Raw genomic sequence first — 55,615 nt, 5'->3', positions numbered from 1 at the left:
AGCGCCTGCTCAACGCCGCCGGCCATGAGGCCTGGCACAACCCGCGCGCCAGTCTGGCGGATATGCAGGGCTTTGCCCCCGAGGCGTTTCTGGCGGTGACCTCGACCACCGGCATGGGCGAATTGCCGGATAACTTGCAGCCTTTGTACTACGCCATCCGTGACCACCTGCCGGCCTGGAGCGGTCTGCCGGGCGGGGTGATTGCCCTAGGTGACTCCAGCTACGGCGATACCTTCTGCGGCGGCGGCGAACTGGTGCGCGAACTGTATGCTGAGCTGGGCATCCGTGAAGTGCAGCCAATGCTGCGCCTGGACAGCAGCGAAAGTGTCACGCCTGAAAGTGACGCCGAGCCCTGGTTGGCGGACTTTATTGCGGCGCTGCAAGGCTGATGCACCCGCGCGCGCAGGAGCTGGTCGCGGCGCTGCAGCTGCAGGCCCATCCCGAAGGCGGCTATTACCGCCGCCTGTATGAGTCTTCTGCGCAGCTGGACGGCGGCCGCCTGTGTGGCACAGCGATTATCTTCCTGTTGCCGGCCGGCGCGGTCAGCCGCTGGCATCGGGTGGATGCCGACGAGCTCTGGCACTTCTATGAAGGCGCGCCGCTGGAGCTGCTGCTGGCTGAGCAGCCGGATGCGGTGCGTTGTGCGCGTTTAGGGCCGGTGGCTATCGGCCAACTGCCACAGCGCCTGGTGCCGGCGCATGCCTGGCAGGCCGCACGCAGTAGCGGGGCGTTTACCCTGGTTGGTTGCACGGTAACGCCCGGTTTCGACTTTGCCGGCTTCCAACTGCTCAGTGAAGATTCCCAGGCTCAACGCGACTGGCCCATGCTGACGCAGTTGCACCCCGAACTGGTTTGACTCGCAAGGCCACCACGCTGGCCGCCAGAGCGACTCACCTTTACCGCAACCCTCGCTAGACTCCTTGGCACTTCAATAACAAGAATGCCGAGGAATCGATCATGACCGTTGCCCACGCACTGCCTGTTGTCAGCCTCAAGGATCAAGTCTCTGCCGCCGAGTGGCAGACCCGCGTCGACCTGGCTGCGTGTTACCGCTTGATTGCCCTGCATGGTTGGGATGACCTGATCTTCACCCACATCTCGGCAAAGATTGCGGGTACTGAAGAGTTCCTGATTAACCCCTTCGGCCTGATGTTCCATGAAATCAGCGCCTCCAGCCTGGTGAAGATTGATCTCGCCGGCAACAAGCTGATGGACAGCCCCTTTAGCATCAATCCGGCCGGTTACACCATCCACAGCGCGGTGCATGAAGTGCGCCACGATGTGGCTTGCGTGGTGCATATCCACACGGCCGCAGGGATTGCCGTATCTGCGCAGAAGCAGGGCCTGCTGCCGTTGTCGCAGCAGTCGCTGTTCGTCCTCGCCAGCCTGGCCTATCACGGCTATGAAGGCGTGGCGCTGAATCACGATGAGAAGGCGCGCCTGCAGGCTGATTTGGGCGACAAGAACTTTATGATCCTGCCTAACCATGGGCTGCTCACGGCCTCCAATAGCATTGCCGATACCTTTCTGATGATGTTCACCCTGCAGCGCGCCTGCGAGATTCAAGTCATGGCGCAAAGTGGCGGCGCTGAGCTGATCCATATTCCGCAACAGATTCTCAACGGCGCCAAGGCCATGGTCGCGGGCGTAATGAAAAGCGCACAAGGCATGGGCGGCTCGCTGGCCTGGCCGGCGTTGCTGCGCAAACTCGATCAGCAGATGCCAGGTTACGACGCATGAGTGCGCTGCCGGGGATTACCCTGGCGAGCTGGCGCAGCGCGGGGCAGGATTTGCGCTTTAACGGCCACAGCATCCGCTACTGGACTGCGGGTCAGGGCGAGCCGCTGTTGCTGATCCATGGTTTCCCCACCGCAAGCTGGGACTGGCATTACCTGTGGGCCCCATTGGCCGCGCGTTATCGGGTGATTGCCTGCGACATGCTCGGCTTTGGCGACTCGGCCAAACCTCGCGGGCATGCCTACAGCCTGCTGGAACAGGGCGATCTGCAACAGGCGCTGCTGGCGCACCTGGGGGTTGATAAGCCGGTGCACGTGCTGGCCCATGATTATGGCGACAGCGTGGCGCAGGAGCTGCTGGCGCGGCATCAGGACGGGCGCGTGCAGCTCGCCAGTTGTGTGTTTCTCAATGGCGGGCTGTTTCCGGAAACCCACCACCCGGTGCTGGTGCAGAAGCTGCTGCTCAGCCCCATCGGCCCGCTGATCGGTCGGCTGTTCAGCCGCAAGAAGCTGGCCGCCAGCTTTGCCAAGGTGTTCGGCCCGCAGACTCAGCCTAGCCCTCGTGAGCTGGATGACTTCTGGAGCCTGATTGCCGCCAATAACGGTCCTGCGGTGATGCATCGATTGATCCGCTATATGCCCGAGCGCCGCGTCAACCGCGACCGTTGGGTTGCAGCGATGCAGGCCACTGTTGTGCCGATGCGGATTATCGATGGTGCTGTCGATCCGATCTCTGGTGCGCATATGGTGGCGCGTTACCGTGAGTTGATTGCCAAGCCGGACACCGTGCTGCTGGAAGGCATTGGCCATTATCCGCAGACTGAGGCGCCCGCAGAGGTGCTTGAGCATTATTTACAATTTCGTGAACGACTAGAGACTTAAGCATGCAGCGACGTACAGTCTTGAAGGGCGCCGCTTTGGCGGGTGTGGGCGTGTTGGGGGCGGGGTTTTGGGGCTTGCCCACAGGCTTGGCCCCCGCTGCGGTGAGCCTTGAGGGCGCGCAGCAAGTACTGGCCAAGCTGGCGGATCGTGAATTGGTTAGCCTCAAGGGCTGGAGCCCGGCCGAGGTGTTTAACCACTGCGCACAAAGTATCGAGTACTCCATCAGCGGTTACCCCGAGCTCAAGCCTGGCTGGTTCCGTAGCAGCGTCGGTCCGCTGGCGTTTAGCGTATTTGCCGCGCGTGGAGCCATGCGTCATTCGCTGGATGAAGCCATCCCCGGTGCCGCCGCCTTGAACTCACCGGCCAGTCAGGCGCAGGCGTTGCAGCGTTTGCAGCAGGCCTTTGCCGATTTCGCCGCCTATCAGGGCGAGCTGCAGCCACATTTCGCCTACGGCGCGCTTAACCAGGCCGACTATGCCCAGGCTCATGTGTTGCATCTGTACAACCACCTGAGCCTGATTAGACCGGCCTGATTATCCCGCTGCGTTATCGCGCACCATTCAGCGCAACTTGTATCTATTGTGACCGGGGCGCGCCTGCTGGACACTCAGGGCATTGTTAATCTGCCGAGGAATGCTGCATGAGCGACGCCATCCGTTTTCAAGACCAGGTTGTAATCGTCACCGGGGCCGGCGGCGGTCTGGGTCGCGCCCATGCGCTGCTGTTCGCCAAACACGGTGCCAAAGTGGTGGTCAATGATCTGGGCGGCAGCACCCACGGTGAAGGCGCCAACGCCTCAGCGGCCGACAAAGTGGTCGAGGAAATCCGCGCCGCTGGCGGCACGGCAGTGGCCAACCATGATTCGGTGACCGACGGCGAGAAGATCGTACAGTGTGCCCTGGACACCTTTGGCCGCATCGATGTGGTGGTCAACAACGCCGGTATCCTGCGCGACAAGACTTTCCACAAGATGGAAGACGCCGACTGGGACCTGGTTTACAAGGTCCACGTCGAGGGCGCCTACAAGGTTACTCGCGCCGCCTGGCCGCACATGCGCGAGCAGGGCTATGGCCGAGTGATCTTCACCGCGTCCACCTCCGGCATCTACGGCAACTTCGGCCAGTCCAACTACGGCATGGCCAAGCTCGGCCTGTATGGCCTGACCCGCACCCTGGCCATCGAAGGGCGCAAGAACAATATTCTGGTCAACGCCATTGCCCCGACTGGCGGCACGCGCATGACCGAAGGGCTGATCCCGCCGCAGGTGTTCGAGCAGCTCAAGCCTGAGCTGGTCAGCCCGCTGGTGGTGTACCTGGCGAGCAATGCCTGCGAAGAAACTTCAGGCCTGTTCGAGGTCGGTGGCGGCTGGATGGGTAAAGTGCGTTGGGAGCGCAGCCTGGGCGCCGGTTTTGACCCGCGTGAGGGCTATAGCCCCGAAGACGTGGCAGCTAACTTTGCGCAGATTTGCGACTTTGAGGGCGCGGCCCATCCGAAGGACAATATTGAAGCGATGAAAGAGATGATGGCCAACTTGCAGAAGTTCGCCCTCTGATTGCGCCACTCTGGCGGGGAGATCGGTCAGCAGGCTGATTTCCACCGCGCAGGGCTTTAAGGTGAAGGCCGGCTATATGCCGGCCTTTGGCTTTTTAGGGAGCAGGTTATGCGCGTCATCATCGAAAAAAACGGTCCGGTTACTACCCTGATCATCAACCGCGCCGAGGTGCGCAACGCGGTTGATCGGCCGACTGCCGAGGCGCTGGCCGCCGCATTACGGGCCTTTGAAGCCGACGAGCAGGCGCGGGTGGCCGTCTTAGCGGGAGCGGACGGGACTTTCTGTGCGGGCGCTGATCTGGGCGCGGTGGCCGCAGGTGCTGAGTGTGCCAATCGCCTGGAAACCGAGGGTGACGGGCCGATGGGGCCGAGCCGCATGCAGCTGAGCAAACCGCTGATTGCCGCCATCGAAGGCCATGCGGTGGCCGGCGGCCTGGAGCTGGCGCTGCTCGCCGACTTGCGGGTAATGGCCGATAACGCGGTGCTTGGGGTGTTCTGTCGGCGTTTTGGCGTGCCCTTGATTGACGGCGGCACCGTGCGTTTACCGCGGATTATCGGCCAGGGTCGCGCGCTGGATCTGATTCTCACCGGTCGCCCGGTATTGGCTGAAGAGGCGCTGAGCATGGGCCTGGTCAATCGGGTGGTCGCAGCCGGTAGCGCGTTGGCTGCCGCGCAGCAGTTGGCGCTGAAGATTGCCGGCTTCCCGCAAAGCTGCATGCTCGCCGACCGCGCCAGCTCCTATGCGCAGTGGGGCCTGCCATTTGCCGAGGCCATGGCCAATGAATTTGTCGGCGGCATGGCGGTGATTGCCAGCGGTGAAACCCAGGCCGGAGCGCAGCGCTTCAAAGATGGTAAAGGGCGCCACGGCACATTCTGATTGACGTGTTTACGGCTTACCCGGAATCCCGTATTTGCGCAGGCGCATGGCAATCGCGCTGTGCGAGGTGTGCAGGCGGGTGGCCAGTTGCCGGGTAGAGGGGTGGCTGGGGTAGAGCTTTTCCAGCAGGGCTTTTTCGAACTCGGCTACCGCGTCTTCCAGGCTGCTGACTTCGCCATCGGCCTGCTGCGCGGCCACAGCGGTGCCGGCGATATCCAGATCATCGATCTGCACCAGGTTGCTTTCGCAGATCGCGGCGGCGCGAAAGATCACGTTCTGCAGCTGGCGCACATTGCCGGGCCAGCGGTTGCCCAACAGCGCCGGGTAGGTGTCCGGGGTTAGGCGGCAGGGCAGGCGCTGGATCTGCGCGCAGGCCTGCTGCATAAAGTGCCGCGCCAGTAGCAGAATGTCCTGACCGCGCTCGCGCAGCGGCGGCACTTCCAGGTTGAGTACATTGAGGCGATAGAACAGGTCTTCGCGGAAGCCCCCTTCGTTGACCATCTTTTCCAGGTCGCGGTGGGTGGCGCTGAGGATGCGCACATTGACCTTGACCTCATGCTGGCCGCCTACCCGGCGGAAGCTGCCATCGCTCAAGAAACGCAGCAGCTTGGCCTGCAAGTACGGCGACATCTCGCCAATCTCATCGAGAAACACCGTGCCCTGGTTGGCCAGCTCCAGCAGCCCCGGCTTGCCGCCGCGCTGAGCGCCGGTAAAGGCGCCGGGGGCATAGCCGAACAGCTCGCTTTCGGCGAGGTTCTCCGGCAATGCCGCACAGTTCAATGCAAGAAAGGGCGCCGTGCGGCGTGTGCTGATGGCGTGGCAGGCGCGCGCCACCAGCTCTTTGCCGGTGCCAGTTTCGCCCTGAATAAGCAGCGGCGCATCCAGGGTGGCGACGCGCTGGGCGCGGGTTTTCAGGTTACGAATCGGCGCAGAGTCGCCGAGCAGCGAGTCGAAACCCTCGGCATGGTCGTGGTGCAGCGCCGCCAGGCGTTCGCCGATCCGACTCGGTGCATACAGACTGAGCAGACCGCCGGCCAGGCGCCGCGCGCCGCCATCAACGCCTTCGGTAATCGGCTGCGCATCGAGCAGCAGGGCCTGGCCCTTGAGGGTGACTTCGCGCATCGGCAGGCGGAAGCCCTGGTCGAGCAGTTCCGTTTGCAACTGCAGGTCGGCGAATAGCTCGCCAATGCCCAGCCCATCAGGTTGCTGGCCGGACAGTTCGATCAGCGCGGGATTAGCCAGCAGTACGCGGCCCTGGCTGTCGACCGCCAGTACCGGATCGGTCATGGCAGCGAGCAGGGCATCGAGCTGCAAGTGGCGGCGTTGGCCTGGGAGGATGTCAACAATTGTCACGGCCTGTACGCCGTGTACCTTGAACAGCGCCTCGCGCAGCTCGTCGAGCACTGCGGGGCTCAAGGTCGGCGCGTCGATATAGACGTTGGGTGGCACCATCTCTACCGCGTCCAGGTTGAGATTGCGCCCGCCGAGCAGGGCCAGCACTTCCTGGGTGATGCCAACGCGATCGATAAAGGTGACGTGAATACGCATGGAAACGGGCGGCCGACTGGTTTACAGGTGCGCCAGTATGCCCGGTCTGCCTGGCTTAGTTAAATCTGTCGACTCGTCAGCAGCCTGTTGTTGGTAGGCTTTCGGCGACAGGCCAAACCAGCCCTTGAAGGCTTTGTAGAAGGCACTCGGCTCGCTGAAGCCCAGTTCGCGGCTGAGCGCCTCGACCCGGCAGCCGGGCTGCTGCAAACGTTGCAGCGCATGTTGGCGGCGAACGTGGGCCAACAGTTCAGAGAAACAACAGCCTTCTTCACGCAGGTGGCGGTGCAGGGTTTGCCGGCTGATGGCCAGGTGCCGCGCTACACCGTCTGCCGACAGATCACCGCTGAGCAGGTTTTGCTCGATCAACTGCAACACCTGCAGGCGGGTGCTGTGCTGTGTCGGCAACTGAGCCTGCATGGCGCTTACCCGTTGCTGCATCAGGTCCTTGAGATAGGTATTGGCCCCCAGTACCGGTAGCTGTAGATCGCTCTCCAGCAGGTCGAGGTAATCGAAGGTCTCGGTAAAGCGTGGCGACACCCCGAACACCTGCCGATAGATCGCAGGTGTTGCCAGTGGTGCATGACGAAAGCCCACGGCCTGCGGCATCACTCGCACCCCCGTGAGTTGACGCGCCCAGCACAGCGCGGAACTGAGGCTGTGCTCGCTGACTACGGCGTGGCCGAGCAGCGGTGCATTGAACAGAAAATGGATGCGCACCCGCCCGGCAAATGCTTCAACGCGCAGGTTCTCGCCTTCGCTCATCACCGGGATATAGCGGCGAAACAGTTCGATGGCCTCACCCAGCGTGGCGCTCTGCGCGGCCAAATGGGCAACCGGCCCACGGGTGTGCAGGCCGCGCTGCTGGCCGACCAGCAGGCCGATTTCCGCACGCGCACCACGGCTGGCTGCGCGCTGCCAGAGGTGCAGGGCCCAGCGCACGGGTACGCGCATTTCCAGGTTTTTCAACTGCTCCAGCTCGACGCCTAGTGCCTGCAGATCATCCGGGCCGGCCAGGCCGAAGCCCTGCAGCGACAGGTACAGATCAAGCAACTGTGAAGCGGTCGCGCTAGGTGTGTGGGCCAGTGGCATGGGGCGTCCTTTTCCAACCAGGGTCGCTCGATTGTGCGCTGCCGGTGAGACAAATTGCCACTGTGATGCAACCGCTGGCTATTAAAAGCACAGCAGCGAGCGACTAGATTGACCGGCAAACAACATCGAGTGCTTCGCACCGCCTGGAGTCCTGCACCATGAGTCATGCTGACCTGATCACCTTGCCGCGCCTGCTGTCTCGCTTGCCGCGCCTGCTTGTCGACCTGCCCGCTATCGTCAAGGGGTTGCATATTGGCAATCGCAGCCGTGGCGATTACCCCGTCAGCCTGGCCAGTTGTATCGAGGAGGCGGCGCGCGACAATCCGCATGGCGTGGCGCTGATTCAGGGCGACGAACAACTCACCTACGCCGAGTTCGACCGCTGGGCCAACCAGCTGGCGCACTATCTGCGTGCTCATGGCCTGCGCCAGGGCGACAGCGTGGCGCTGATGTTCGAGAACCGCTTCGAGCTGCTCGCCGGGGTCGTCGCCTGTGCCAAGCTCGGTGCGGTCAGCGCGCTGATCAACAGCAGTCAACGCGGCCGCGTGCTGGCCCACAGCATCAGTCTGGCATCGCCGCGCATGGTGCTGGTGGGTGAGGAGCTGCTGGACGCTTTCACGGAAATCGCAGCGGAGGTGGCGCTGCCCGCCGATGCCTGTCACTACTTTGCCGACCGCCCAACCTGGCGCGATCCTGGCGAGGCCCCCGCAGGCTGGCAGCACCCAGCCGCCGCGCTGCATGACTATCCCGTCGATGCGGCGTTGCTGGAACGCGCAGTGCGCGCGGATGATCCGTGCTTTTACATCTACACCTCAGGCACCACCGGCTTGCCGAAAGCCGTGGTGTTCAACCACGGGCGCTTTATGAAGGGCTACGGTGCCTTCGGTTTTGCTGCCGTGCGCCTGGGCCGCGAGGACCGCATGTACGTCAGCCTGCCGTTCTATCACGGTACCGCCATGGTGGTGTGCTGGGGCTCGGTACTGGCCGGCCAAGCGGCGCTGATTATGGTGCGCAAGTTCAGCGCCAGCCGTTTCTGGGATGAGGTGGAGCGGCATCGGGCGACCGCCTTCGGTTATGTCGGCGAGCTGTGCCGTTACCTGCTTGACCAGCCGGCGCGCCCCAGCGACGCCGCCAATCCGATCCGCGTGATGGTCGGCAACGGGCTGCGCCCGAGCATCTGGCAGGCGTTCAAGCAGCGCTTCGCGGTCGAACGGGTGGTCGAACTGTACGCTTCTAGCGAGGGCAATATCGGCTTTACCAACCTGCTTAATCTCGACAACACCGTGGGCTTCTCACCCTATCCCTACGCCATCGTTCGCTACGATCAGGAGCGCGAGGCGCCGCTGCGTGAGAACGGCCACCTGCAGCGTGTGGCCAAGGGCGAGGCTGGCCTGCTGCTGGGCAAGATCACCGACAAGTCGCCGTTCCATGGTTACACCAATACCCGTGACACCGAGCGTTGCATCCTGCGCGATGTGTTCGAGCCGGGCGACGCCTGGTTCAACACCGGCGACCTGATGCGCGACATGGGCTTTCGCCACGCGCAGTTTGTCGACCGCCTTGGCGATACCTTCCGCTGGAAGGGCGAGAACGTGTCTACCACCCAGGTCGAAGCGGTGCTGGATGGCGTTGCCGAGGTCAGCGAGACCGTGGTCTATGGCGTCGAGGTGGCCAACACCAACGGCCGCGCGGGCATGGCCTGTATCCGTCTGGCCTGCGCGCCAGAGGATTTTGATTTCCAAGCGCTGCTCACGCACTTACGCCAGGAACTGCCGGCCTACGCCGTGCCGCTGTTCTTGCGTTTGAGTGCAGAAATGGAAACTACGGGTACCTTCAAACACAAGAAAGCGCCATTAAAGGAGCAGGCCTATGACCTTGAGCGGTGTAGCGACCCGCTGTACGCCTGGCTGCCAGGGTCAGACCGTTATGTGCCACTGACTCGCGAGCTGCAGGTGGCCATCGCCGCCGGTCATTACCGTTACTGAGGCCTAACAACCTGGACGTCTCTTCGCTTAATTAAGGGGCGTTCAGCCGCAGCTTAGACGGATGATCACTTCGCTTTCATCGATATCGATATTCAGGCGCTGCGGGTTGTAATCCATGGTGGCGGCGTCGCCGGGGGCGAGGACGCGCAGGGTCTTGGCGTTGGCCTGTTGTTGCACCTGCTCGATCAGTTTGACGTTGGCGGTCTGCCCGAGCGTGCCGTGGACCTGCTCGACATTACAGTCACCGCTGATTTCGGCGGTTTGCTGCACCGGCGGTTGTGAGCTGCAAGCGGCCAGCAGGGCGAGGATGCTGAGGCTGGCGAGGTGTTGACGAAGAGCCATGGTCTATTTCCTTGTCTGCATAAAACCAAGCCCAGCCTAGCAGCCGCATCCATGGCCGCTCAACGTTGCTGTGCCAATTGCGGCTGTTTACTTGGCGGCTAACGCTGCCCTTAACCCGACCGCGAATGCCCGGCGAGCCGGTAGGCGAGGTCTTGGCCGCCCTTGGCATCACTTACTCCTCAAAGCGATCAGTGGCATCACGATCCCGCTCGTAGCGCTTGCTGAGCAGGAATGGCGGCAACCAGGACTCGCGGCGAATGGTCCAGAGTTCGTAGGTGGGCTGCAGCTGGTCTGGGACATCCAGGGTGCCCAGATTCACTTCGATTTCGTCTGCGCTGCGGCCAAATACTGAGGAACCGCAGCGCGGGCAGAAAAACCGCCCGGCGTAATCGCGTGTTTCGCCAGTGATCGTCACCGCCTCCTGAGGGAACACCGCGGAGGCGTGAAATAGCGCGCCATGATGCTTGCGGCAGTCGAGGCAGTGACAAAGGCCGACCCGGTAAGGCCGTCCCGATGCCTCGATGCGCACGTTGCCGCACAGGCAACCACCGGTGAATCGGTCCATATTGCGTCTCCTCTCGAAGCGATGGGGGCAGAGGGGCTTTGTGAGCAGAATGTCCTGCCTGGTATAGCCGCACTTGACGGCCTTGTCGCCACGCCCTGCAGCCAACACGCGCGCTCCTGTCTAGGCAAACCGACCGTTGCACCTCGCCTGGGTTTTCATACACTGTGGCTTCTTTTCTTCAGGCAAGGCCCTTCCGTGCAACCGGTAATCTCGATTCAGCAACTGAGCAAGACCTACGCCAGTGGCCATCCGGCGCTGCAGGACATCAATCTGGATATTCGCCCCGGCGAGATCTTTGCGCTGCTTGGCCCCAACGGCGCGGGCAAGACCACCCTGATCAGCATTATCTGCGGCATCGTCAACCCGGGCGGCGGGCGAGTGCTGGTAGGCGGTAAGGACATCATCAAGGACTACCGCGCCGCCCGTGGGCAGATCGGCCTGGTGCCGCAGGAGCTGGTCAGCGATGTGTTTGAAACCGTCTGGGCGACGGTGAAGTTCAGTCGTGGCCTGTTCGGCAAGAAGCCCAATCCGGCTTATCTGGAGCAACTGCTCAAGGACCTGTCGCTGTGGGACAAGCGCGACGCGAAGATTTTCGAGCTATCCGGCGGCATGAAGCGCCGGGTGATGATCGCCAAGGCGTTGAGCCACGAACCGCAAATTCTGTTTCTCGACGAACCCACTGCTGGCGTCGATGTCGAGCTACGCCGTGATATGTGGAACATGGTGCGGGCCCTGCGTGAGCGCGGCGTGACCATTATCCTCACCACCCACTACATCGAGGAGGCCGAGGAAATGGCCGACCGCATTGGGGTGATCAGCAAGGGCCGGATCATTCTGGTGGAAGACAAGCAGGCGCTGATGCACAAGCTCGGCAAGAAACAGCTGACCCTGCAACTGCAGCAGCCGCTGGCGAGCATCCCTGCTGAGCTGGCGCGCTATGCCCTGGAACTGGCGGATGAGGGCCACGCCCTGGTGTTCACTTTCGACACCCAGAGCGAGCACACCGGTATTGCTGAGCTGCTCAAAGAGTTGGCACAGCGCGGCATCGACTTCAAGGATCTGCAGTCGAGCCAGAGTTCTCTGGAAGATATTTTCGTCAACCTCGTGCAGGAGTCGCGGCTATGAATTTTTATGCAATCCGCGCCATCTACCTGTTCGAGCTGGCGCGCACCTGGCGCACTCTGTTGCAGAGCATCGCCACCCCGGTGATCAGCACCTCGCTGTATTTCGTGGTGTTCGGTTCAGCCATCGGTTCGAGCATGACCCAGGTGCAGGGCGTCAGCTACGGCGCGTTTATCGTGCCGGGGCTGATCATGCTGGCGCTGCTCACCGAGAGCATTTCCAACGCCTCGTTTGGCATCTACATGCCCAAATATTCGGGGAGCATCTACGAGCTGCTATCGGCGCCGGTGTCCTACCTGGAAATTCTGCTTGGCTATGTCGGCGCGGCGGCCACCAAGTCGATCATTCTCGGCCTGGTGATCCTGATTACCGCGCGGTTGTTTGTCGATTTCGAGATTCTTCACCCAGTCTGGATGTTGGCGTTTCTGGTGCTTACCGCGCTGACCTTCAGCCTGTTCGGCTTCATCATCGGCGTGTGGGCCGATGGCTGGGAGAAGCTGCAGGTGGTACCAGCGTTGATCGTCACGCCGCTGACCTTCCTCGGCGGCGCGTTCTACTCGATCAGCATGCTGCCACCGGCCTGGCAGACGGTGACCCTGTTCAACCCGGTGGTGTACCTGATCAGCGCCTTCCGCTGGAGCTTCTACGGCGTCTCCGACGTTAACGTCGGCCTGAGCCTGGCGATGATTCTCGGCTTTCTGCTGCTATGCATCCTGGCGGTGGGCTTTATCTTCAAAACCGGTTATCGGCTCAAAAGCTGAAGCGCGCGTGATGCGCTAGTGTGGGAACGGCCTAGGCGTCGCGGTGGTGGGTCGCGCCGTCGTCAGGCGCTTTACGGAGATCACTGGAATGGAGTTTCCAGCTGCACTGCAGGCCCAGTTCGCGCAGCTCTACCGCGATGAATCGCGCCGCGTGCTGGCCACCCTGATTCGTTTGCTGGGCGATTTCGACCTGGCCGAGGAGGCGCTGCACGAAGCCTTCCGCGCGGCCATGGAGCAATGGCCGCAGAGCGGTGTGCCGGCCAATCCACGTGCCTGGTTGGTGTCGGCGGGGCGCTTCAAGGCTATCGATAACCTGCGCCGGCAGCGGCGTTTCCAGCAGCTGGATGAACAGTTTGACCTGGCCGATGACGCAGCGGTGGAAGAGGGCGAGCTGCTTGAAGACGACCGCCTGCGGCTGATCTTCACCTGCTGCCACCCGGCGCTGGCCAGCGATGCCCAAGTGGCCCTGACCCTGCGCGAAGTCTGCGATCTGGGCACCGAGGAAATCGCCCGCGCCTTTCTCACCACACCCGCCACCCTTGCCCAGCGCATCGTTCGCGCCAAGGCGAAAATTCGCGATGCACGTATCCCTTATGAGGTGCCTGGGCGCAGCGAATTGCCCGAGCGTTTGGACGCGGTATTGCGGGTGATCTACCTGGTGTTCAATGAAGGTTATTTCGCCAGCTCCGGCGACTCATTGACCCGCGCGCACCTGTCCGATGAAGCCATCCGCCTGGCGCGTCTGCTGCTGGAACTGCTTCCCGAGCCGGAAGTGCAGGGCCTGCTGGCGCTGATGCTGCTGCACGAGTCGCGGCGTAGTGCACGCAGCTCGGCCAGCGGCGAAGTGGTGCTGCTGGAGGCGCAGGACCGCCGCCAGTGGGACCGCGCGCTGATCGCCGAGGGCGACGCCCTGGTGTTACAGGCCCTGCATTCACGGCGCTTCGCTGGCTACACCCTGCAAGCGGCGATCGCCGCCGTACATGCCGAAGCTGCCAGCGCCGAGCAGACCGACTGGGCGCAGATCGTCGGGCTCTACGACGCCTTGCTACGCCTGAATCCATCACCGGTGATCGAACTTAATCGCGCCGTGGCGGTGGCCATGCAGCAAGGCCCCGAAGCCGGACTGGCGCTGATCGACGCGCTGTTGACCAGCGGCGAACTGGCCGACTATCACCTGGCCCATGCCGCTCGCGCCGATCTCAATCGCCGCCTGGGCCGTGTAACGCCTGCGCGTGATGCCTATCTGCGGGCGCTTGAGCTGGTCCAGCAGGGCGCCGATCGGCAGTTTCTGCAGATGCGCCTGGATCAGTTGGCGGCCGACTGAGCTGCCATTCGCCTGGCAGATCCCCGCTGCTTGGCTACCGTTGGTCAGCGTTGAAATTATTTTGCGCGGCACTGTCGATTCCGCGTCGCGCCATTCGATTAGTCAGTAACCGCGCCACACCACCGGAGAACGCCATGAAATACCTGTGCTTGGTCTATAGCAACGAGCATGAGCTGCATAACTCGCCCGACAGCCCGCGTGACGAAGAATGCTTCGCCTATGCCGAGTCGGTGGCCACTAGCGGCCGCATGCTTGCCGCCGAAGCGCTGGAGTCGGTGCAGACCGCCACCACGGTGCGCATGCGCGGCGGCAAGCTGTCGATCATCGACGGCCCGTTTGCCGAGACCAAAGAGCAGCTCGCCGGTTTCTACCTAGTCGAGGCCCGCGACCTCAACGAAGCGATCCAGCTGGCCGGGCATATTCCGGCGGCGCGTGTCGGTTGTGTGGAGGTCCGCCCAGTACGCGAGCTGCAGGTCTAGAGCGCACGCTGCCCGAGTTGCTTAAACAACGGAAAAGGAGCACTGCCCATGAGTCGTCCTGAATACCCCAAGATTGCCAGTCGTGAGCAGTGGCTGCTTGCCCGCAAGGCTTTGCTGGCCAAAGAAAAGGCGCTGACCCAGCAGCGCGATGCGCTGAACGCCGAGCGCCGCCAGCTGCCGATGGTCAAGGTTGAGGCCGATTACCGTTTTCAGGGGCCGGAGGGTGAGCTGGGTTTGGCCGATCTGTTCGCCGGGCGCAGTCAGCTGATCGTCTACCACTTCATGTACCACATGGACCGCGGCGAGGGCTGCGACGGTTGTTCCTGCCTGGTCGACAATGTCGGCCACCAGGCTCATCTGCATGCCCGTGACACCACGCTGGTGCTGGTTTCCCGCGCGCCATTGGCCGATCTGCAGGCGTTTCAGCGGCGTATGGGCTGGACCTTGCCCTGGTATTCCTCGCTGGGCAGCGCGTTCAACTACGACTACCACGCCACGACTGACGAGCAGGTCGCTCCGGTCGAGTACAACTACCGTGACAAGGCTGATTTAGAGCGACTGGGCCTAAATTACCACGTGCAGGGCGAGCAGCCCGGCGTCAGCGTATTTCTGCGTGATGGAGCACAGGTTTATCACTGTTACTCCAGTTACGGCCGTGGCCTGGAAATGCTGATGAGCAGCTTCCATTACCTCGATCTCACCCCATTCGGTCGTGGTGAAGGCTGGGATGGCATGCCCGATCTAGAAGGTAAGGGCATGCACTGGACCCGCCTGCACGACGAATACCAGCAACCGACAGCAGCACATGATTGCTGCGCCTCAACCAAGCCTTAAGCGCTAGGAGTACGACCATGGGCAACGCACAATCGCAGATTCAACAGCAGCTGGACTCCTGGGCCGCCGCCTGCCGATCCAAAGATGTCAGCCAGATCATGCGCCACTACGCCGAGGATGTAGTGGCCTACGATGCCATCGGCCCGCTGCGTTTCCAGGGCAGTGCGGCCTATCAGGCGCATTGGCAGGCCTGCATGGAAATGTGTCCCGGCCCGGGCTTGTTCGAGATCCATCAGCCGAGCTTTCTGCTCAGTGGCGACCTGGCCGTGGTGCATTACCTGTTCCACTGTGGCGGCAGCGATGACAAGGGCGAACTGCACAGCAGCTGGATGCGTGTAAGCCAGTGTTTCCGTCAGCAGGGCGGGCAATGGCTTATCGCCCATGAACATTTCTCCATGCCGGGTGACATGGAAAGCGGAAAAATCTTGTTTGATTTGCAGCCATAGCCTTGTAACTCAAGCGTCACAAGGCTTGCAGCGAATTTAGGGCAGCAGCGGCGCAAAATTGTGGTTAAGACCAACGTCTTAGTGCTTGCCTAAAGGGGGGCACAATGGCGTAGGCTGGAGTTGTCGCCTTGGTAGGCGGCGCTATTCGCGAACAGTTGAAGAAGGAAAGCTTTATGCAAATCCAAGTTCACAGCGATAACCACATCGAAGGCAGTGCCCGTTTAGTTGAGTGGGTGAGTGCCAGTGTTTCCAGCAAGCTGGAGCGCTACGATGACGAACTGACCCGCATTGTTGTTCACCTGCATGACGACAACGGTGCAAAAGCCGGCGCGTATGACAAACGCTGCCAGATCGAAGCACGGCCAAAAGGCCTGCAACCTATTTCCGTTACCCACAAGGCCGAGTCCTTGGAACAGGCCATCGATGGCTCCATCGAGAAACTGCACCACGCCCTTGAACATCAATTTGGCAAACTGCGCAGCAAGCGCGTTACCCCACTGCCGGCTAATGAAAGCGGCGATATCCCTGGTCAAGATGCGCTGCTGGAAGAGGACTTCCTCGCCGAGGAACAGCTGCGCGCCGTCTAAACCAAACGTTCACGGGCAGCCGATCAGGCACGCTGCCCATTAAGTCTCACGCGCCCCCGCAGGTTTCTGCGGGGGCGCTGTCGTTTCAGGGCTTCACAAAAGTGGGCACTGCCTGTCAGCGGCAACAGCCTGCCTTAGGCGGCAAAGGGCTTCCTCTCTATTCAACGCTGAATAGGCGGGAAACCTTGGTTTTACTGGCTTGTGAATGGTTGGCCCATATTCTGCAGAAATGCCTGCCAGCTGACCTATGCAGGGATTCGCCATGACCAGTATTTCCAACAACTCGCCGCTGGCGAGCTACTTTGCCAACACCGCCAAACCCAGCACCGCCGGGGCTGCAGGCAATGGCAGCAGTACGGACAAGCCGAGCACCAGCGCGGCGGATCCGCTTGCGGAAATTCGCCGTTTTGCCAGCGGCATGGTGGCCAACAGCCGCGGTGGCCTGCTGCGCGCAATGAACGCCGAGAGCAGCGGTGCCAGCAACGCCATTGCCAGTGATCGCTTCCGCCCGGTCGCCGAGCAGAACAGCGACACTTCGAAAATTGCCTTGCCAGATGTCGCCGAGCTGGACCGTGAAGACGCCGCCAAGCTGCTCGCGCAGATCAACAAACTGGTCGACGCTGGCCTCGACAAAACCGACAGCTTTGTCGGCTACAACGGTGATAAACAGACCGACTCGCTGACCACCTATCGCGATTGGCTGCAGGCTAGAGGCGGCGTCAGCATTTACGTTTAAAAAGCCGTCTCGGATCTGCTGCGCGTCGGCCCTGCTGCGTTAAGAACAGACTCGGAATGCTCATTTACACCAGTAAACTCCGCTTCCTAGCCTGTTCTTGCCTTGCCTTGCCTTGCCTTGCATGGCTCTAGCTCGCGAGACCCGAAACAGCTTCTGAGTCTTTTTCATTGCTGATCCGGCCTGCGCATTGGGCTGGTTTCAGCGCGCGAGGTGCGCCAAGATCACTCGACCACAGTTGTGGGCACGCCGCATGAGCATGGCCAGGTCGAGGGGATTTATGACTAGCAAGGGTTTTATTCGGGCGTTCGTCGCTCTGGGGTTGGCGCTGTTTTGCGCCGCAGGCGCGCAGGCCGCAGAGGATGTGCAGCTGGTCGGGTTGATCAATAACTACCGCAGTGAAGTGCAGCGCTGTGGTGATCAGGCCTCTGCTGAGCTGCCGCCACTAAAGGCCGATCCACGTCTGGTGCAGCCGGTTGGTCGCTCGGGGGATTTGCAGCAGGCAATGACTGCAGCCGGCTACCCGATGGTCAATGTGCAGGCCATCAGTCTGTCCGGCCCGCGTGATGCGGCTGCGGCACTGAAAGTGCTGCAGGAGAGCTTCTGCAAGGTCGTGCTCGATCCGCAATTTGTCGATATCGGCGTCAAACAGCAGGACCGCGAGTGGCGCATTCTGCTTGCCCGGCCACTGCTAACTGCGCGCCTGGGCGACTGGCAGGCAGAAGGGCAGAAGCTGCTCGAACAACTCAACAGCGCACGCAGCACGGCGCGCCAGTGCGGTAGCCAAGCCTTTGCCGCCGCCGCGCCGCTGGTCTGGAATGCCACCCTGGGCAGCACCGCTGAAGCCCACAGCCGGGCCATGGCCAATAACAACTTCTTCGACCACCAGGACCCTGACGGCCGTACCCCAGGCGACCGTGCGGAACTGGCTGGTTACAGCGGGCAACGCATCGGCGAAAACATCGCTGCCGGCCTGGATACCCCGCGCAAAGTGGTCGACGGTTGGCTGGCCAGCCCCGGCCACTGCGCCAACCTGATGAGCCCGCAATTCAGCGAGCTGGGCGCCGCCTACGCTAATGATCCGAAAAGCGACGCGGGGATTTACTGGACTGCGCTGTTTGGCGCGCCGTAACGGTTGGCGTGCTGATCAAGCCCGTTATTTGATCGGCGGGTGAACCCTGGTTCTGGCCGTGGTGCGTGCGGCCAGGCTCATCAGCTGCTGGAATTTTGGACACTCCAGGTGGTTTTCCGCCGGGCAGGACGCGGCGTGGCGCAGGCCGTCGCGGATGGCGCTGAGACGTTTAATGCTGCGATCCAGCTCGTCGGCCTTGGCTTGCAGTTGCGCGCGGTCAATCGCTGGCTGGGTGCTTGCCGCGAGCATGGCGGCAATCTCATCCAGGGAAAACCCCGCCTCGCGGCCGAGGGCGATCAGCGCCAGGCGCTGGATCACTGATTCGCTGAATACCCGCTTGAGGCCGTTGCGGCCGATGGAGCGGATCAACCCTTTTTCTTCGTAATAGCGCAACGTCGACGTCGGCAACCCTGACGCGCGCGAAACTTTACCGATATCCATCTCTTGCATCCTTGACCTCAAGTTGGCTTGAACTGGCAGGCTTATGAAAACAGCCTTTCAGACAAAGCAAAAGAGGTGGATATGAACAGCCAATTGATTCTGTATGTGCTGTTGCTGGGCGTGGGCGCAACGCTGCTGATGGATGCCTGGGCGCTGGCGCGGCGACGCTTGTTCGGCATTGCCTCGCTGGACTACGCCCTGGTCGGGCGTTGGCTGGGGCATATGCGCCATGGCCGTTTCCAGCATGCAGCCATCGGCAAGTCGCAAGCCGTACGCGGTGAGCGGCTGCTGGGCTGGTACTGCCATTACCTGATCGGCGTGGCCTTCGTCGGCCTGTTTGTGGCGCTAGCAGGGCCGCAGTGGCTGTGCCAGCCAACGTTAATACCGGCGCTGCTGTTGGGCGTTGTCAGCGTGGCGGCGCCCTTGCTGCTGATGCAGCCAGCGTTCGGCATGGGCCTGGCGGCCTCGCGCATGGCCAATCCTTGGCAGGTCCGGCTGCGAGCGCTGGTCACCCATCTGGTGTTCGGGCTTGGTGCTTACCTGGCCGCTTGGCTGGGGGCGCAGCTGTTTGCTTTACCCCTCTGCCACTAACCGGTTGCGGCTTGGCCCAGCACCTGCGCCAGAGGCTGTTCGCAGCGCGCGATGTCGGGCCGGTTCATCACGTTAGCGCACTGCTTGGGCGCCATAGGTTAGGCGCTGCCGTGGCTTACAGCTTGAAGTGCCCGACCAGTTCGTCCAGTTGTGTCGACAGGTCCTGCAAGCTGGTGCTGGACTGGTTGAGCTGGTCGGCGATGCGCGTGGTTTCCTGGGTTAGGTTGTTGATTTCTTCGACGTTACGGTTGATCTCCTCGACCACGCAGGATTGCTCTTCGGTCGCGGTGGCGACCTGAATGTTCTGATCGCTGATTTGGGTGATGTGGCCGTTGATCTGCTCCAGTGCGGCCGAGGCCTTGCCGGCATACTCCACCACACGTTCGCTCTGCTGACGTCCGCGGGACATGACATCCACCGCCGCGCGGGATTCGGCCTGCAGACGGTTGATCACCTGCTGAATTTCTTCGGTCGAGGCGCCCGAGCGGCTGGCGAGGGTGCGAACCTCGTCGGCCACCACGGCGAACCCGCGACCTTGCTCGCCAGCACGGGCGGCTTCGATAGCGGCGTTGAGGGCCAGCAGGTTGGTCTGCTCGGAGATGCTGCGGATGGTATTGAGTGTCGAGCTGATCCCATTGATCTGCCCTGCAAGCGCCTCGACTACGTTGGAGGCTTGCTCCAGTTCGCCACTGAGTGTGTCGATCTGTTGGTGTGCCTGGGCCACCACTTCGCGGCCATCGCTGGCGTGACGGCTGGCTTCGCGGGCCACATGGGCGGCATTTTCAGCATTGCCGGCAATTTCATTGACGGTCGAACCAAGCTCATGGATGGCAGTGGCGACCTGCACCGTGCGGTCGCTCTGCGAGGTGCAGTTGCTCTGCGTCAGGCGCGCGCGCTCGGCCACTTCACGAGCCATCGCGGACAGCTGACGTGAGTTGCCTGCCAACTGCTCCATGGTGCTGTGGACCTTGGCGATAAAGCGGTTGAAGCTGTTGGCAATCTGGCTCAGCTCGTCTTCGCCGGGCAGTTCGATACGGGTGTTCAGAGACAGGTTCTCGGCGGCATTGCCCAGTTTGTCCTGCAAGATGGAGACGCGCCGACGCAGGTTGGTGACGATCAACCAGGCCGTGATAAAGGACACCAACAGGCCAAGGGTGATGATGATCAATTGACGGCTGCGGCCGTTGACATAGCTTTCATTGCTGCGCTGGTTTTGCTGCTCAGCTTGTTGCAGCAGGCCGTCGAGAAGCTCGTTGGCGCCCTGGCGCATAACCCCATAGCTTTTGGCGTATTGCTCGCGGTAGATCTGCTGGGCGCGGCCCATGTCGCCGCCGTCGAGGGCCTGTAGCAGCGGCGTCAGTTCATTGCTGACCATGCTTTCAAACTGTTGCAGCAGGCGCTGTGCCTGCGCCTTGCGATCCGGGTTGACCTGAGCCTCGACCGCGTTGCGCATGGCCTCGCGCATGCCGGGAATGTCTTCGTTGAGTGCTTCCTGAACGCGGGTTTTGACCCCGCGCTCGTCGCGCAGCGCCGTTTCCTGCAGCAGCATCATGTCGATACCCACGCGCATACGCGGGATACGTGAGGCGGCTTCGGCCATGGCGCGCATGGGGGCAGAGGTGTTGAGGTATAACGCACTGGCCTCGCTCTGCATGGTGGACATGCTGCTCAAGCTGGTCACCGCCACCAGAATCAGGGCAATACAGGGAATGGCTACTGCGAATATCAGGCGGGTTTTCAGGGTCAGAGAATCAAGGCTCATGAGGCCATTCCTTAATAGGCGGAAACGACGTTAGCAAGTGGCGTTATCTGTCCATGCCAGCGCAGTGGCTGCGGCATAGACGCTTGCGCAGGTGATCGGCAGGAAGCGGCCGATCATGAGACCTGTTCTTCAGGCCAGGCGTCACGCTAGACCTTTGCTTCATCGAGGCAGCTGCATAGTGTGCTGGGGTAAAACCGCGCCTAGCTACTGGGCCCGTGGCGTTCTGCTGTGTGCTCTTTGTCAGGCCGCTGCGCATGACGGCTCGCTCAGGTTCGTAACAGCAGCTGCGGTTGTTCTGCACGTCGACGGCTGTATGGTCATCATGGTGCCCGACTGTGTCTATTCGTCGAGCCACACGGCCTTGAGAATGGCACGAACTCCATCGCGCAGGCTTCGCCATGCATATCGCCATCCTCACCTTTGACGGCTTCAACGAACTGGATTCGCTGATTGCTTTGGGCATCCTTAATCGCATCAAGCAACCGGACTGGCGTGTGTCGCTGGCGGCACCGAGCGAAGCGGTGACCTCGATGAACGGCGTGACGCTGCATCGTCAGGCGCGTTTGGACGAGATCGAATCATTCGACGCGGTGCTGGTCGGTAGCGGCATCAAGACCCGCGAAATTGCTCAGGACGCCGCCATCATGCAGGTGCTGGGGCGACTCGATCCGGCACGCCAACTGATCGGCGCGCAGTGTTCCGGCACCTTGCTGTTGGCCAAGGCGGGGTTGCTCAACGGCGTTCCGGGTTGCACTGACCTCACCACTAAACCCTGGGTGCAAGAGGCGGGCATCGAGGTGCTGGAACAACCGTTCTTTGCTCGTGGCAACCTGGCTACTGCCGGCGGCTGTCTTGCCTCAATCTATCTCGCCGCATGGACGCTGGCGCGTCTGGTTGGGCGTGATGCGGCAGCCGAGGCGTTGCATTACGTGGCGCCGGTAGGGGAGAAGGACGAGTACGTCGCGCGGGCGCTCGGCAATATTGAGCCCTACCTGTAGCGGGCCTGAGCGACCACTGCGGGGCATGAGCCAGCTTGTGGCTATTTAACCGCCGGTCAGAGCAGTGGCATGTGTGCAAGCAAGTGATTCACGTCTTTAAAGCGGCTAAGGCGAGCGTTGCAGATGACGTTACGTGGCGTTGTACCCGCAGTGATTTGCAGGGTGCCTTGTGTGCAACCTGAGCTGGGCGGGCGCTTCAATCGAGCTTTTGCTACACGGCACCTGGGCCTCCGAATAAGGTGGTATTCACGTCATGCACGTGGTTGAACGCTAGCGTTGCTGGGTACATGCTCCGTTCTCTCCCCATTGCCAGAGGCTTATCCATGGACGTCCTGCGTACCCCAGACAGCCGCTTCGACAATCTTCCCGGCTATGCCTTCGCCGCCCATTACCTCAGTGTTGATGATGGCGAAGGTAGCCAGTTGCGTGTGCATTACCTAGATGAAGGCCCTGCGGATGCGCCGCCCGTACTGCTTCTGCATGGCGAGCCGTCGTGGAGTTACCTGTACCGCAAGATGATCCCGATTCTGGTCGCCGCCGGCCATCGGGTTATCGCTCCCGACCTGGTTGGTTTCGGTCGCTCCGACAAACCGAGCAAGCGCAGCGACTACACCTATCAACGCCATGTTGACTGGATGCAGGCCGTACTTGAGCAGCTCAGCCTGCAGCACATCACCCTGGTTTGTCAGGATTGGGGCGGGTTGATTGGCCTGCGCCTGGTGGCGGAGAACCCACAGCGCTTCGCCCGCGTAGTCGCCGCCAACACCATGTTGCCCACGGGCGATTACAACCCTGGCGACGCCTTCAAGAGCTGGCAGGACTATTCACAGAAAGTCCCCGAGTTTCCGGCAGGCGCGATTATCAACCGCGCGACCACTACCGAACTGCCGCAAGCAGTGATCGATGCCTACGACGCGCCGTATCCAGATGAATCCTACAAGGAAGGCGCTCGGCAGTTTCCCCTGCTGGTGCCGATCACCCCCACAGACCCTGCTGCCGAGAAGAATCGCGCCGCCTGGACGGTATTGATGAAGTGGGATAAGCCGTTTCTCACCGCCTTCAGTGACTCTGACCCGATCACCGCGGGGGGCGACAAGCTGATGCAGAAGCTGATCCCCGGTACCCAAGGCCAGGCTCACACCACCATTGTGAATGGCGGGCACTTCTTGCAAGAAGACCAAGGCGAAGTACTGGCTGAGGTGGTGGTTAGCTTTATCGCGGCGAACCCATAAGTCGCAGATTTTTTGCGAGCGACGTCGGGCATAAAGTCGCTGGTGCGTAGAGGCGGGCTAGGTGTCTGGTGTTAGATATTTTTGCTAACTCGTCGTACAGCGTCCTCTGTTATGAGTGCCTGGACCTGTACGGCGAGTTTGAAGCAGTGCACTGAATCAGATGGCTATGGTTTAGCGGGCCAGTTCAGTGTCGGCGACACCTTTTTGCCCTTCTGACTCGGATACTTCCTGAAGCTGTGCTCCGCCGACGAAGACGCCCATCTTGATCGACTGACGTACGTAGTGGTTTTTTCCTGCTTCGGCGTTCAGGTTGATGGTGTTATCACTGAACTCGGACTCGGTGGCCAGCACGTGCGCGCCAGGACTGACGACGCGATAGAAGTAGGTGTTCATGGCAGTCTCACCGACAACTTCATTGTCGATTTTGACTGTTTTTTTCAGGATTGGGCCTAGGGCCGAATCACGGAAGATATACAGTCCTGCCTGGTTCTCAGGTGGGGCTGGGAACGCTTTAAGGGCTTGGTCCTTTTCTGCCGACTCCATCGGTACAGATGCACAACCGGACAGCAGCGCAATACCGAGGGCAGCTGCACATATCATCAATTTTTTAGACATGGATACTCGTTCCTGAGTAGGGAGTTGACTGGCTTGCTGGCAATTTGCCAGCGGGCGCCACTTTATCTCGAACTTCCTACATATCAAGTGGTTGCCAACGAGAAATTGGTGATGACTACTCAGGCTATTGCTGCTGGGTGGTATGGCGACGCCGAACCTAAGCGGCCGGCCAGAGCAGCGGCAGCACATGCTCGCGCAGCAGTGGCGCCAGGGTTGCTGGCAGTACGTCATCAGGTGCGAGCCAGCGCAACTCTTCAAGTTCGGCGGCGGCGCTGACGGGGTGGGGCAGGCGGGCCTGGAAGACGCTGGCGTCGATCCAGGTATCTGGCTCATTGGCCGCCGCAGCGCGGAACTGACCGAGTGGTTGCAGCGCGTGGGCCGGCAGGCTGAGGTTGAGTTCTTCTTGCAGTTCACGGGTCAGCGCGGTGAGCGCATCTTCGCCGGGCTCGGCTTTGCCGCCGGGCAGCATAAAGCCCTGGGTGTTGCGTTTACGTACCAGCAGTAAGCGGCCGGCATCGTCGAACAGGCAGGCGGCGGAAATGGTCAGAGTGGTCATGGGGCTTCGCTTTGCAATGTGTGTCGCGTTAGTGCACGGAGCCTGAGGCGCGGCGTTGGTGTACCAGCGCCAATGCGCGCTGGGTCATCTGGTCGAGCTGGCGGTCACGCTGTTTCTCCGCTTCGCTCATGGCTTTCTTGCCGTGTTGCTTGAGCAGGTAGGCGTGGATCTGCCGCACTTCCTTCGATTCAAAAATGGGCGCCAAGTCCTGCACCGCCACCAGGCCGTCCGAGCGATAGGCGCGGGTGCTCATCAGCACTTGCGGGCCGTGCGCCGCCAGTAGCTGAAAGCCCATGGCCTCGAAGGTCGGCACTTTGCTCGCCACGCAGGCCAATTCGGTATGCGGGTGGCGGCTGGTTATCTGCTGCAGCATGGCGCGGGCAATCCCGTGGCGACGCTGGTTGGCCTGCACGGCCATATACGCCAGGGTGCAGGCCTCTGGGTCATCCTTAGCCGGTAGATACAGGGCAAAGCCCAGCACATGCGATGGGTCTTGATCGTCCAGCGCGAGGATCAAGCGCGCGCTGCTCTGCAGTTCACTGTCCATGGCTTGCAGGTACAGGTGCATCTCGTAGCCGATGACGTATTGATACAGCTGGTAGAGTGGATTACTGGGCGTTAGCGACACCGGGCTGATGTCACTGAGGTAGTCCACCACCATCTGCAAAACCTGGCTTTTCAGCGACTCGGGCGGTGGGGTGTCCAGGTGTACAAGGGTGAACATCGTCAGTCTGGCTCCGGGCGGGCGCGATTGGGCGTTAGCGTGGGCGGCATTGTAACGCCCTCAGCAGTGGATGGTTCCTACGCCCGGTGTGGCGACGGCCTGAATAATTCGCTGCCGCGCTGCATCGATAACGTCTCAGGGAGCAGGCTTGCTATATGATGCGCCACCCTCAAAGTCCGCGCGTCAGTCATCAGGTCACTATGTCCGTTAATGCTCTTTATAGTGATCTGTCCGATTACTACGACCTGATGTGCGCCGATATCGACTACCAGGCGCAAAGCCACTGCATTCATCGGCTGCAGCAGCTGTTTGGCAACGCCGGCGTCCGCCATCTGGATATGGCTTGTGGGACAGGGCCGCATGTGCGCCATTTTCTCGATGTCGGCTACCGCAGCAGCGGGCTCGATATCAATCAGCCGATGTTGGACAAAGCCGCCATTCGCTGCCCGCAGGCGCACTTCGCCTTGCAGGACATGTGCAGTTTCAGCGTGACTGAGCCGCAGGACCTGATCACCTGCTTTCTCTATTCCATCCACTACAGCGGCACGCTTGCGCGGCTGCAAGCCTGCATCGCCAGTGTGCATACCGCGCTCGACGCCAATGGCCTGTTCTGCTTTAACGCAGTCGATAAAGGCAAGATCGATAACAGCCTGTTTGCGGCGCACAACGCCCAGCATGGCGACAGCCAGTTCACCTTTAGCTCCGGCTGGAGCTATGCCGGCGAGGGTGAGCAGCAGGCGTTGCGCTTGCGCATCGAGAAGTTGAGGGCAGGGCAAACCGAGGTGTGGCACGACGAGCACCCGATGGTTGCGGTGAGCTTTGTGCAGTTACAGGCGCTGTTGCAGCCGTACTTTGAGGTGCACGTGCTAGAGCATGATTACCAGAAGCTTATCCCGTGGGATGGCGTTTCCGGGAATGCGTTGTTGGCCTGCGTAAAGCGTTAGTCACCTAGGGTGGGTGACGTCTTGTTTATCCACCAATGCTGCGGTTGTTTGGGCTACTGGCTGTTGTTCATTCAAGGGCGCTTATTGATGGCTTAAACCAGGGTAATGGCGACGCATGGCGCTTCATTTTCAAACTGTGGAAGAAAGTGTTAGCGCGTTTTGTCGGTGTTTCTTCGTGGCGGGATCGACAAGGATAAGCCCAGTCCACAGCGAGTGATAACGATGAAACCTCCGATCAAGCACTTAGGCTATTGGCTGTGTGCGCTGATGTTCACTGCCGTCGCCGGATGTGCAAGCCAACCCCCTGAAAGAGCCCACACCATGAACAAACCACTGGTATCCCTAGCTGTACTCAAAGCCAAACCCGGTAAACAAGAGGCGCTTAAAGCGGGCTTGTTGACCCTGATCGAACCGACACGGGCCGAGCCGGGCAACCTTGATTACGTGTTGTTTGAGCGACGGGATGAGCCTGGCACGTTCTATATGCGTGAAGCGTTCAAGGACCAGGCGGCGCTGGATGCGCATTTTGCGACGCCGTATTTTCAGCGGTTTGCCGCCACGGCTGATGATTTGCTCAGTGAGCCATTGCAGCTGATTTTCTTGGAGCAGGTTTCGAACTGAGTGTTAGCGCGTAGGGTGGATGACGTTTTTCCATCCACCATTGCGGTAGTTGTCCGGTTACATGCTCACTCACCATAACCACTATCGACCTGCTCCGGCTCCACGCACCAATCTGCGGAATAAACACCCATTGCCACGGCCCGGTGAAAGCTCGAATAGGGCCAGTCCGCCAGCCGTTCGACATGCTCATGTTTGAGAGGGTTGTAATGGATGTAATCGAAGTGGCGTTGGTAATCCCGTTCATCACGAATCAGGTGTTCCCAGTAGCGCCGTTGCCAGATGCCACGCTCGCGCCTGCGTTGTTGATTGATGGTGCGCACCTCCGTGGGCGGTGCGCGTTTGGCGAAGGCGAATTTGATGACCTTCCAGCGCAGCGCAAAGTCAGCATCGCCAGGTGGCAGCGTCCACATGCAGTGCATGTGTTCGGGCAAAACCACCCAGGCATCGATATGAAAGGGATGTCGTAACCGCGTCGCGCGTACCGACTCGCGCAATAGATCGATTTCACGGATCAGCAGATTGCTGTTGCGCTCACGCAGGTTGACGGTGAAAAAGTACGTGGCCCCCGGTACACGGGCGCGGCGGTAGTTGGGCATGGTGGCTCATCCGTGAGCGGGTTGGATCGTTGAACCATGGTGGACAAGCTTCGCGTTGTCCACCCTACGCCGGGCATGGCGTAGGGTGGATGGCGCTTTATCCATCCACCGTTACGGTGGTTGTCCGGGCTACTCGCTCTGCCTTCCACAAATCGCCCAAACAACGCGGTCCCCGAATCCCGTCAGGAGGCCGAGCGCAGGTGCTGTGGAGAGGGGTGTTTGGCATGGATGCCAAACGAGGAACGATGGGCCAGGGATGGCCCACCGTGACGATCCTCGGAACAGTGCCGGAGCGAGGGGAGTTGAGCGTAGCGAAACCCGTATGCCGGGCGCGCTTTCTCTTTGGCCACTTTCTCTTTGCGCGCGCAAAGAGAAAGTGGCTCGGCGTAAAGCCGAAACCTGTAGCAGAGGGAAGCATAGAAAATAAATCTGTCCCCTTTTCCTTTGCGGTGATTGTCCGGGCTACTTACTTGTTCGTTTTTTATTTTGAAAATAAATTTAGTGTGTTGATTATGTTTTTAAATGAATCTTTAGAAAATCTACGTCCATGAGTGGACTCTATTTCTCTATTTTGTATCATTGCTTTTTGAACTGTTTCGTTTGAGGCTATGTATCTAATTACAGCTTCAGTGTAGGCGTGAGTGTAGTCTGAACGATGACCTGTGATGTTTTGAGTTGGAATCAGCGTGCTCATGGTGGATTGGTGGTCAGGATTGTTAAGTATTTGATGAATTAGGTTTGGGTTTTCTGCTTTGCTAAAGCAGCATAAAGCAATAGCTGTTTGATAAGGTGCTACGAATTGAGTGTTTTGTGATGTGTTATGGAAAATGGAAAGATATGAAATTGTTTTCTGGATTCCTCGATAACTGGTTTTGTTGGTTATGAAGATGTTTTTCAATGTGTCAATGGTTAGTGTATTTAATATTTTTTCTTCTTCGGTGGTAATGTTTTTAATTAGCTGATTGAAATACTTTTCGGTGTGGCTGGTGTGTTCTGTTTCTTCTCTGGGTAAATCTATCCAGAGGTCTACAAATTTCTGCAGGTATGAGTGTGGATTTATGTTTAATCCGTACCTTTTATGGATTGATGCGTGTAATTGTGATTTGTTGGTGATGAGGAGGAATTTTAGGTTTTTTACGCTAAATAAATGCTTGATCTGTTCTATTAGCTCTAAACAAAAATCGGGTCTGCATCGATCAAGCTCGTCGATAATAAAAACTATTGGTTTTCCCTCTCCGAGGTCAAGTATATGCTTCTCTAGCACAACCTTAAACGTCTCTAAAGAAGCTTTGTCTAACTTGGTCTTGTCGAGTTTATTTGCAAGGGCTTTATCAAGTCCGTCTGATATTTCCCCCCCAAGATTGTCCGCAGTCCCAAGTTCATCTAGTAGTGTTTCGTCTAGCAATCCTGCTGATAGTGTCCTTATTCCGACTCGCAGTGCCCCCCGAGTTATAGCTTTTGATGCTTTTATTAGCGAGGTTTTAAATTCTGGATTTGATTTTGTTGATTTGCTCTCTAGGAGATCTTGTATTTCGCTCGCTATTGCTAAAAAAGCATCTTTTTGGTAATCGTTTTTGAATGCGTCAAAATAGATTGTGTGTACGTTTTTTTCACTGTTGAGGTGCGCGGACAGCATTAGCGCAAATGTGCTTTTCCCTTCTCCCCATTGCCCGTCAAGGCCAATTACTAGATCTTCTTCTGTGCTTTCAAATAAATTACAGATAGCGTCGCCTAGAGGTTTCCGGTCGAAGATGTCAATCTCAGGTGTGAAGCCGGTTATTTTGTTTTTTTCGAGTTCTGGCGGTTTTATAAGCATGTCGTAACTTCCTGTTTTTATATGCGCTATAAATAATTTTGTTGGCTAAAAAAAACCCGCTTGCGCGGGTTTTATCAAATAGATGGGCGTGTATCAATCCCAGCTCAACGCTCCACCCGTCTGATACTCAATAACCCGCGTCTCGAAGAAGTTCTTCTCTTTCTTCAGGTCCATGATTTCCGACATCCATGGGAACGGGTTAGTGGTACCTGGGTACTCTTCCTTCAAACCAATCTGGGTCAAACGACGGTTGGCGATAAATTTGAGGTAGTCCTCCATCATCGCCGCGTTCATGCCCAGTACGCCGCGCGGCATGGTGTCGCGTGCGTATTCGATTTCCAGCTGGGTGCCCTGCAGGATCATCTGGGTGGCTTCGTCTTTGAGCTGGGCATCCCACAGGTGCGGGTTTTCGATCTTGATCTGGTTGATCACGTCGATGCCGAAGTTCAAGTGCATGGACTCGTCACGCAGGATGTATTGGAACTGCTCGGCGACGCCGGTCATCTTGTTGCGGCGACCCATGGAGAGGATCTGGGTGAAGCCGCAATAGAAGAAGATGCCTTCCAGTACGCAGTAGTAAGCGATCAGGTTGCGCAGCAGTTCTTTGTCGGTCTCAACGGTGCCGGTGTTGAAGGTCGGGTCGGAGATCGAGCGGGTGTACTTGAGGCCCCAGCTGGCTTTCTTCGCGACCGATGGAATCTCGTGGTACATGTTGAAGATAGCGCCTTCGTCCATGCCCAGCGATTCGATGCAGTACTGGTAAGCGTGGGTGTGGATCGCCTCTTCGAAGGTTTGGCGCAGGATGTACTGGCGGCACTCCGGGTTGGTGATCAGGCGGTACACGGCCAGGGCGAGGTTGTTGGCAACCAGGCTGTCGGCGGTGGAGAAGAAGCCGAGGTTGCGCATGACGATGCGGCGCTCGTCGTCGGTTAGGCCGTCTGGGGTTTTCCACAACGCGATGTCCGCGTTCATGTTCACTTCTTGCGGCATCCAGTGGTTGGCGCAACCATCCAGATACTTCTGCCAGGCCCAGTCGTACTTGAAGGGTACGAGCTGGTTGAGGTCGGCGCGGCAGTTGATCATGCGTTTTTCGTCGACGGCTACGCGTGCGGCGGTGCCTTCCAGCTCGGCCAGGCCTTCGGCGATGTCGAGTTGGTCAAGCGAGGCTTTGGCACGGGCGACGGCGTCGCTGTCATCGCTGGCCACGGCGCGCGCTTCAACAGCAGCAGCACCGCCAACCTGGTCGAGTTTGTCGATGCTCATGTCTGCCATGTGGGCAGCGGCTTTGTTGGCTACAACGGCGTCAGTGCCGTCTTCCTTGTCAAATTCATCCCAGCTCAGCATGGCTTGGCTCCTGCTTGCGGGCCGGTGAAATAACCGACCTGTGTGGATATACAGTCTTTATTGTGTTCCGTTGCGTACAGCGCGCAAGGGTAAAACGGTACCGCTGGTCGGGGTGGCTCTAATGACTGGCCGTTGCCCCGATGCCCACGCCGGGTAGGGCGGGGGTTGGTAATAAGTGGGGAGGGCGGTGTTGCTTAGCCCTTCTCCCGATACAGCTGTGTTGCTTGTGCTCTTGCTCGACATTCGAGCGTGAAGCTGAGCGAGTAGTCGCAAGGCACCTGCTGGAGTGGAGCCCCTGAGCGTACGCATGTACGTGATGGGGGCCGCTCCGGCAGGTAACGCCGCGAATGCCGCTCAGATCCGCGCGTTGCCGAACACCTTATTGGCAGGCTTCGCAGTCTGGTTCATCGATGGCGCACGCTTTTGGCACTGGAGCTGGGCCTGCGCTCATTTCCACTTCCGGGGCCTTGGCCGGTGCTGCGCTCAGGCCATCGCTGCCACCACTGGATACGGCGTTGAGTTTGCTGGTACTGATGGTGGACTTCTCGGTGCTGGTCGCGGCCAGGGCACGGAGGTAGTAGGTGGTTTTCAGGCCACGGTACCAAGCCATGCGGTAGGTCACGTCGAGCTTCTTGCCCGAGGCGCCGGCGATGTATAGGTTCAGCGACTGCGCCTGGTCGATCCACTTCTGGCGACGGCTGGCGGCATCAACGATCCACTTGGTGTCGACTTCAAACGCGGTGGCGTAGAGGTCTTTCAGCTCTTGCGGGATGCGCTCGATCTGCTGCACGGAACCGTCGTAGTACTTGAGGTCGTTGATCATCACCGAGTCCCACAGGCCGCGAGCTTTCAGGTCGCGAACCAGGTAGGGGTTGATCACGGTGAATTCGCCCGAAAGGTTCGATTTCACGTAGAGGTTCTGGTAGGTCGGTTCGATCGACTGCGATACGCCGGTGATGTTGGCGATGGTGGCGGTCGGTGCGATGGCCATGATGTTCGAGTTACGGATGCCTTTCTGCACACGGGCACGGATCGGGGCCCAGTCCAGGGACTCGGTCAGGTCGACGTCGATGTACTTCTGGCCGCGCTGCTCGATGAGGATCTGCTGCGAGTCGAGCGGCAGTACGCCTTTGCTCCACAGCGAACCCTGGAAGGTTTCGTAGGCGCCACGCTCGTCGGCCAAGTCACAGGAGGCCTGGATGGCGTAGTAGCTGACTGCTTCCATAGACTTGTCAGCGAACTCAACAGCAGCGTCGGAGCCGTACGGGATGTGCTGCAGGTACAGCGCGTCCTGGAAGCCCATGATGCCCAGACCGACCGGACGGTGGCGGAAGTTGGAGTTACGCGCCTGCGGTACCGAGTAGTAGTTGATGTCGATAACGTTATCGAGCATGCGCACGGCGACCTTGATGGTCTTCTGCAGCTTGGCGGTGTCCAGCTTGCCGTCAACGATATGGTTCGGCAGGTTCACCGAACCCAGGTTGCACACGGCGATTTCGTCGGCGTTGGTGTTCAGGGTGATCTCGGTGCACAGGTTCGAGCTGTGCACCACGCCCACGTGCTGCTGCGGGCTGCGCAGGTTGCATGGGTCTTTGAAGGTTAGCCATGGGTGGCCGGTTTCGAACAGCATGGAGAGCATCTTGCGCCACAGGTCTTTGGCTTGGATGGTCTTGAACAGCTTGATCTTGCCGCCGTACTGGGTCAGGGCTTCGTAGTACTCGTAGCGCTCTTCGAAGGCTTTACCGGTGAGGTCGTGCAGGTCTGGCACTTCGGACGGGCTGAACAGGGTCCACTGGCCGTCGTCGAAGACGCGCTTCATGAACAGGTCTGGAATCCAGTTGGCGGTGTTCATGTCGTGGGTGCGGCGACGGTCATCACCGGTGTTCTTACGCAGTTCGATGAACTCTTCGATGTCCATGTGCCAGGTTTCCAGGTAGGCGCAGACCGCGCCTTTGCGCTTGCCACCCTGGTTAACGGCTACTGCGGTGTCGTTGACTACTTTAAGGAACGGCACAACACCTTGGGATTTACCGTTGGTGCCTTTGATGTAGGCGCCCAGCGAGCGTACTGGTGTCCAGTCGTTGCCCAGGCCGCCGGCAAATTTGGACAGCAGGGCGTTGTCGCGGATGGCGTCATAGATGCCGCCCAGGTCGTCCGGTACGGTGGTCAGGTAGCACGAGCTCAACTGTGCACGCAGGGTGCCGGCGTTGAATAGAGTCGGCGTCGAGGCCATGTAGTCGAAGGACGACAACAGGTTGTAGAACTCGATGGCGCGGTCTTCTTTCTGCTTCTCTTCAATCGCCAGGCCCATGGCCACGCGCATGAAGAACACTTGCGGCAGTTCGAAGCGGGTGCCGTCCTTGTGGATGAAGTAACGGTCGTAGAGGGTCTGCAGGCCCAGGTAGGTGAACTGCTGATCGCGCTCGTGGTTGATCGCCTTGCCGAGTTTTTCCAGGTCGAAGTCGAGCAGCACTGGGTTGAGCAATTCGAACTCAACGCCTTTGGCGATGTAAGCCGGCAGTGCTTTGGCGTACAGCTCACTCATCTCATGGTGAGTAGCGCTGGTGGCAACACCGAGGAAGCCCAGACCTTCAGCGCGGATGTTGTCCATCAGCAGGCGTGCGGTGACGTAGCTGTAGTTCGGCTCGCGCTCAACCAGGGTGCGTGCGGTCATCACCAGGGCGGTGCTGACGTCGCTCTGGGCTACGCCGTCGTAGAGGTTCTTCAGGGTTTCTTTCTGGATCAGCGCGCCGTCGACTTCAGCCAGGCCTTCGCAGGCTTCGGTGACGATGGTGTTGAGGCGGCCCATGTCCAGCGGCGCAACCGTGCCGTCGAGGTGGGTAACGCGAATGCTTGGGTGCGGCTCGGCAATATCGGCGGTGCCGGTCTTGCGCGCCTGGCTGCGCGATTCACGGTAGATCACGTAGTCGCGGGCAACTTTCTGCTCGCCGGAACGCATAAGGGCCAGTTCGACCTGGTCCTGGATTTCTTCGATGTGGATGGTGCCGCCGGACGGCATACGGCGCTTGAAGGTGGCGGTGACTTGTTCAGTCAGGCGCTCAACGGTTTCATGGATACGCGACGAGGCGGCTGCGGTGCCGCCTTCAACAGCGAGAAAGGCCTTGGTGATGGCAACGGTGATCTTGTCATCGGTGTAGGGCACTACGGTGCCGTTACGCTTGATCACACGCAGTTGACCCGGCGCGGTGGCGTTCAGGCTCTGGTTGTCATCGGTGGCCTGCGGCGCATTGGCCTGCGGGTTCTCGCGGGAGGTGTCGGTGTGCATGAAAGTCTCCATGTTCTGTATTTATTAGTTAGACGCTTTGCCGTCGATCACTGTGGCTACTGCCATTCATTCCATTTCAACAATGCCATGGGCGCAGCCAGAGGCCGAGCACATGGGGACTTGCAAATTGGGCAGGGAAGGTACGACTAAAGCGCCTTCCTGGCTCAAGAGTCACACGTCAAGGCGTTTTTAGCGCCTCAACTACTACATCTAGTGGTGCAACCGCGTGTGCGGGTGCCGCTTTATTCTTTTTCAGGCGCGCCAAGCGCTGCGCTGAAGGATGGCCTGCTGCGATAGAGCAGGCGTACTGCAAAGGTCTTTCAGGCGACCGGTGACGGGCTGGGATCAGGCCGTGTGCGAGTCATTCTTTTTGTATCCGGTTGCCAGGCTAAACCCAACATGTGGTGGGTGTCGCGCGATTGGCATACAAGATAATGCGCTATCTGGGGTATTGCAAGGCGATAGAGCAAGAACAACCTGTGGATAAGTTGTGGGTGAATTGTGGGTTAAACCGCGCGATTGGCGGCAAGCCCGCATGCTTGCTGGGGTGTACCGTTCGTCGGTGTTGAGCGGGCTTTTTCCGTGGTTTGCCCAGACGTGGCCTAACTCTCAGGTCGATACTACATCTAGTGTTTTTACAGAAATATGGCATGCGCTATGCAGTGTCCGGCGCATTGATACAATGCCGGCCGTTTCCGTGTTGTCTGGAGTCCGTTGTGGAGCAGCAGTCGTGGCACATTCTTATTGTCGAAGACGACCAGCGCCTGGCCGAGTTGACCCGTGAGTACCTACAAGGCAATGGCCTCAACGTGTCCATCGAAATGGACGGCGCACAGGCCGCCGCGCGGATTTTGCAGGAGCAACCTGACCTGGTGATTCTCGACCTGATGCTGCCCGGCGAAGACGGCTTGTCTATCTGCCGCAAGGTGCGCGGGCAATACGAGGGGCCGATCCTGATGCTCACCGCGCGCACCGATGACATGGATCAGGTGTTGGGCCTGGAAATGGGCGCCGACGACTATGTATGCAAGCCGGTGCGCCCGCGCGTGCTGCTGGCGCGCATCCGCGCCCTGCTGCGTCGCCATGAGGGCGCTGAGGCGCAGGCGCCGAGCGAACGTCGGCGGTTGAAGTTCGGCCCGCTGGTGATCGACAGTGCCATGCGTGAAGCCTGGCTGGGCGAGCAGGGCATTGAGCTGACCAGTGCCGAATTCGACCTGCTGTGGCTGTTGACCTCCAATGCCGGGCGGATTCTCTCGCGCGAGGAAATCTTCAATGCCCTGCGCGGCATCGAATACGACGGCCAGGACCGATCCATTGACGTGCGTATTTCGCGCATCCGCCCGAAAATCGGCGACGACCCGATGCACCCACGGCTGATCAAAACCGTGCGCAGCAAGGGTTATCTGTTTGTTGCCGAAGCGGCTGAGGCGCTGCCATGAATTCTCGGCCATGAACTCGATCTTCCTGCGCATCTATGGCGGCATGCTCGCCGTGCTGGTGCTGGTGGCGCTGCTCGGTGTCGGCGCGCTGCAGCTGCTTAACGACGTGCGGGTGGATCAATACCGTGAGCGCCTGGCCCAAGGCACCTTCCGCCTGATGGCTGACAACCTCTCACCAATGGTGGATATCGAGCGACGCCGCGCGATAACGGTGTGGGGGCGTTTACTCGGCATTCCGCTGCGCGTTGAAGCACTGGAAAGTGCCGGGCTGGACAGTGGCGCGCGCAATAGCCTGCGGCGTGGTCAGGTGCTGGTGCAGCAAACCGGCCCGCACGAGGCGCGCATCTTCAGTCAGCTGGATAAACAGCCGTTGCTGCTGGTTGCCGATGTGCAGCAGGTCAGCGAGCAGTTGGCCCGCGCCACCAGTTTTCTGCTGATTGATGAGCTGGTGCGCTACCCCTGGGACGAGCAGCCGCGCCGGCTGGCGGCGCTCAAGCGTGACAAACAGTTCGGTTTCGATCTGCATCTGGTGCGCCTCGATCAGGCCGACCTCGACCCCGATCAACGTCGTCGCGTGGATGAAGGCGACACGGTGATGGCTCTGGGCCGTGGTGGCGACAGCATTCATGTGTTTTCCGGCATCGTCGATACGCCTTGGGTGCTGGAAATCGGCCCGCTGTACCAGATGAACCCGTACCCGGCGCAGTGGCTGGTGCTGATTGGCGCGCTGGGGCTGAGCCTGATCGGTTTCATGGTTTATCTGCTGGTACGACCGCTGGAGCAACGCCTGAGTGATCTGGAAGGCGCCGCCACGCGAATTGCCAGCGGCCGCCTGGATGCCCGTGTACCGACTCGTGGTAGCGATTCAGTCGGGCGCCTGGCAGCGGCCTTTAACGCCATGGCCGAACACTTGCAGCGCTCTCTGAGTATCCAGCGCGAGATGGTTCGTGCGGTATCCCATGAGCTACGTACGCCAGTGGCACGGCTGCGCTTCGGCCTGGAAATGATCGGCGACGCGGAAACCGATGCGGCGCGGCGCAAATATATGGAGGGCATGGACAGCGATATCCAGGATCTCGACAAGCTGGTCGACGAGATGCTCACCTACGCGCGCCTGGAGCAGGGCGCGCCGGCGCTGAACTTCCAGCAGGTCGATCTGGGCGAGCTGATCGATCAGGTGATCACCGAGTTGGCCCCGCTGCGCGCCAGTGTGCGGGTCGAGCACGGCCCTTCACGCGATGCCCTGGATGGCGGCGGTGCCTGCGTTGAAGCCGAGCTGCGCTACCTGCACCGCGCCCTGCAGAACCTGGTGAGCAACGCCATGCGCCATGCCGAATCACGGGTGCGGGTGAGTTATCAGGTGGGGCAGCAGCGTTGTCGCCTGGATGTCGAAGACGACGGCCCGGGCGTGCCGGAAGAGGCCTGGGAACGGATATTCACGCCGTTCCTGCGCCTGGACGATAGCCGCACCCGCGCCTCGGGCGGGCATGGCCTGGGCCTGTCCATCGTACGCCGCATCACCTACTGGCACGGCGGTCGCGCGCAGATCAGCCGCAGCGAAGAGCTGGGCGGTGCCTGTTTTAGTCTGATCTGGCCGCGCAAGCAGGAATAAACAGTGGCGTTGCGGCCATAGCTATCGCGGGCAAGCCCGCTCCTACCCGGCTGGCGCTGTACCTGTAGGAGCGGGCTTGCCCGCGAAGCTTTTGCGGTTGGCGCGCAACCGTGTTTGCCCTTGTAGGATGGCGGGGCCGCCTAGGTACAACCCTTCAATTGCTTGCGGGTTAGCTTTAAAACGGTGCCGGGCACTCGAAACGCATGCGTTCGCCTGTTTGTGGGTGGGTCAGGCTGAGCATGCTGGCGTGCAGGCACAGGCGCGGGTAGGCGGCCAGGGCTTGTTCGTGGGCGTACAGGCCGTCACCCAGCAGCGGGTGGCCGATCGACAGCATGTGCACGCGCAGCTGGTGCGAGCGGCCAGTAATCGGCGTTAGCTCGACGCGGCAATGATCGGTGTGGCGCTCCAGCACTTTCCAGTAGGTCAGCGCATGTTTACCTTGCTCATGGTCAACCACGTGGCGCGGCTTGGTCGGCGGGTCGTAGCGCAGTGGTAGGTCGATGCTACCGCTGTCCAGTTCCGGCTGGCCCCAGCACAGTGCGGTATAGGCCTTTTCGGTTTCGCGGTCATGGAACTGCCGCGACAGCTCGCGGTGGCTGTCGGCGTCGCGCGCCAGGACGATGATCCCTGAGGTTTCCCAGTCCAGGCGATGGACGATGCGCGCTTCTGGGTAGCCGTTTTCCTGCAGGCGGGTGACCAGGCAATCGCGGTTATCTTCCGCGCGGCCGGGTACCGAGAGCAGCAGGGTGGGCTTGTTGATCACCAGCAGGGCGGCGTCCTGGTGGAGGATTTCGACATTCGACAGCGGCATGGGCTTTCCACAAATAGAAACGGCGGCCAGGGCCGCCGTTGCATGCTCTCAACCAATCAACGGTCGGGGAGCGTGATGTTAAGTTCCAGAATGGAACAGCTGCCCTGGTTTTCCAGTGCAACCTGTACTTGATCCGAGTCGATATTCACGTACTTGCGGATCACCTCGACCAGTTCTTGCTGCAGGGCCGGCAGGTAGTCCGGCTGGCTGCGTTGGCCGCGCTCGTGGGCGACGATGATTTGCAGACGCTCTTTCGCAATGGACGCGGTAGTTTCTTTCTTGCGTTCACGAAAGAAGTCAAAAATGTTCATTCACGACCTCCAAACAGGCGTTGCATGAATCCCTTCTTCTGCACATCGAGGAACCGATGTGCCACTTCCTTGCCCAGCAGGCGGTCAACCGCATCGCTGTATGCCTGGCCCGCGTCGCTCTGATCATCGAGGATCACCGGTACACCCTGGTTCGAGGCCTTGAGTACGGCTTGCGACTCCGGGATCACGCCGAGCAGGCGGATGGCGAGGATTTCCTCGACGTCTTCCACGCCGAGCATTTCGCCTTTGATCACGCGCTCTGGGTTGTAGCGGGTCAGCAGCAGGTGCTCCTTGATCGGCTCTTCGCCTTTCTCGGCGCGGCGCGATTTGCTCGCCAGCAGGCCAAGCATGCGGTCCGAGTCACGTACCGAGGACACTTCCGGGTTGGTCACGACAATCGCTTCATCAGCGAAGTACATGGCCAGATGCGCGCCTTTTTCGATACCTGCCGGCGAGTCGCAGACCACGTATTCGAAGGTTTCGCGCAGCTCATTAATGATTTTTTCGACGCCTTCCTGAGTCAGCGCGTCTTTGTCACGGGTCTGACTGGCAGCCAGTACGTAGAGATTTTCCAGGCGCTTGTCTTTGATCAGGGCTTGCGAGAGGGTCGCTTCACCGTTGACCACGTTGACGAAGTCATACACCACGCGGCGTTCACAGCCCATGATCAGGTCAAGGTTGCGCAGGCCGACGTCGAAATCGACGATGACTGTCTTGTGCCCGCGCAGGGCGAGGCCGGTACCGATGGCAGCGCTGGTGGTGGTTTTACCAACGCCACCTTTGCCGGACGTAACAACGAGGATCTTGGCCAAGGTGATTCACCCCAAAATGTAGAAAATACGCAGGTTTCCGTGGCCTATCTCAGGCTTCCGGGTGCCCTGTCTGTGTCCTTGAAAAGTGGCGGCAGTATCCGTTAAAGGCGGGTGATGTTCAACACGTCACCCGACAGGCTGACATGCACCGCTTCGCCCCAAAGTGGGTCGCGGCGCAAGTCTTCGGCCACCTTGTACTGGCCGGCGATGGAGAGCAGTTCCGCGCCCATCTGTTGGCAGAAAATCCGTGCCTTGAGATTGCCCTTGATGCCAGCCAGTGCCCGGCCACGCATCGGTGCGTAAACATGGATGTTGCCATCGGCGAGAAGTTCCGCACCGGCGCTGACCGGGGCCAGGACGATCAGGTCGCCGCCCTGGGCATACACTTGCTGGCCGCCACGTACCGGGCTGGTGATGATCTTGCTGGGCTTGAATTCGGGTTCGGCAGGTTTTTCCGGCTTCGGTGGTGCCAGGTCGATGGGCCGCTCGCGGGCACCGGACGGCGGCAGCACAGGTAAATCCAGCGCTTCGGCGGCCGCGATATCGGCTTCGCGGTTGGCGCGGATCGCCAGGGTGCGTAGGCCGTGCTTGCGGCAGACCGCCATCAGCTCGGCCAGATCAAGCACGCCTTCGCCTTCGGGCAGCTTGTCCAGGGCCAGCACCAGCGGGGTATTGCTGAAGAAGGCTGGGGCCTGGGCGACTTTTTCGCTGAGCTGCTGGTCGAGGCGGGCGAGGTCGTTGTGCGCTAGCTCCATCACGGTGATGGCCAGCATGCTGCCTTTAAGCTGGAATACAGGGTCTTGCTCGAGGAGATCGGCTTGGCTCATGGTCTGCCTGGGGCGGCCTTATAGCGGCTTTATAGAAGTAGCCCGGACTTATAGCGAGAACGCCGCGCGCTCGCAAGTTGTGCGCCGCGAAACCAGGCAGCAAGCAAACTCCTGATAGAATGCCGCGCTTTATTGCGTGCCTCGGACCTGTGTTATGGATCGCCCTGTATTTCGCGCTTATTTCCTGCATCCACGTTTCTGGCTGTTGTGGCTGGGCCTGGGCCTGCTGTGGCTGATTGCCCAGCTGCCTTACAAAGTGCTGCTGTGGCTGGGACGCTGCCTGGGCAGCGTGATGTATCGCCTGGCCAGTTCGCGGCGCAAGATCGCCGCGCGCAACCTGGAGCTGTGTTTCCCGCAGATGTCAGCCGCCGAGCGCGAGGCCTTATTAAAGGAAAACTTCGCTTCTACCGGGATTACCTTCTTTGAAATGGCCATCGCCTGGTGGTGGCCCGCCGAGCGTCTGCGCCGTCTGGGCACCATTGAGGGGTTGGAGCATCTGCGTCAGGCCGAGGCCGACGGTCAGGGCGTGATCCTCATGGCGCTGCATTTCACCACCTTGGAAATGGGCGGCGGCCTGCTCGGCATGGCGCAGAACATGTACGGCATGTACCGCCCGCACAAGAATCCGCTGTTCGACTACGTGCAGCGCCGTGGCCGCGAGCAACGTCTGCTCGGGGTGATCGGTCGTGACGATGTACGCGGCATGCTCAAGCTGCTGCGCGCCGGTGGCGTGGTCTGGTATGCGCCGGATCAGGACTACGGCGCACAGCGCAGTGTGTTTGCCCCGCTGTTCGGCGTGCCGGCAGCCACCGTCACCGCCACCAGCAAGTTTGCTCGCATGGGGCGTGCCCAGGTGATTCCTTTTACCCAGCAGCGTTTGCCGGATGGCCAGGGTTATCGTCTGGTGATCCATCCACCGCTGGCGGACTTCCCCTCTGAGAGCGAAGAGGCGGACTGCCTGCGGGTCAATCAGTGGATCGAGCAAGCCATCAGCGTCTGCCCCGAGCAGTACCTGTGGGCGCACCGGCGCTTCAAGACTCGGCCGGAAGGCGAGCCGAAGTTCTATAAGAAGAAGCGTTAGGGCCGCCATCCAATTGGCGGGTTGTTGCGGTGAAGTGAGGTTTCTTGGCGCTGGGTTGTTCCGTGTACGCCTGACTGGCTCCTATACTGGCTAAAAATCAGTAGGAAACAGCCTATGCCGCACACCGCTCCAACCAGTCAGCCGGTTACCGGGCTGATTCTCTCCGGTGGTGGCGCACGGGCGGCCTATCAGGTGGGCGTGCTGGCGGCGATTGCCGACCTGCTGCCCAATGCGGCGCACAATCCTTTTCCGGTTATCGTCGGTACTTCGGCCGGTGCGATCAATGCGGTGGGGTTGGCCTGCGGTGCGTTGCACTTCACCGAAGCCGTGCGCCGCCTGACCAGCGTCTGGCAGGGTTTTCATACTAATCAGGTATACCGCAGTGATTGGCCGGGGGTGTTGCGCCAGGCCAGCCGCTTTATTGGCCACAGTTTGCTCGGGCTGGGCGGCCAGGTGCCAGTGGCGCTGCTTGATAGCTCGCCGTTGGCCGATCTGCTCGGGCGTGAGCTGGATTTCAGCGGGATTGCCGCCGCTGTGCGCCACCGTCAGCTGCGCGCCGTGGCCGTGACTGCATTCGGTTATGAAACAGGCCAGGCAGTGACCTTCTATCAAGGTCGCGCCACTATCGATCCCTGGTTCCGTCATCGCCGTGTCGGTGTGCCGACCCGCTTGGCGCTTGAGCATTTGTTGGCCAGTGCTTCGATTCCGCTAATTTTTCCGCCGGTAAAGATCAATCGCGAATATTTTGGCGATGGCGCGGTACGTCAGTCCGCGCCGATCAGTCCGGCCTTGCACCTGGGGGCAACGCGGGTGCTGGTGGTCGGCGTCAGTGGCAATCCTGCGGGGCCGCAAGCTCAGGTGCCGGTGGTGCGACCACAGCAGAGCCGGCCGCCGAGCCTGGCGCAGATCAGTGGGCATATGCTCAACAGCACCTTTATTGATAGCCTGGAAAGCGATATCGAGCTGCTTGAGCGGCTTAACCAGATGGGCCGGCTGATTCCTGCGGAAAATCACCCGCGTGGCCTGGGGCTCAAACCAGTGGATGTACTGGTGATTTCCCCCAGCCAGCCACTGGACCTGATTGCCGCGCGCCATCGCCATGAGCTGCCCAAGGCCTTGCGTCTGTTTCTGCGCGGCCCAGGGGCGACCAAGGCCAGCGGCGCCGGGGTGCTGAGTTACCTGCTGTTCGAGCCGGGTTACTGCAATGAGCTGATCGAACTGGGTTATCAGGACGCCATGGCGCAGAAAGCCCGTTTGATTGAGTTTCTTTGTCTGGACAGTCCACCGGTGCCGGCGGTGATTCCGGTAACCGCCTAGCCAGGCCATCACCTCTTGTTTGATCCCGGCCGCCTGTGCGGCCAAATTCCTTTTCCGCATGACCGAGAAAACCGCGCCAAGGCCGGTGGCTGCATTTAAACTGCGCCTTCCCGATGCTTTCTGTCGCATTTGCGAAAGCTGCGGTTTTCCTCGGGTTGGCGCTATAAGAAGTTGTCGCATGGCGGCAATGCCGGCCCCGGATCAGTCCCTACAATCCTTCACATCGCCTGCTATTGAATGCAGGTGTTCCTCGTTAGGAGAGCTCAGATGTCCGTTCAGCACGACCCGGTGCAACGCGCCGATTTCGACCAGGTGATGGTGCCCAACTACGCACCCGCTGCCTTTATTCCAGTACGTGGCGCCGGTTCGCGCGTGTGGGATCAAAGCGGTCGCGAGCTGATCGACTTTGCCGGCGGTATTGCCGTCAACGTGCTCGGTCATGCGCATCCGGCGCTGGTCAAGGCGCTCACCGAGCAGGCCGGCAACCTCTGGCACGTATCCAACGTATTTACCAACGAACCGGCCCTGCGCCTGGCCAAGAAACTCATCGACGCCACCTTCGCTGACCGCGTGTTCTTCTGTAACTCCGGTGCCGAAGCCAACGAGGCCGCGTTCAAACTGGCCCGTCGCGTAGCGTTCGATAAGTTTGGCGAAGACAAATGCGAGATCATCGCCGCGACCAACAGCTTCCACGGTCGCACCCTGTTTACCGTCAGCGTCGGCGGCCAGCCGAAGTATTCCGACGGTTTCGGCCCGAAGATCCAGGGCATCAGCCACATTCCGTATAACGATATCGAGGCGCTGAAGGCCGCAGTATCGGACAAGACCTGCGCCGTGGTGCTGGAGCCGATTCAGGGTGAGGGCGGCGTACTGCCGGCTGATCTGGCATACCTGCAAGCAGCACGCGAGCTGTGCGACAAGCACAATGCGCTGCTGGTGTTCGACGAAGTGCAGAGCGGCATGGGCCGCAGCGGCGAGCTGTTCGCCTATATGCACTACGGCGTGACCCCGGACATCCTCTCCAGCGCCAAGAGCCTGGGTGGCGGTTTCCCGATTGGCGCGATGCTCACCACCAGCGAGCTGGCCAAGCACCTGGCCGTCGGCACCCACGGCACCACCTACGGCGGCAACCCGCTGGCCTGCGCGGTGGGTGAGGCGGTGATCGACACCATCAACACCCCTGAAGTGCTGGCTGGCGTTAAAGCCAAGCATCAGCGTTTCAAAGCCAAGCTGGAGCAAATCGGCCAGCAATACGGCGTGTTCAGCGAAGTGCGCGGCCTCGGTCTGCTGATCGGTGCGGTGTTGTCCGATGCCTGGAAAGGCAAGGCCAAGGCGATTCTCGACGCTGCGGCGGTGGAAGGCGTGATGGTGTTGCAGGCCAGCCCGGACGTGGTGCGCTTCGCTCCGAGCCTGGTGGTTGAAGACACCGATATCGATGAAGGTCTGGCGCGTTTTGAACGTGCCGTGGCCAAGCTGACCCAAGCCTGATTGCCGGCCTGGTCTGCCGTTATACGGCGGATCAGGCTGCGCCCGCTCGACCTATGGATGGGTTGAGTAAACAGCAAGGAAGCCTGTCTCTGTGTGTGCCGCGGCGTTTGTTGCGGTTTTCTCTAGGCCGCCCGGTTTGGGCTGCTTGGAGCTTTTATCAAAAGGAGTGGCACCATGCTGGTGATGCGCCCCGCGCAAATGGCCGACCTCACTGAAGTGCAGCGTCTCGCCGCGGACAGCCCGGTTGGTGTGACTTCACTGCCGGACGACAGCGAGCGTCTGCGCGAAAAGATCGCCGCTTCGGAGGCCTCGTTTTCCGCTGAAGTCAGCTTCAACGGTGAAGAAAGCTACTTCTTCGTGCTGGAAGACAGTGAGAGCGGCCGCCTGGTCGGTTGTTCAGGCATCGTCGCCTCGGCCGGTTACTCTGAGCCGTTCTACAGCTTCCGTAACGAAACCTTTGTGCACAACTCCCGCGAGCTGAAGATCCATAACAAGATCCACGTGCTCTCGCTGTGCCACGACCTGACGGGCAACAGCCTGCTGACCAGCTTTTACGTCGAGCGGCCGCTGGTGAACACCGCCTGGTCGGAACTCAATTCGCGGGCGCGTTTGCTGTTTCTTGCCAACCACCCGGAGCGCTTTGCCGATGCACTGGTGGTGGAGATTGTCGGCTACAGCGACGAGGCCGGTGATTCGCCGTTCTGGGATGCGGTGGGGCGCAACTTCTTCGACATGAACTACACCGAGGCCGAACGCCTGTGTGGGTTGAAGAGCCGTACCTTCCTCGCCGAGCTGATGCCGCATTACCCGATCTACGTGCCGTTGCTGCCCGATGAGGCACAAGAAGCCATGGGCCAGGTACATCCACGGGCGCAGATCAGCTTCGACATCCTCATGCGCGAAGGCTTTGAAACTGACCACTACATCGACATCTTCGACGGCGGCCCAACCCTGCACGCGCGCACCTCGGGTATCCGCTCGATTGCCCAGAGCCGCGTGGTGCCGGTGCGCATCGGTGAGCCGGGCAAAGGCGGGCGGCCGTACCTGGTCAGCAATGGTCAGCTGCAGGATTTCCGCGCGATTGTCGCGGAACTGGATTGGGTGCCTGGCAAGCCGGTCACCCTGAGTTTTGCGGCCGCCGAGGCCCTCGGCGTCGGCGAGGGCGTCAGCGTACGCCTGGTTGCGGTTTAAGGAGTTAGCGCATGATCGTTCGTCCCGTCCGCAGCGCCGATCTGCCGGCCCTGTTTCAGCTGGCGCGCAGTACCGGCGCCGGCCTGACTACGCTGCCCGCCAATGAAGAGCGCCTGGCGCATCGCGTTGGCTGGGCCGAGAAAACCTTCCGTGGCGAAGCCGCGCGTGCTGATGCCGACTACCTGTTCGTGCTCGAAGACGACAATGGCGAGGTGGTCGGGATCTCGGCCGTTGCCGGCGCCGTTGGTCTGCGTGAGCCTTGGTACAACTACCGGGTCGGCCTGACCGTCAGCGCTTCGCAGGAGCTGAATATCCACCGTCAGGTGCCCACGCTGTTTCTCGCCAATGACCTGACCGGCAACTCCGAGCTGTGCTCGCTGTTTTTGCGCGGCGATCAGCGCAGTGGCCTGAATGGCCGGCTGCTGTCGAAGGCGCGCTTTCTGTTTATTGCCGAATTCCGCGAGCTGTTCGGCGACAAGGTGATTGCCGAAATGCGCGGCATGTCCGATGAGCAGGGCCGTTCACCGTTCTGGGAAAGCCTGGGGCGGCACTTCTTCAAGATGGAGTTCTGCCAGGCCGACTACCTTACCGGGGTGGGCAACAAGGCCTTTATCGCTGAGCTGATGCCCAAGTTCCCGCTCTATACCTGCTTCCTCTCGGAGGATGCGCGCAACATCATCGGCCGCGTTCACCCGGACACCGAGCCAGCGCTGGCCATGCTCAAGGGCGAGGGCTTCAGCTATCAGGGCTATGTCGACATCTTTGACGCCGGCCCGGCCATTGAAGCCGAAACCGCGAAGATCCGTGCCGTGCAGGACAGTCAGGTACTGGTGCTGGCTGTTGGCACCCCGGGCGATGACGCGCCCCAGTTCCTGATCCACAACCGCAAGCGCGAAGACTGCCGGATTACCGCAGCGCCGGCACGTATGGCGGCCGGCACCCTGGTGGTCGATGCGCAGACCGCCAAGCGTCTGCAGTTGTCGGCGGGCGATCAAGTGCGTGCGGTCGCGGTTTCCGCACGCGGCTAAAAGCCATGTCGCCGCTGTCTCTATTTGCTGATCCGGCGTATGCCGGGTCTACACCTTGCTGGGAGTGATAAAACAAGATGAGCACTCATTACATTGCCGGTGCCTGGCATGCAGGCCAGGGCGAAGCCCTGGAATCGCTCAATCCGGTCAGCCAGGAAGCCATCTGGCAAGGTCAGGCTGCCAGTGCTGCACAGGTTGACGCTGCCGTGCAGGCCGCCCGTGCGGCATTCCCGGCTTGGGCCTCGCGCTCGCTGGATGAACGCATCGCTGTGCTTGAGCAATTTGCCGCCACCCTGAAAACCCATGCGCAAGCCCTAGGCCACTGTATTGGCGAGGAAACGGGCAAGCCGTTGTGGGAAACCGCCACCGAAGTCACCAGCATGGTCAATAAGGTCGCCATCTCGGTACAGAGCTACCGCGAGCGCACCGGTGAGAAGAGTGGTCCGTTGGCCGACGCTACCGCCGTACTGCGGCACAAGCCGCATGGCGTGGTCGCTGTATTCGGTCCGTACAACTTCCCTGGCCACCTGCCCAACGGCCATATCGTGCCGGCGCTGCTGGCCGGTAACTGCGTGGTGTTCAAACCCAGCGAGCTGACCCCGAAAGTCGCCGAGCTGACCGTCAAATGCTGGATCGAAGCCGGTCTGCCGGCAGGCGTGCTCAATCTGGTGCAGGGTGCGCGCGATACCGGTGTGGCCCTGGCCGCGCATGACGGCATCGACGGCTTGTTCTTCACCGGCTCCAGCCGTACCGGCAACCTGCTGCACAACCAGTTTGCCGGTCGCCCGGACAAAATCCTCGCATTGGAAATGGGCGGCAACAACCCGCTGCTGGTTGATCAGGTCGCTGATCTCAACGCAGCCGTGTACACCATCATCCAGTCGGCCTTTATCTCTGCTGGCCAGCGCTGCACCTGTGCGCGCCGCCTGCTGGTGCCGCAAGGCGCGTGGGGCGATAGCCTGCTGGAACGTCTGGTGGAGGTTGCCGCAAGTATCAAGGTCGGCAGCTTCGACGCCCAGCCTGCGCCGTTTATGGGCTCGGTAATTTCCCTGGCCGCCGCGCAGCACCTGATCAAGGCGCAGCAGCACCTACTGGCCCATGGTGCCAAGCCGCTGCTGGAAATGACCCAGCCATTGCAAGGCGCTGCCTTGCTTACCCCTGGCATCATTGATGTGACTGAGGTGGCCAATCGTCCGGATGAAGAGTTCTTCGGCCCGCTGCTGCAGGTGATTCGCTACGCCGATTTTGATGCGGCCATCGCCGAGGCCAACAACACCCAGTACGGCCTGGCTGCTGGCTTGCTGTCCGACTCCAAGGCGCGTTACGAGCAGTTCTGGCTGCAAAGCCGCGCCGGTATCGTCAACTGGAACAAACAGCTGACCGGTGCTGCCAGCACCGCGCCGTTTGGCGGTGTGGGCGCCTCCGGTAACCACCGCGCCAGTGCCTATTACGCAGCCGATTATTGCGCCTACCCGGTGGCCTCGCTGGAATCCGACAGCTTGAGCCTGCCTGCCACCCTGACACCCGGAGTAAGCCTGTGAGCCAAGTATCCAAAGCTTCTGCATTCGAAGTAAATTTTGATGGCTTGGTCGGGCCGACCCACAACTACGGTGGCTTGTCCTACGGCAACGTCGCTTCGCAGAGCAACAGCCAGGCTGCGTCCAGCCCGAAAGAGGCGGCCAAGCAAGGCCTGGCCAAGATGAAGGCCTTGATGGAAATGGGCTTCAAGCAGGGCGTGCTGGCCCCGCAGGAACGTCCGAATGTCGCCGTGTTGCGTAGCCTGGGCTTTACCGGCACTGACGCGCAGGTGATCCAGAAGGCTGCGAAAGACGCCATGCCGCTGTTGGTTGCCAGTTGCTCGGCTTCCAGTATGTGGACGGCCAATGCCTGCACCGTCAGCCCGAGTGCTGATACTGCTGATGGTCGCGTGCATTTCACCGCCGCCAACCTCAACTGCAAATTCCACCGCTCGATCGAACACCCGACTACCAGCCGTGTGCTTGGCGCGATGTTCGCCAATGAGCAGCACTTCGCTCACCACGCCGCGTTGCCGGCCGTCGGTCAGTTCGGCGATGAAGGCGCAGCCAACCACACGCGCTTCTGCAAAGGCTACGGCGATGCTGGCGTGGAGTTCTTCGTCTTTGGCCGCAGTGCTTTCGACAGCCGCTTCCCGGCGCCGCAGCGCTACCCTGCGCGGCAAACCCTGGAAGCCTCGCAGGCGGTGGCCCGTTTGCATGGCCTGAGTGATGACGGCGTGGTCTACGCCCAGCAAACACCGGCGGTGATTGATCAGGGTGTGTTCCACAACGACGTGATCGCGGTGGGCAATGGCGAGGTGCTGTTCTATCACCAGGACGCCTTCCTCGACACCGACAAGGTGCTGGCTGAGCTGAGTGACAAGCTCGCCCGCCGCGGCGGCAACTTCCAGGCCGTGTGTGTGCCGCGTGATGCAGTGACGGTGGAGGATGCGGTCAAGTCCTACCTGTTCAATAGCCAGCTGCTCAACCGCGCTGATGGCGGCATGCTGCTGATCGTGCCGGAAGAGTGCCGCAACAACGGCAATGTCTGGCGTTACCTGGAGCAACTGACCAGCGGTAACGGGCCAATCCGCGAGGTCAAAGTCTTCGACCTCAAGCAGAGCATGCAGAACGGTGGTGGCCCGGCATGCCTGCGCCTGCGCGTGGCGCTCAAGGAGCACGAGCTGGCGGCGGTCAATCAGGGTGTGATCATGACTCCGACACTGCACGACACGCTCAACGTCTGGGTCGACAAGCACTACCGCGATCGCCTGAGCGAAAATGATCTGGCTGACCCACAATTGCTCAATGAATGTCGTGCGGCCTTGGATGAACTGACGCAGATCCTTAAACTGGGCGCGGTTTATCCATTCCAATTAGCTTGATTGAGTACTTATTACCATGTCCGACGCCCTGCAACTGATCCTCGAAGACACTGACGGCACCCAGCTGGAAACCTCCTGCACGCGTTTTGCCGTGATCTGGCAGGGCCAGGAAATCTGGTTCCAGCAGGTGGGCAACAACCAGCTGATGATCGGTGTGGACGTGGAGGAGGGCGCTGCTGAGTACGCCAACCTGCTGCTGCGCCCGCTGGCCACCAACCTGGTCAGCCTGGAGCTGGAAATGGAAGCCGCTGAGCCGGGTGATGATGACGAGCACGTGCACGGCCCAGACTGCACTCACGATTGAGGAACCGCCCATGCTTGCCCTCGGCAAACTGCTTGAACTGACCCTGGCCGGCCATGAGCCGGCAGCGAAGATTCAGCTGACCCCCGAGGGCACGCGTTTGCGTTGGCTGGCCGAAGGCGCGTTGGAAGTCACGCCGCCTGTGGCCAGCGACAACGGTCAGGACCTGCTGCTGTCTGCCGGCATTCATGGCAATGAAACCGCGCCGATTGAATTGCTCGATCGCCTGTTACAGGGCATCGCTCGCAATCAGTTGAAGCCGCGCGTCCGTATTCTCTTTCTGTTTGGTAACCCCGCCGCCATGCGCAGTGGCGAGCGTTATATCGAGCAGGACATCAATCGCCTGTTCAACGGCCGCCACGATCAGCACACCGGTGCCGAGGCGTTGCGTGCCTGTGACCTGGAACATCTGGCCGCGACCTTTTTCAACAAGCCAGAGCGCACCCGCCTGCATTACGACCTGCACACCGCGATTCGTGCATCGAAGATTGAGCAGTTCGCCCTCTATCCTTTTCAGGAAGGTCGCCCACGCAGCCAGCGTGAACTGGCGCGCCTCAGCGCTGCCGGGATCGAAGCGGTGCTGCTGCACAACAAAAGCTCCATCACCTTCAGTGCTTACACCTACACCCAGTTGGGGGCGGAAGCTTTCACCCTTGAGCTGGGCAAGGCACGGCCGTTTGGGCAGAACGAACTGGTCAATCTGGACTTGCTCGAGCAGCATCTGCAGGCCTTGATCGAAGGCCGCGAGCCAGAAGGTGCAGCGGAAGAGCTGGGTGAGCTAAAACTCTTTGCCGTGGCCCGTGAAGTGATCAAGCACAGTGACGCCTTCAAGCTGCACCTGCCCGCCGATATTGAGAACTTCAGTGAGCTGCCGGTTGGCTATTTGTTGGCTGAAGACCTTTCCGATACTCGTTGGGTGGTGGATGAGCCGGGGGCACGGATCATCTTCCCCAATCCCAAGGTCAAGAACGGCCTGCGTGCTGGCATTCTGATTGTTCCCGCCGAAGACGTGCAGCTAGCTTGATCCAGTAGGGTGGATGGCGCTTTATCCATCCACCAATTGATGCACGCGAGGTGGATGAAAAAGGCGTCATCCACCCTACACAGCTGTCCTGCGTTTTCTTACCTGATCTGTACCTTGTTTGCCCGGTAGGCGCGCTTTAGCATCGGGCTTTAGCCCCATCTAAGGACAACCCGCCATGCCCGTTATCGACCTGCGCAGCGACACCGTCACCCAGCCGACCCCTGGTATGCGTGAGGCCATGCAAGCCGCCGAGCTGGGCGATGACGTGTATGGCGAAGACCCTACGGTTAATCGTCTGGAGCAGTACCTGGCGGCCGAGCTAGGCTTCGAGGCGGCGCTGTTCGTACCCACTGGCACCATGAGCAACCTGCTCGGCTTGATGGCACATTGCGCACGTGGCGACGAATACATCGTTGGCCAGCAGGCGCATACCTATAAATATGAGGGTGGCGGTGCGGCGGTGCTCGGTTCGATTCAGCCGCAGCCGATTGATGGCGAAGCCGATGGCTCGCTGGATCTGGTCAAGATTGAAGCTGCGATCAAGCAGGATGACTTTCACTTCGCCCGCACCCGCCTGCTCGCGCTGGAAAACACCATGCAGGGCAAGGTGCTGCCGCAGGCGTATCTGCAGGCGGCGCGCGAGTTGACCACGCGTCGCGGCTTGGCTCTGCATCTGGACGGCGCGCGGTTGTATAACGCGGCAGTCAAGCTGGGCGTACCGGCGCGGGAGATTACTCAGTACTTCGATTCGGTGTCGGTGTGCCTGTCCAAAGGCCTCGGCGCGCCGATTGGCTCGGTACTGTGCGGCTCAGCTGAGTTGATCAGCAGGGCGCGCCGTTTGCGCAAAATGGTCGGCGGCGGCATGCGCCAGGCCGGTATGCTCGCTGCTGCTGGTTTGTATGCCTTGCAGCATCAGGTGGCGCGTTTGGCCGAGGATCACGCCAACGCCGAGCGCCTGGCTGCTGGCTTGCGCGAGCTGGGTTATGCGGTGGAGCCGGTGCAAACTAATATGGTCTATGCCCAGGTTGGCGAGCAGGCTGGCGCGCTGAAAGCCTTCTGCGCCGAACGCGGGATCAAGCTCACTGCCGCGCCGCGCCTGCGTATGGTTACTCACCTGGATATTGCCGCTGCGGATATCGATCAGGTGCTCGCCGCTTTTGCAGAATTCCGCTCGCATTGAGCGAATAGTGAGCAGTTAATAGCTGTTATCTATCAATAAAGGCACTAGCCCCCTAGCGCAGGCCCGATATAATGCGGCCCTTTGCCGGCTTTGTCGTGGCCGCTGGTTTTTGGAAGATTCCTATGAAAAGCGCAGAAATCCGTGAAGCCTTCCTCAGCTTCTTCGAACAGAAGGGACACACCCGTGTCGCCTCCAGCTCCCTGATTCCGGGCAATGACCCGACCCTGCTGTTCACCAACGCGGGGATGAACCAGTTCAAGGATTGCTTCCTCGGCCTGGAAAAGCGCGCCTACACCCGCGCCGCCACCAGCCAGAAGTGTGTGCGTGCCGGCGGCAAGCACAACGACCTGGAAAACGTCGGTTACACCGCACGTCACCACACCTTCTTCGAAATGCTCGGCAACTTCAGCTTTGGCGACTATTTCAAGCGCGACGCCATTCACTTCGCCTGGGAATTCCTCACGGGCGACAAGTGGCTGAACCTGCCCAAGGAAAAACTCTGGGTCACGGTCTACGCCACCGACGACGAAGCCTTCGATATCTGGACCCAAGAAGTCGGTGTCCCTGTTGAGCGGATGATCCGCATTGGCGACAACAAAGGCGCGCCGTACGCGTCCGACAACTTCTGGACCATGGGCGATACCGGCCCGTGCGGTCCTTGCACCGAGATTTTCTTCGACCACGGCGAGCACATCTGGGGTGGTCCGCCGGGTTCGCCAGAAGAAGATGGCGACCGTTACATCGAAATCTGGAACAACGTGTTTATGCAGTTCAACCGCACTGCTGATGGTGTGCTGCATCCGCTGCCGGCGCCGAGTGTGGACACCGGCATGGGCCTGGAACGCGTCAGTGCGGTGCTGCAGCACGTCAACTCGAACTACGAGATTGACCTGTTCCAGAGCCTGCTGAATGCGGCTGCTCAGGCTATTGGTTGTGCCAATGAAGATCAGGCTTCGCTGAAAGTGGTGGCTGACCACATCCGCTCCTGCGGCTTCCTGATTGCCGATGGCGTGACGCCGTCTAACGAAGGCCGTGGCTACGTGCTGCGCCGCATCATCCGCCGCGCCTGCCGTCATGGTAACAAGCTGGGCGCTAAGGGCAGCTTCTTCTATCAGATCGTTGCTGCGCTGGTAGCCGAGATGGGCGATGCCTTCCCCGAGCTGAAGCAGCAGCAGGCGCATATTGAGCGCGTACTGAAGACTGAAGAAGAGCAGTTCGCCAAGACCCTGGAGCAGGGTCTGAAAATTCTTGAACAGGATCTGGCCGAGCTGAAAGGCACAGTGATTCCGGGTGATGTGATTTTCAAGCTGTATGACACCTTCGGTTTTCCGATGGACCTCACTGGCGACATCGCCCGTGAGCGTGAGCTGACCCTGGATGAAGCAGGTTTCGAGCGCGAAATGCAGGCGCAGCGCGAGCGCGCTCGTTCCGCCAGCTCGTTCGGCATGGACTACAACGCGCTGGTTAAGGTCGATAGCGATACCGCGTTCCTCGGTTATCAGGGCACTAGCGGCAGCGGCAAGATTATTGCGCTGTTCAAGGCCGGTCAGGCGGTCGACAGCCTGAGCGAAGGCGAGGAGGGTGTAGTAGTCCTCGATCAGACGCCGTTTTACGCCGAATCCGGTGGCCAGGTTGGTGACTGCGGCTTCCTTGAAGGTGCTGGCGTGCGTTTCGATGTGCGCGATACCACCAAGGCCGGCGGCGCGTTCCTGCACCACGGCGTCGCGGTCAAGGGCGGCTTGAGTGTCGGCACCTCGGTCAAGGCCGAAGTAGAGGCCAGCGTACGCCAGGCTACGGCGCTCAATCACTCGGCCACTCATTTGCTACACGCCGCGCTGCGACAGGTGCTGGGCGAGCACGTGACGCAGAAAGGCTCGCTGGTTGATAGTCAGCGCCTGCGCTTCGACTTCAGTCACTTTGAGGCGATCACGCCTGCGCAGCTGAAAGAGCTGGAAGCCATCGTTAACCGCGAAGTGCGCAGTAACAGCGAAGTGGAAACCCTGGAAACCGACATCGAAACCGCCAAGGCCAAAGGTGCTATGGCGTTGTTCGGTGAGAAGTACGGCGATCAAGTGCGCGTGTTGAGCATGGGCGGCGACTTTTCTGTCGAGCTATGCGGCGGTACTCACGTCAAGCGTACGGGTGATATTGGTCTGTTCAAAATCATCAGCGAAAGCGGCGTGGCCGCAGGCGTACGACGCATTGAAGCCGTCACTGGTGCAGCAGCCTTTGCCTACTTGAATGGCGCGGAAGAGCAGCTGAAAGAAGCGGCGGCGCTGGTCAAAGGCAGCCGTGACAACCTGCTGGATAAGCTCGCCGGTGTGCTGGAACGCAATCGTCAGCTGGAAAAAGAGCTGGAGCAACTCAAGGCCAAGGCCGCCAGTGCGGCAGGTAATGACCTGGCGGGTTCGGCTGTCGACGTCAAAGGCATTAAGGTGCTGACGGCGCGACTCGATGGCCTGGACGGCAAGGCATTGCTGGCGATGGTCGATCAGTTGAAGAACAAGCTGGGCAGCGCGGTGATCCTGCTAGGCGGCGTGCAGGACGACAAGGTCGTGCTGGTGGCCGGTGTGACCCAGAACCTGACCGCCAAGCTGAAGGCTGGCGATCTGATGAAGCAAGCTGCAGCGGCAGTCGGCGGCAAGGGCGGCGGTCGTCCAGACATGGCGCAGGGCGGCGGCGTTGATGCGGCGGCCCTTGATGGCGCGCTGGCGTTGGCAGTGGCTTTCGCTGAGCAGGGGCTGTAAACGCCTGATTTCCTGATGTGCAGCCCAAGGCTCGGCATACGCCCGGCGGGCCTTGGCAGGGTATTGAGTTATCTGTTTAATGGGCGCCCTTCACGGGCTGAGGCGGCTTTGAAATGGCTTTGATCGTACAGAAATTTGGCGGCACCTCCGTCGGCACTGTTGAGCGTATTCAGCAGGTGGCCGCGAAGGTGAAGAAGTTCCGCGAAAACGGCGATGACATTGTGGTTGTGGTTTCCGCCATGAGCGGTGAAACCAATCGCCTGATCGATCTGGCCAAACAGGTCAGTGATGGTCAGCCGGTACCGCGTGAACTCGACGTGATGGTCTCGACTGGCGAGCAGGTGACGATTGCCCTGCTGGCCATGGCGCTGATCAAGCTTGGCGTGCCGGCGGTGTCCTATACCGGCAACCAGGTGCGCATCCTGACGGACAGCGCGCACAACAAGGCGCGCATCCTGCAGATCGATGACCAGAAACTGCGTGCCGACCTCAAGGCCGGTCGTGTGGTGGTGGTCGCGGGTTTCCAGGGTGTCGATGAGCACGGCAATATCACCACGCTTGGGCGTGGCGGTTCCGACACCACCGGTGTGGCGCTGGCTGCTGCGCTAAAGGCAGATGAGTGCCAGATTTACACCGACGTTGATGGTGTCTACACCACCGATCCGCGTGTAGTGCCGCAGGCTCAGCGTCTGGAAAAGATTACCTTCGAAGAGATGCTGGAAATGGCCAGCCTCGGTTCCAAGGTGCTGCAGATTCGTTCGGTGGAATTTGCCGGCAAGTACAACGTCCCGCTGCGCGTGCTGCACAGCTTCCAAGAGGGGCCGGGCACCCTCATTACCCTTGATGAAGAGGAATCCATGGAACAGCCGATCATCTCCGGCATCGCTTTCAACCGCGACGAAGCCAAGCTGACCATCCGTGGCGTACCGGACATCCCGGGCGTGGCGTTTAAAATTCTCGGCCCAATCAGTGCTGCGAACATCGAAGTCGACATGATCGTGCAGAACGTTGCGCACGATAACACCACCGATTTCACCTTCACCGTGCACCGCAATGACTACACCGCGGCGCAGCAGGTGTTGGAAAACACCGCCCGCGAGCTGGGCGCGCGTGAAGTGATCGGCGACATCAAGATTGCCAAGGTGTCTATCGTCGGCGTCGGTATGCGTTCTCACGCCGGTGTTGCCAGTCGCATGTTTGAGGCGCTGGCCAAGGAAAACATCAATATCCAGATGATCTCCACCTCCGAGATCAAAGTCTCCGTGGTGATCGAGGAGAAATATCTGGAGTTGGCGGTGCGCGCCCTGCACACTGCTTTCGAACTGGATGCCCCGGCCCGTAAGGGCGACTGAGGCATTATCCGAAAGGCGCGGTTTATCCCGCGCCTTTCGTCTTTTTGGTTGGCATGAGCAGGAACTTTCTTTCTGCTCACACTGGTCAATACTTGGGTGAAGGCTCTGTTTGAGATGTTCGGGGCTGCCACCGTTTTCTTTTTTGCAGACTGCTGTTGTCCTGAACTGATATCCGTAAGGAGAAAGGAATGCTGATTCTGACTCGCCGGGTCGGAGAGACCCTGATGGTGGGTGACGAAGTCACTGTCACCGTGTTGGGCGTTAAAGGTAATCAGGTGCGCATTGGCGTTAACGCGCCGAAAGAGGTTGCCGTGCACCGCGAAGAAATTTACCAGCGCATCCAGAAAGAGAAAGGCGAAGAACCAAGCCACTAATTTTTATCGAAATTTTGGCTTTGCAAACGGGGAAAACATGGTTATCATGCGCCCCGTGTTGCGGAGAGGTGGCCGAGTGGCCGAAGGCGCTCCCCTGCTAAGGGAGTACATCTCAAAAGGGTGTCGGGGGTTCGAATCCCCCCTTCTCCGCCATTATTGAGTGTTGTAGATGCAGTTTGGATATCTACAGTGCGAACGTTACATGCACTCATAGCTCAGCTGGATAGAGTACTCGGCTACGAACCGAGCGGTCGGAGGTTCGAATCCTCCTGAGTGCACCAAATTGGAATGGCTTGCAG

54 protein-coding genes, 2 tRNA genes and 1 pseudogene (1 of these 57 only partly in view) are annotated in these 55,615 nt (G+C 60.3%); 39 read left to right on the top strand and 18 right to left on the bottom strand.

What is annotated here, in order from left to right:
* The 7 genes from ACIGEK_RS20045 to ACIGEK_RS20015 form a co-directional block, all read left to right on the top strand.
* On the top strand, positions 1-389 hold the 3' portion of the coding sequence (locus ACIGEK_RS20045; protein ID WP_397495005.1) for a flavodoxin. Its footprint begins 64 nt before the window's first position; the window shows 389 of its 453 coding nt (coding positions 65-453); the start codon falls outside the window, past its left edge; it ends in the stop codon at positions 387-389.
* On the top strand, positions 389-856 hold the full coding sequence (locus ACIGEK_RS20040) for a cupin domain-containing protein (protein ID WP_397495004.1): 468 nt from the start codon (positions 389-391) through the stop codon (positions 854-856). The genes ACIGEK_RS20045 and ACIGEK_RS20040 overlap by 1 nt, the downstream gene beginning before the upstream one ends.
* Positions 857-957: 101 nt before the next feature.
* A complete protein-coding gene (locus ACIGEK_RS20035; RefSeq protein WP_397495003.1) occupies positions 958-1,740 on the top strand; it encodes a class II aldolase/adducin family protein in 783 nt (260 codons plus the stop codon).
* Positions 1,737-2,618 (top strand): alpha/beta fold hydrolase, encoded by an 882-nt coding sequence (locus ACIGEK_RS20030; RefSeq protein WP_397495002.1) that lies wholly within the window; start codon positions 1,737-1,739, stop codon positions 2,616-2,618. Before ACIGEK_RS20035 ends, ACIGEK_RS20030 begins: the two co-directional genes overlap by 4 nt.
* A gap of 2 nt (positions 2,619-2,620) precedes the next feature.
* The gene (locus tag ACIGEK_RS20025) at positions 2,621-3,151 is read left to right on the top strand and encodes a DUF1569 domain-containing protein (RefSeq protein ID WP_397495001.1); all 531 of its coding nucleotides are present in this window, start codon (positions 2,621-2,623) and stop codon (positions 3,149-3,151) included.
* A 107-nt stretch (positions 3,152-3,258) separates the two neighbouring features.
* Complete coding sequence (locus ACIGEK_RS20020) at positions 3,259-4,170, top strand: SDR family oxidoreductase (protein WP_397495000.1); 912 nt, start codon at positions 3,259-3,261, stop codon at positions 4,168-4,170.
* A gap of 108 nt (positions 4,171-4,278) precedes the next feature.
* A complete protein-coding gene (locus ACIGEK_RS20015; RefSeq protein ID WP_397494999.1) occupies positions 4,279-5,046 on the top strand; it encodes a crotonase/enoyl-CoA hydratase family protein in 768 nt (255 codons plus the stop codon).
* A 9-nt stretch (positions 5,047-5,055) separates the two neighbouring features.
* Here the strand turns inward: ACIGEK_RS20015 and ACIGEK_RS20010 are convergent, their stop codons facing one another.
* Together ACIGEK_RS20010 and ACIGEK_RS20005 are read right to left on the bottom strand one after the other, a co-directional pair.
* Entirely contained in the window at positions 5,056-6,594 is a 1,539-nt protein-coding gene (locus ACIGEK_RS20010; protein ID WP_397494998.1) for a sigma-54-dependent transcriptional regulator, read from the bottom strand.
* A 21-nt stretch (positions 6,595-6,615) separates the two neighbouring features.
* Entirely contained in the window at positions 6,616-7,683 is a 1,068-nt protein-coding gene (locus ACIGEK_RS20005) for an AraC family transcriptional regulator ligand-binding domain-containing protein (protein WP_397494997.1), read from the bottom strand.
* Between the two features lie 158 nt (positions 7,684-7,841).
* On the opposite strand from ACIGEK_RS20005, the gene ACIGEK_RS20000 reads away from it, so the two are divergent.
* Positions 7,842-9,668 (top strand): long-chain-acyl-CoA synthetase, encoded by a 1,827-nt coding sequence (locus tag ACIGEK_RS20000; RefSeq protein WP_397494996.1) that lies wholly within the window; start codon positions 7,842-7,844, stop codon positions 9,666-9,668.
* A 42-nt stretch (positions 9,669-9,710) separates the two neighbouring features.
* Here ACIGEK_RS20000 and ACIGEK_RS19995 read toward each other — a convergent pair whose 3' ends face one another.
* Entirely contained in the window at positions 9,711-10,010 is a 300-nt protein-coding gene (locus ACIGEK_RS19995) for an I78 family peptidase inhibitor (protein ID WP_397494995.1), read from the bottom strand.
* 172 nt (positions 10,011-10,182) lie between these two features.
* Complete coding sequence (locus tag ACIGEK_RS19990) at positions 10,183-10,575, bottom strand: GFA family protein (RefSeq protein ID WP_397494994.1); 393 nt, start codon at positions 10,573-10,575, stop codon at positions 10,183-10,185.
* Between the two features lie 195 nt (positions 10,576-10,770).
* On the opposite strand from ACIGEK_RS19990, the gene ACIGEK_RS19985 reads away from it, so the two are divergent.
* From ACIGEK_RS19985 to ACIGEK_RS19945, 9 genes are all read left to right on the top strand, one after another.
* A complete protein-coding gene (locus tag ACIGEK_RS19985) occupies positions 10,771-11,700 on the top strand; it encodes an ABC transporter ATP-binding protein (protein ID WP_397494993.1) in 930 nt (309 codons plus the stop codon).
* On the top strand, positions 11,697-12,458 hold the full coding sequence (locus tag ACIGEK_RS19980) for an ABC transporter permease (RefSeq protein ID WP_397494992.1): 762 nt from the start codon (positions 11,697-11,699) through the stop codon (positions 12,456-12,458). Before ACIGEK_RS19985 ends, ACIGEK_RS19980 begins: the two co-directional genes overlap by 4 nt.
* Positions 12,459-12,546: 88 nt before the next feature.
* A complete protein-coding gene (locus ACIGEK_RS19975) occupies positions 12,547-13,782 on the top strand; it encodes an RNA polymerase sigma factor (protein WP_397494991.1) in 1,236 nt (411 codons plus the stop codon).
* A 134-nt stretch (positions 13,783-13,916) separates the two neighbouring features.
* Entirely contained in the window at positions 13,917-14,261 is a 345-nt protein-coding gene (locus ACIGEK_RS19970) for a YciI family protein (protein WP_397494990.1), read from the top strand.
* Positions 14,262-14,309: 48 nt separating this feature from the next.
* A complete protein-coding gene (locus tag ACIGEK_RS19965) occupies positions 14,310-15,095 on the top strand; it encodes a DUF899 domain-containing protein (protein ID WP_397494989.1) in 786 nt (261 codons plus the stop codon).
* A 17-nt stretch (positions 15,096-15,112) separates the two neighbouring features.
* On the top strand, positions 15,113-15,541 hold the full coding sequence (locus ACIGEK_RS19960; protein ID WP_397494988.1) for a YybH family protein: 429 nt from the start codon (positions 15,113-15,115) through the stop codon (positions 15,539-15,541).
* Positions 15,542-15,714: 173 nt separating this feature from the next.
* The gene (locus tag ACIGEK_RS19955) at positions 15,715-16,128 is read left to right on the top strand and encodes an HPF/RaiA family ribosome-associated protein (protein WP_397494987.1); all 414 of its coding nucleotides are present in this window, start codon (positions 15,715-15,717) and stop codon (positions 16,126-16,128) included.
* 262 nt (positions 16,129-16,390) lie between these two features.
* Entirely contained in the window at positions 16,391-16,864 is a 474-nt protein-coding gene (locus ACIGEK_RS19950) for a hypothetical protein (protein WP_397494986.1), read from the top strand.
* A 277-nt stretch (positions 16,865-17,141) separates the two neighbouring features.
* Positions 17,142-17,993 (top strand): CAP domain-containing protein, encoded by an 852-nt coding sequence (locus ACIGEK_RS19945; protein WP_397494985.1) that lies wholly within the window; start codon positions 17,142-17,144, stop codon positions 17,991-17,993.
* Between the two features lie 24 nt (positions 17,994-18,017).
* On the opposite strand, the gene ACIGEK_RS19940 is transcribed toward ACIGEK_RS19945, so the two are convergent.
* Positions 18,018-18,443, bottom strand: a complete 426-nt coding sequence (locus ACIGEK_RS19940) for a helix-turn-helix domain-containing protein (RefSeq protein WP_397494984.1) — start codon at positions 18,441-18,443, stop codon at positions 18,018-18,020.
* A 72-nt stretch (positions 18,444-18,515) separates the two neighbouring features.
* On the opposite strand from ACIGEK_RS19940, the gene ACIGEK_RS19935 reads away from it, so the two are divergent.
* Positions 18,516-19,025 carry a DUF2938 domain-containing protein gene (locus ACIGEK_RS19935; protein ID WP_397494983.1) on the top strand — a complete coding sequence of 170 codons (510 nt, stop codon included), beginning with the start codon at positions 18,516-18,518 and terminating at the stop codon, positions 19,023-19,025.
* A gap of 115 nt (positions 19,026-19,140) precedes the next feature.
* On the opposite strand, the gene ACIGEK_RS19930 is transcribed toward ACIGEK_RS19935, so the two are convergent.
* Complete coding sequence (locus ACIGEK_RS19930; RefSeq protein WP_397495159.1) at positions 19,141-19,941, bottom strand: methyl-accepting chemotaxis protein; 801 nt, start codon at positions 19,939-19,941, stop codon at positions 19,141-19,143.
* Between the two features lie 285 nt (positions 19,942-20,226).
* A pseudogene (locus ACIGEK_RS19925) lies at positions 20,227-20,787 on the bottom strand (MCP four helix bundle domain-containing protein); the annotation flags it as partial.
* A gap of 398 nt (positions 20,788-21,185) precedes the next feature.
* On the opposite strand from ACIGEK_RS19925, the gene ACIGEK_RS19920 reads away from it, so the two are divergent.
* Together ACIGEK_RS19920 and ACIGEK_RS19915 are read left to right on the top strand one after the other, a co-directional pair.
* Positions 21,186-21,785 (top strand): DJ-1/PfpI family protein, encoded by a 600-nt coding sequence (locus ACIGEK_RS19920; protein ID WP_397494982.1) that lies wholly within the window; start codon positions 21,186-21,188, stop codon positions 21,783-21,785.
* Between the two features lie 323 nt (positions 21,786-22,108).
* The gene (locus ACIGEK_RS19915; RefSeq protein WP_397494981.1) at positions 22,109-23,017 is read left to right on the top strand and encodes a haloalkane dehalogenase; all 909 of its coding nucleotides are present in this window, start codon (positions 22,109-22,111) and stop codon (positions 23,015-23,017) included.
* 171 nt (positions 23,018-23,188) lie between these two features.
* Here the strand turns inward: ACIGEK_RS19915 and ACIGEK_RS19910 are convergent, their stop codons facing one another.
* From ACIGEK_RS19910 to ACIGEK_RS19900, 3 genes are all read right to left on the bottom strand, one after another.
* On the bottom strand, positions 23,189-23,632 hold the full coding sequence (locus ACIGEK_RS19910; protein ID WP_397494980.1) for a DUF2846 domain-containing protein: 444 nt from the start codon (positions 23,630-23,632) through the stop codon (positions 23,189-23,191).
* Positions 23,633-23,789: 157 nt separating this feature from the next.
* Positions 23,790-24,188 (bottom strand): NUDIX domain-containing protein, encoded by a 399-nt coding sequence (locus tag ACIGEK_RS19905; RefSeq protein ID WP_397494979.1) that lies wholly within the window; start codon positions 24,186-24,188, stop codon positions 23,790-23,792.
* A 28-nt stretch (positions 24,189-24,216) separates the two neighbouring features.
* Positions 24,217-24,912, bottom strand: coding sequence for a GNAT family N-acetyltransferase (locus ACIGEK_RS19900; protein WP_397494978.1), 696 nt, complete (start codon positions 24,910-24,912; stop codon positions 24,217-24,219).
* Positions 24,913-25,112: 200 nt separating this feature from the next.
* Here ACIGEK_RS19900 and ACIGEK_RS19895 point away from each other — a divergent pair, with 200 nt between their 5' ends.
* Positions 25,113-25,856, top strand: coding sequence for a class I SAM-dependent DNA methyltransferase (locus ACIGEK_RS19895; protein ID WP_397494977.1), 744 nt, complete (start codon positions 25,113-25,115; stop codon positions 25,854-25,856).
* 321 nt (positions 25,857-26,177) lie between these two features.
* Positions 26,178-26,477: a putative quinol monooxygenase gene (locus ACIGEK_RS19890; protein ID WP_397495158.1), complete on the top strand. Its 300-nt coding sequence runs from the start codon at positions 26,178-26,180 to the stop codon at positions 26,475-26,477.
* 65 nt (positions 26,478-26,542) lie between these two features.
* Here the strand turns inward: ACIGEK_RS19890 and ACIGEK_RS19885 are convergent, their stop codons facing one another.
* The 4 genes from ACIGEK_RS19885 to ACIGEK_RS19870 form a co-directional block, all read right to left on the bottom strand.
* Positions 26,543-27,073, bottom strand: coding sequence for an REP-associated tyrosine transposase (locus tag ACIGEK_RS19885; RefSeq protein ID WP_397494976.1), 531 nt, complete (start codon positions 27,071-27,073; stop codon positions 26,543-26,545).
* Between the two features lie 481 nt (positions 27,074-27,554).
* A complete protein-coding gene (locus ACIGEK_RS19880) occupies positions 27,555-28,889 on the bottom strand; it encodes a P-loop NTPase fold protein (RefSeq protein WP_397494975.1) in 1,335 nt (444 codons plus the stop codon).
* Between the two features lie 93 nt (positions 28,890-28,982).
* Complete coding sequence (locus tag ACIGEK_RS19875; protein WP_397494974.1) at positions 28,983-30,233, bottom strand: ribonucleotide-diphosphate reductase subunit beta; 1,251 nt, start codon at positions 30,231-30,233, stop codon at positions 28,983-28,985.
* Between the two features lie 379 nt (positions 30,234-30,612).
* Positions 30,613-33,519: a ribonucleoside-diphosphate reductase subunit alpha gene (locus ACIGEK_RS19870; protein ID WP_397494973.1), complete on the bottom strand. Its 2,907-nt coding sequence runs from the start codon at positions 33,517-33,519 to the stop codon at positions 30,613-30,615.
* Between the two features lie 716 nt (positions 33,520-34,235).
* On the opposite strand from ACIGEK_RS19870, the gene ACIGEK_RS19865 reads away from it, so the two are divergent.
* Together ACIGEK_RS19865 and ACIGEK_RS19860 are read left to right on the top strand one after the other, a co-directional pair.
* A complete protein-coding gene (locus ACIGEK_RS19865; RefSeq protein WP_397494972.1) occupies positions 34,236-34,958 on the top strand; it encodes a response regulator in 723 nt (240 codons plus the stop codon).
* Positions 34,959-34,968: 10 nt separating this feature from the next.
* Complete coding sequence (locus ACIGEK_RS19860; RefSeq protein ID WP_397494971.1) at positions 34,969-36,570, top strand: ATP-binding protein; 1,602 nt, start codon at positions 34,969-34,971, stop codon at positions 36,568-36,570.
* Positions 36,571-36,745: 175 nt separating this feature from the next.
* On the opposite strand, the gene ACIGEK_RS19855 is transcribed toward ACIGEK_RS19860, so the two are convergent.
* The 4 genes from ACIGEK_RS19855 to minC all read right to left on the bottom strand — a co-directional run bounded on the left by ACIGEK_RS19855 (position 36,746) and on the right by minC (position 39,331).
* Entirely contained in the window at positions 36,746-37,381 is a 636-nt protein-coding gene (locus ACIGEK_RS19855; RefSeq protein ID WP_397494970.1) for an RluA family pseudouridine synthase, read from the bottom strand.
* Positions 37,382-37,437: 56 nt separating this feature from the next.
* A complete protein-coding gene (gene minE, locus ACIGEK_RS19850) occupies positions 37,438-37,692 on the bottom strand; it encodes a cell division topological specificity factor MinE (protein ID WP_025165363.1) in 255 nt (84 codons plus the stop codon).
* Positions 37,689-38,504, bottom strand: a complete 816-nt coding sequence (gene minD / locus ACIGEK_RS19845; protein ID WP_275963283.1) for a septum site-determining protein MinD — start codon at positions 38,502-38,504, stop codon at positions 37,689-37,691. Before minD ends, minE begins: the two co-directional genes overlap by 4 nt.
* Positions 38,505-38,605: 101 nt before the next feature.
* A complete protein-coding gene (gene minC, locus ACIGEK_RS19840) occupies positions 38,606-39,331 on the bottom strand; it encodes a septum site-determining protein MinC (protein WP_275963282.1) in 726 nt (241 codons plus the stop codon).
* A gap of 154 nt (positions 39,332-39,485) precedes the next feature.
* On the opposite strand from minC, the gene ACIGEK_RS19835 reads away from it, so the two are divergent.
* The 15 genes from ACIGEK_RS19835 to ACIGEK_RS19765 all read left to right on the top strand — a co-directional run bounded on the left by ACIGEK_RS19835 (position 39,486) and on the right by ACIGEK_RS19765 (position 55,597).
* The gene (locus tag ACIGEK_RS19835; RefSeq protein ID WP_397494969.1) at positions 39,486-40,412 is read left to right on the top strand and encodes a lipid A biosynthesis lauroyl acyltransferase; all 927 of its coding nucleotides are present in this window, start codon (positions 39,486-39,488) and stop codon (positions 40,410-40,412) included.
* A 114-nt stretch (positions 40,413-40,526) separates the two neighbouring features.
* Entirely contained in the window at positions 40,527-41,729 is a 1,203-nt protein-coding gene (locus tag ACIGEK_RS19830) for a patatin-like phospholipase family protein (protein ID WP_397494968.1), read from the top strand.
* Between the two features lie 267 nt (positions 41,730-41,996).
* Complete coding sequence (locus tag ACIGEK_RS19825) at positions 41,997-43,217, top strand: aspartate aminotransferase family protein (protein ID WP_397494967.1); 1,221 nt, start codon at positions 41,997-41,999, stop codon at positions 43,215-43,217.
* 174 nt (positions 43,218-43,391) lie between these two features.
* Positions 43,392-44,408 (top strand): arginine/ornithine succinyltransferase subunit alpha, encoded by a 1,017-nt coding sequence (gene aruF / locus ACIGEK_RS19820; RefSeq protein WP_397494966.1) that lies wholly within the window; start codon positions 43,392-43,394, stop codon positions 44,406-44,408.
* 11 nt (positions 44,409-44,419) lie between these two features.
* Positions 44,420-45,436 (top strand): arginine N-succinyltransferase, encoded by a 1,017-nt coding sequence (gene astA / locus ACIGEK_RS19815; RefSeq protein ID WP_397494965.1) that lies wholly within the window; start codon positions 44,420-44,422, stop codon positions 45,434-45,436.
* Between the two features lie 77 nt (positions 45,437-45,513).
* Positions 45,514-46,977, top strand: coding sequence for a succinylglutamate-semialdehyde dehydrogenase (gene astD / locus ACIGEK_RS19810; RefSeq protein WP_397494964.1), 1,464 nt, complete (start codon positions 45,514-45,516; stop codon positions 46,975-46,977).
* Positions 46,974-48,338, top strand: a complete 1,365-nt coding sequence (gene astB / locus ACIGEK_RS19805; RefSeq protein ID WP_397494963.1) for an N-succinylarginine dihydrolase — start codon at positions 46,974-46,976, stop codon at positions 48,336-48,338. The genes astD and astB overlap by 4 nt, the downstream gene beginning before the upstream one ends.
* Before the next feature lie 16 nt (positions 48,339-48,354).
* Entirely contained in the window at positions 48,355-48,642 is a 288-nt protein-coding gene (locus ACIGEK_RS19800; protein ID WP_274088854.1) for a topoisomerase II, read from the top strand.
* Between the two features lie 10 nt (positions 48,643-48,652).
* Positions 48,653-49,663 (top strand): succinylglutamate desuccinylase, encoded by a 1,011-nt coding sequence (astE, locus tag ACIGEK_RS19795; RefSeq protein ID WP_397494962.1) that lies wholly within the window; start codon positions 48,653-48,655, stop codon positions 49,661-49,663.
* Positions 49,664-49,838: 175 nt separating this feature from the next.
* Positions 49,839-50,843 carry a low-specificity L-threonine aldolase gene (gene ltaE, locus ACIGEK_RS19790; RefSeq protein ID WP_397494960.1) on the top strand — a complete coding sequence of 335 codons (1,005 nt, stop codon included), beginning with the start codon at positions 49,839-49,841 and terminating at the stop codon, positions 50,841-50,843.
* Positions 50,844-50,965: 122 nt separating this feature from the next.
* Complete coding sequence (gene alaS, locus ACIGEK_RS19785) at positions 50,966-53,590, top strand: alanine--tRNA ligase (protein ID WP_397494959.1); 2,625 nt, start codon at positions 50,966-50,968, stop codon at positions 53,588-53,590.
* A 113-nt stretch (positions 53,591-53,703) separates the two neighbouring features.
* Positions 53,704-54,942, top strand: coding sequence for an aspartate kinase (locus ACIGEK_RS19780; RefSeq protein ID WP_397494958.1), 1,239 nt, complete (start codon positions 53,704-53,706; stop codon positions 54,940-54,942).
* A 188-nt stretch (positions 54,943-55,130) separates the two neighbouring features.
* Entirely contained in the window at positions 55,131-55,316 is a 186-nt protein-coding gene (gene csrA, locus ACIGEK_RS19775; protein WP_025165378.1) for a carbon storage regulator CsrA, read from the top strand.
* Between the two features lie 62 nt (positions 55,317-55,378).
* Positions 55,379-55,469: transfer RNA gene (locus ACIGEK_RS19770), tRNA-Ser, on the top strand.
* Between the two features lie 51 nt (positions 55,470-55,520).
* A tRNA-Arg gene (locus ACIGEK_RS19765) sits at positions 55,521-55,597 on the top strand.
* The last annotated feature ends 18 nt before the right edge of the window (positions 55,598-55,615 follow it).

This window comes from Pseudomonas sp. NPDC079086 (assembly GCF_044542155.1).
Classification (GTDB): domain Bacteria; phylum Pseudomonadota; class Gammaproteobacteria; order Pseudomonadales; family Pseudomonadaceae; genus Aquipseudomonas.
Note: the sequence above shows the minus strand (reverse complement) of the source record. Positions and strands in the feature narration are given on the sequence as shown.

Coding starts and splice junctions, on each gene's coding strand:
- ACIGEK_RS20040 (WP_397495004.1), top strand. CDS start 389: ATGCACCCGCGCGCGCAGGAGCTGGTCGCGGCGCTGCAGCTGCAGGCC.
- ACIGEK_RS20035 (WP_397495003.1), top strand. CDS start 958: ATGACCGTTGCCCACGCACTGCCTGTTGTCAGCCTCAAGGATCAAGTC.
- ACIGEK_RS20030 (WP_397495002.1), top strand. CDS start 1,737: ATGAGTGCGCTGCCGGGGATTACCCTGGCGAGCTGGCGCAGCGCGGGG.
- ACIGEK_RS20025 (WP_397495001.1), top strand. CDS start 2,621: ATGCAGCGACGTACAGTCTTGAAGGGCGCCGCTTTGGCGGGTGTGGGC.
- ACIGEK_RS20020 (WP_397495000.1), top strand. CDS start 3,259: ATGAGCGACGCCATCCGTTTTCAAGACCAGGTTGTAATCGTCACCGGG.
- ACIGEK_RS20015 (WP_397494999.1), top strand. CDS start 4,279: ATGCGCGTCATCATCGAAAAAAACGGTCCGGTTACTACCCTGATCATC.
- ACIGEK_RS20010 (WP_397494998.1), bottom strand. CDS start 6,594: ATGCGTATTCACGTCACCTTTATCGATCGCGTTGGCATCACCCAGGAA.
- ACIGEK_RS20005 (WP_397494997.1), bottom strand. CDS start 7,683: ATGCCACTGGCCCACACACCTAGCGCGACCGCTTCACAGTTGCTTGAT.
- ACIGEK_RS20000 (WP_397494996.1), top strand. CDS start 7,842: ATGAGTCATGCTGACCTGATCACCTTGCCGCGCCTGCTGTCTCGCTTG.
- ACIGEK_RS19995 (WP_397494995.1), bottom strand. CDS start 10,010: ATGGCTCTTCGTCAACACCTCGCCAGCCTCAGCATCCTCGCCCTGCTG.
- ACIGEK_RS19990 (WP_397494994.1), bottom strand. CDS start 10,575: ATGGACCGATTCACCGGTGGTTGCCTGTGCGGCAACGTGCGCATCGAG.
- ACIGEK_RS19980 (WP_397494992.1), top strand. CDS start 11,697: ATGAATTTTTATGCAATCCGCGCCATCTACCTGTTCGAGCTGGCGCGC.
- ACIGEK_RS19975 (WP_397494991.1), top strand. CDS start 12,547: ATGGAGTTTCCAGCTGCACTGCAGGCCCAGTTCGCGCAGCTCTACCGC.
- ACIGEK_RS19970 (WP_397494990.1), top strand. CDS start 13,917: ATGAAATACCTGTGCTTGGTCTATAGCAACGAGCATGAGCTGCATAAC.
- ACIGEK_RS19965 (WP_397494989.1), top strand. CDS start 14,310: ATGAGTCGTCCTGAATACCCCAAGATTGCCAGTCGTGAGCAGTGGCTG.
- ACIGEK_RS19960 (WP_397494988.1), top strand. CDS start 15,113: ATGGGCAACGCACAATCGCAGATTCAACAGCAGCTGGACTCCTGGGCC.
- ACIGEK_RS19955 (WP_397494987.1), top strand. CDS start 15,715: ATGCAAATCCAAGTTCACAGCGATAACCACATCGAAGGCAGTGCCCGT.
- ACIGEK_RS19950 (WP_397494986.1), top strand. CDS start 16,391: ATGACCAGTATTTCCAACAACTCGCCGCTGGCGAGCTACTTTGCCAAC.
- ACIGEK_RS19945 (WP_397494985.1), top strand. CDS start 17,142: ATGACTAGCAAGGGTTTTATTCGGGCGTTCGTCGCTCTGGGGTTGGCG.
- ACIGEK_RS19940 (WP_397494984.1), bottom strand. CDS start 18,443: ATGCAAGAGATGGATATCGGTAAAGTTTCGCGCGCGTCAGGGTTGCCG.
- ACIGEK_RS19935 (WP_397494983.1), top strand. CDS start 18,516: ATGAACAGCCAATTGATTCTGTATGTGCTGTTGCTGGGCGTGGGCGCA.
- ACIGEK_RS19930 (WP_397495159.1), bottom strand. CDS start 19,941: ATGGCTCGTGAAGTGGCCGAGCGCGCGCGCCTGACGCAGAGCAACTGC.
- ACIGEK_RS19920 (WP_397494982.1), top strand. CDS start 21,186: ATGCATATCGCCATCCTCACCTTTGACGGCTTCAACGAACTGGATTCG.
- ACIGEK_RS19915 (WP_397494981.1), top strand. CDS start 22,109: ATGGACGTCCTGCGTACCCCAGACAGCCGCTTCGACAATCTTCCCGGC.
- ACIGEK_RS19910 (WP_397494980.1), bottom strand. CDS start 23,632: ATGTCTAAAAAATTGATGATATGTGCAGCTGCCCTCGGTATTGCGCTG.
- ACIGEK_RS19905 (WP_397494979.1), bottom strand. CDS start 24,188: ATGACCACTCTGACCATTTCCGCCGCCTGCCTGTTCGACGATGCCGGC.
- ACIGEK_RS19900 (WP_397494978.1), bottom strand. CDS start 24,912: ATGTTCACCCTTGTACACCTGGACACCCCACCGCCCGAGTCGCTGAAA.
- ACIGEK_RS19895 (WP_397494977.1), top strand. CDS start 25,113: ATGTCCGTTAATGCTCTTTATAGTGATCTGTCCGATTACTACGACCTG.
- ACIGEK_RS19890 (WP_397495158.1), top strand. CDS start 26,178: ATGAACAAACCACTGGTATCCCTAGCTGTACTCAAAGCCAAACCCGGT.
- ACIGEK_RS19885 (WP_397494976.1), bottom strand. CDS start 27,073: ATGCCCAACTACCGCCGCGCCCGTGTACCGGGGGCCACGTACTTTTTC.
- ACIGEK_RS19880 (WP_397494975.1), bottom strand. CDS start 28,889: ATGCTTATAAAACCGCCAGAACTCGAAAAAAACAAAATAACCGGCTTC.
- ACIGEK_RS19875 (WP_397494974.1), bottom strand. CDS start 30,233: ATGCTGAGCTGGGATGAATTTGACAAGGAAGACGGCACTGACGCCGTT.
- ACIGEK_RS19870 (WP_397494973.1), bottom strand. CDS start 33,519: ATGCACACCGACACCTCCCGCGAGAACCCGCAGGCCAATGCGCCGCAG.
- ACIGEK_RS19860 (WP_397494971.1), top strand. CDS start 34,969: ATGAACTCGATCTTCCTGCGCATCTATGGCGGCATGCTCGCCGTGCTG.
- ACIGEK_RS19855 (WP_397494970.1), bottom strand. CDS start 37,381: ATGCCGCTGTCGAATGTCGAAATCCTCCACCAGGACGCCGCCCTGCTG.
- minE (WP_025165363.1), bottom strand. CDS start 37,692: ATGAACATTTTTGACTTCTTTCGTGAACGCAAGAAAGAAACTACCGCG.
- minC (WP_275963282.1), bottom strand. CDS start 39,331: ATGAGCCAAGCCGATCTCCTCGAGCAAGACCCTGTATTCCAGCTTAAA.
- ACIGEK_RS19835 (WP_397494969.1), top strand. CDS start 39,486: ATGGATCGCCCTGTATTTCGCGCTTATTTCCTGCATCCACGTTTCTGG.
- ACIGEK_RS19830 (WP_397494968.1), top strand. CDS start 40,527: ATGCCGCACACCGCTCCAACCAGTCAGCCGGTTACCGGGCTGATTCTC.
- ACIGEK_RS19825 (WP_397494967.1), top strand. CDS start 41,997: ATGTCCGTTCAGCACGACCCGGTGCAACGCGCCGATTTCGACCAGGTG.
- aruF (WP_397494966.1), top strand. CDS start 43,392: ATGCTGGTGATGCGCCCCGCGCAAATGGCCGACCTCACTGAAGTGCAG.
- astA (WP_397494965.1), top strand. CDS start 44,420: ATGATCGTTCGTCCCGTCCGCAGCGCCGATCTGCCGGCCCTGTTTCAG.
- astD (WP_397494964.1), top strand. CDS start 45,514: ATGAGCACTCATTACATTGCCGGTGCCTGGCATGCAGGCCAGGGCGAA.
- ACIGEK_RS19800 (WP_274088854.1), top strand. CDS start 48,355: ATGTCCGACGCCCTGCAACTGATCCTCGAAGACACTGACGGCACCCAG.
- astE (WP_397494962.1), top strand. CDS start 48,653: ATGCTTGCCCTCGGCAAACTGCTTGAACTGACCCTGGCCGGCCATGAG.
- ltaE (WP_397494960.1), top strand. CDS start 49,839: ATGCCCGTTATCGACCTGCGCAGCGACACCGTCACCCAGCCGACCCCT.
- alaS (WP_397494959.1), top strand. CDS start 50,966: ATGAAAAGCGCAGAAATCCGTGAAGCCTTCCTCAGCTTCTTCGAACAG.
- ACIGEK_RS19780 (WP_397494958.1), top strand. CDS start 53,704: ATGGCTTTGATCGTACAGAAATTTGGCGGCACCTCCGTCGGCACTGTT.
- csrA (WP_025165378.1), top strand. CDS start 55,131: ATGCTGATTCTGACTCGCCGGGTCGGAGAGACCCTGATGGTGGGTGAC.